Origin of the sequence: Pseudomonas sp. P9_35, assembly GCF_034008205.1 — a bacterium.
Taxonomy (GTDB): domain Bacteria; phylum Pseudomonadota; class Gammaproteobacteria; order Pseudomonadales; family Pseudomonadaceae; genus Aquipseudomonas; species Aquipseudomonas kilonensis.
Genome location: NZ_CP125373.1, coordinates 3430984 through 3488654 on the forward strand (window position 1 = coordinate 3430984; position 57671 = coordinate 3488654).

Annotated in this window: 40 protein-coding genes (2 of these 40 only partly in view); 19 read left to right on the plus strand and 21 right to left on the minus strand. The window is 58.3% G+C overall.

Going from position 1 to position 57671, the window contains the following annotated elements:
• Together QMK47_RS14985 and QMK47_RS14990 are read left to right on the plus strand one after the other, a co-directional pair.
• Positions 1–2 carry a 2-nt sliver of a type 1 glutamine amidotransferase domain-containing protein gene (locus QMK47_RS14985; RefSeq protein WP_253474790.1) on the plus strand. The gene continues 694 nt to the left of window position 1, outside the view, so a 2-nt sliver of its 696-nt coding sequence is all that appears in the window; its start codon lies off the left edge, out of view; only part of the stop codon is in view: it crosses the left edge, with 2 bases visible at positions 1–2.
• Between the two features lie 28 nt (positions 3–30).
• Positions 31–1062 (plus strand): amidohydrolase family protein, encoded by a 1032-nt coding sequence (locus QMK47_RS14990; RefSeq protein ID WP_320388585.1) that lies wholly within the window; start codon positions 31–33, stop codon positions 1060–1062.
• A gap of 38 nt (positions 1063–1100) precedes the next feature.
• Here the strand turns inward: QMK47_RS14990 and QMK47_RS14995 are convergent, their stop codons facing one another.
• From QMK47_RS14995 to QMK47_RS15030, 8 genes are all read right to left on the minus strand, one after another.
• Complete coding sequence (locus tag QMK47_RS14995; RefSeq protein WP_214510422.1) at positions 1101–1880, minus strand: SDR family NAD(P)-dependent oxidoreductase; 780 nt, start codon at positions 1878–1880, stop codon at positions 1101–1103.
• A gap of 73 nt (positions 1881–1953) precedes the next feature.
• Complete coding sequence (locus QMK47_RS15000; protein WP_320388586.1) at positions 1954–3213, minus strand: TIGR02270 family protein; 1260 nt, start codon at positions 3211–3213, stop codon at positions 1954–1956.
• Positions 3214–3228: 15 nt separating this feature from the next.
• The gene (locus QMK47_RS15005) at positions 3229–4095 is read right to left on the minus strand and encodes a hypothetical protein (protein ID WP_320388588.1); all 867 of its coding nucleotides are present in this window, start codon (positions 4093–4095) and stop codon (positions 3229–3231) included.
• Positions 4095–5012, minus strand: coding sequence for a DUF4150 domain-containing protein (locus QMK47_RS15010; RefSeq protein WP_301300437.1), 918 nt, complete (start codon positions 5010–5012; stop codon positions 4095–4097). The genes QMK47_RS15005 and QMK47_RS15010 overlap by 1 nt, the downstream gene beginning before the upstream one ends.
• Positions 5009–6073 carry a 3-oxoacyl-ACP synthase gene (locus QMK47_RS15015; protein ID WP_320388590.1) on the minus strand — a complete coding sequence of 355 codons (1065 nt, stop codon included), beginning with the start codon at positions 6071–6073 and terminating at the stop codon, positions 5009–5011. Before QMK47_RS15015 ends, QMK47_RS15010 begins: the two co-directional genes overlap by 4 nt.
• Positions 6070–7212: a DUF2169 domain-containing protein gene (locus tag QMK47_RS15020; RefSeq protein ID WP_320388592.1), complete on the minus strand. Its 1143-nt coding sequence runs from the start codon at positions 7210–7212 to the stop codon at positions 6070–6072. The genes QMK47_RS15015 and QMK47_RS15020 overlap by 4 nt, the downstream gene beginning before the upstream one ends.
• 12 nt (positions 7213–7224) lie before the next feature.
• Entirely contained in the window at positions 7225–7683 is a 459-nt protein-coding gene (locus QMK47_RS15025; protein ID WP_320388594.1) for a DUF6484 domain-containing protein, read from the minus strand.
• Positions 7684–7699: 16 nt separating this feature from the next.
• Positions 7700–9925 (minus strand): type VI secretion system Vgr family protein, encoded by a 2226-nt coding sequence (locus tag QMK47_RS15030; RefSeq protein ID WP_320388595.1) that lies wholly within the window; start codon positions 9923–9925, stop codon positions 7700–7702.
• A 548-nt stretch (positions 9926–10473) separates the two neighbouring features.
• Here QMK47_RS15030 and QMK47_RS15035 point away from each other — a divergent pair.
• The 7 genes from QMK47_RS15035 to QMK47_RS15065 all read left to right on the plus strand — a co-directional run bounded on the left by QMK47_RS15035 (position 10474) and on the right by QMK47_RS15065 (position 16746).
• A complete protein-coding gene (locus QMK47_RS15035) occupies positions 10474–11178 on the plus strand; it encodes a heavy metal response regulator transcription factor (protein WP_320388597.1) in 705 nt (234 codons plus the stop codon).
• Positions 11178–12551 carry a heavy metal sensor histidine kinase gene (locus tag QMK47_RS15040; protein WP_320388599.1) on the plus strand — a complete coding sequence of 458 codons (1374 nt, stop codon included), beginning with the start codon at positions 11178–11180 and terminating at the stop codon, positions 12549–12551. The genes QMK47_RS15035 and QMK47_RS15040 overlap by 1 nt, the downstream gene beginning before the upstream one ends.
• Before the next feature lie 128 nt (positions 12552–12679).
• Positions 12680–12940 (plus strand): DUF2790 domain-containing protein, encoded by a 261-nt coding sequence (locus QMK47_RS15045; protein ID WP_214510412.1) that lies wholly within the window; start codon positions 12680–12682, stop codon positions 12938–12940.
• A 45-nt stretch (positions 12941–12985) separates the two neighbouring features.
• The gene (locus tag QMK47_RS15050) at positions 12986–14032 is read left to right on the plus strand and encodes an oxidoreductase (protein ID WP_320388601.1); all 1047 of its coding nucleotides are present in this window, start codon (positions 12986–12988) and stop codon (positions 14030–14032) included.
• Positions 14033–14102: 70 nt separating this feature from the next.
• Positions 14103–15425, plus strand: a complete 1323-nt coding sequence (locus QMK47_RS15055; protein ID WP_253474813.1) for an NTP/NDP exchange transporter — start codon at positions 14103–14105, stop codon at positions 15423–15425.
• A 71-nt stretch (positions 15426–15496) separates the two neighbouring features.
• A complete protein-coding gene (locus tag QMK47_RS15060) occupies positions 15497–15997 on the plus strand; it encodes a lipocalin-like domain-containing protein (RefSeq protein WP_320388602.1) in 501 nt (166 codons plus the stop codon).
• Between the two features lie 113 nt (positions 15998–16110).
• The gene (locus QMK47_RS15065; protein WP_214510409.1) at positions 16111–16746 is read left to right on the plus strand and encodes a hypothetical protein; all 636 of its coding nucleotides are present in this window, start codon (positions 16111–16113) and stop codon (positions 16744–16746) included.
• A 42-nt stretch (positions 16747–16788) separates the two neighbouring features.
• On the opposite strand, the gene QMK47_RS15070 is transcribed toward QMK47_RS15065, so the two are convergent.
• The 4 genes from QMK47_RS15070 to QMK47_RS15085 form a co-directional block, all read right to left on the minus strand.
• Positions 16789–17334, minus strand: a complete 546-nt coding sequence (locus QMK47_RS15070) for a hypothetical protein (protein WP_253474817.1) — start codon at positions 17332–17334, stop codon at positions 16789–16791.
• A 96-nt stretch (positions 17335–17430) separates the two neighbouring features.
• Positions 17431–18846: an amino acid permease gene (locus QMK47_RS15075; protein WP_214510408.1), complete on the minus strand. Its 1416-nt coding sequence runs from the start codon at positions 18844–18846 to the stop codon at positions 17431–17433.
• Positions 18847–19018: 172 nt separating this feature from the next.
• The gene (locus tag QMK47_RS15080; RefSeq protein WP_320388604.1) at positions 19019–20074 is read right to left on the minus strand and encodes an ornithine cyclodeaminase; all 1056 of its coding nucleotides are present in this window, start codon (positions 20072–20074) and stop codon (positions 19019–19021) included.
• 50 nt (positions 20075–20124) lie between these two features.
• On the minus strand, positions 20125–21159 hold the full coding sequence (locus tag QMK47_RS15085) for a histone deacetylase family protein (RefSeq protein WP_253474824.1): 1035 nt from the start codon (positions 21157–21159) through the stop codon (positions 20125–20127).
• Positions 21160–21278: 119 nt separating this feature from the next.
• On the opposite strand from QMK47_RS15085, the gene QMK47_RS15090 reads away from it, so the two are divergent.
• From QMK47_RS15090 to QMK47_RS15110, 5 genes are all read left to right on the plus strand, one after another.
• Complete coding sequence (locus QMK47_RS15090; protein WP_046062430.1) at positions 21279–21779, plus strand: Lrp/AsnC family transcriptional regulator; 501 nt, start codon at positions 21279–21281, stop codon at positions 21777–21779.
• 72 nt (positions 21780–21851) lie between these two features.
• Entirely contained in the window at positions 21852–23225 is a 1374-nt protein-coding gene (locus QMK47_RS15095) for a sigma-54 interaction domain-containing protein (protein WP_320388606.1), read from the plus strand.
• A 182-nt stretch (positions 23226–23407) separates the two neighbouring features.
• The gene (locus QMK47_RS15100; protein ID WP_320388608.1) at positions 23408–24556 is read left to right on the plus strand and encodes an iron-containing alcohol dehydrogenase; all 1149 of its coding nucleotides are present in this window, start codon (positions 23408–23410) and stop codon (positions 24554–24556) included.
• A 75-nt stretch (positions 24557–24631) separates the two neighbouring features.
• Entirely contained in the window at positions 24632–26077 is a 1446-nt protein-coding gene (locus QMK47_RS15105) for a hypothetical protein (RefSeq protein ID WP_320388610.1), read from the plus strand.
• A gap of 158 nt (positions 26078–26235) precedes the next feature.
• Positions 26236–27192, plus strand: coding sequence for a cyclase family protein (locus tag QMK47_RS15110; RefSeq protein WP_320388612.1), 957 nt, complete (start codon positions 26236–26238; stop codon positions 27190–27192).
• Positions 27193–27390: 198 nt separating this feature from the next.
• Here the strand turns inward: QMK47_RS15110 and QMK47_RS15115 are convergent, their stop codons facing one another.
• From QMK47_RS15115 to QMK47_RS15135, 5 genes are all read right to left on the minus strand, one after another.
• A complete protein-coding gene (locus QMK47_RS15115; protein WP_320388614.1) occupies positions 27391–27798 on the minus strand; it encodes an ACT domain-containing protein in 408 nt (135 codons plus the stop codon).
• Positions 27799–27887: 89 nt separating this feature from the next.
• Positions 27888–28967, minus strand: a complete 1080-nt coding sequence (locus QMK47_RS15120; protein ID WP_320388616.1) for an SDR family oxidoreductase — start codon at positions 28965–28967, stop codon at positions 27888–27890.
• A gap of 150 nt (positions 28968–29117) precedes the next feature.
• Positions 29118–30659, minus strand: a complete 1542-nt coding sequence (locus tag QMK47_RS15125; protein WP_320388617.1) for a hybrid sensor histidine kinase/response regulator — start codon at positions 30657–30659, stop codon at positions 29118–29120.
• 409 nt (positions 30660–31068) lie between these two features.
• The gene (locus QMK47_RS15130; RefSeq protein ID WP_320388618.1) at positions 31069–33162 is read right to left on the minus strand and encodes a putative bifunctional diguanylate cyclase/phosphodiesterase; all 2094 of its coding nucleotides are present in this window, start codon (positions 33160–33162) and stop codon (positions 31069–31071) included.
• A gap of 298 nt (positions 33163–33460) precedes the next feature.
• Complete coding sequence (locus tag QMK47_RS15135; RefSeq protein ID WP_320388619.1) at positions 33461–36145, minus strand: EAL domain-containing protein; 2685 nt, start codon at positions 36143–36145, stop codon at positions 33461–33463.
• 489 nt (positions 36146–36634) lie between these two features.
• On the opposite strand from QMK47_RS15135, the gene QMK47_RS15140 reads away from it, so the two are divergent.
• Complete coding sequence (locus QMK47_RS15140) at positions 36635–51430, plus strand: autotransporter-associated beta strand repeat-containing protein (protein ID WP_320388621.1); 14796 nt, start codon at positions 36635–36637, stop codon at positions 51428–51430.
• Positions 51431–51524: 94 nt separating this feature from the next.
• Here the strand turns inward: QMK47_RS15140 and QMK47_RS15145 are convergent, their stop codons facing one another.
• Complete coding sequence (locus QMK47_RS15145) at positions 51525–52247, minus strand: response regulator transcription factor (protein ID WP_320388622.1); 723 nt, start codon at positions 52245–52247, stop codon at positions 51525–51527.
• Between the two features lie 819 nt (positions 52248–53066).
• Between QMK47_RS15145 and QMK47_RS15150 the strand changes: the two genes are divergently transcribed.
• From QMK47_RS15150 to QMK47_RS15160, 3 genes are all read left to right on the plus strand, one after another.
• Positions 53067–53975 (plus strand): hypothetical protein, encoded by a 909-nt coding sequence (locus tag QMK47_RS15150; protein ID WP_320388624.1) that lies wholly within the window; start codon positions 53067–53069, stop codon positions 53973–53975.
• A gap of 452 nt (positions 53976–54427) precedes the next feature.
• The gene (locus QMK47_RS15155; protein WP_253474841.1) at positions 54428–54715 is read left to right on the plus strand and encodes a putative quinol monooxygenase; all 288 of its coding nucleotides are present in this window, start codon (positions 54428–54430) and stop codon (positions 54713–54715) included.
• Positions 54716–54923: 208 nt separating this feature from the next.
• Positions 54924–55811 carry a helix-turn-helix domain-containing protein gene (locus QMK47_RS15160; RefSeq protein WP_253474843.1) on the plus strand — a complete coding sequence of 296 codons (888 nt, stop codon included), beginning with the start codon at positions 54924–54926 and terminating at the stop codon, positions 55809–55811.
• A 149-nt stretch (positions 55812–55960) separates the two neighbouring features.
• Here the strand turns inward: QMK47_RS15160 and QMK47_RS15165 are convergent, their stop codons facing one another.
• Positions 55961–56308: a hypothetical protein gene (locus tag QMK47_RS15165; protein ID WP_258687944.1), complete on the minus strand. Its 348-nt coding sequence runs from the start codon at positions 56306–56308 to the stop codon at positions 55961–55963.
• Positions 56309–56728: 420 nt separating this feature from the next.
• On the opposite strand from QMK47_RS15165, the gene QMK47_RS15170 reads away from it, so the two are divergent.
• Positions 56729–56989, plus strand: coding sequence for a hypothetical protein (locus tag QMK47_RS15170; protein ID WP_320388625.1), 261 nt, complete (start codon positions 56729–56731; stop codon positions 56987–56989).
• Here QMK47_RS15170 and QMK47_RS15175 read toward each other — a convergent pair.
• Positions 56986–57411 carry a MarR family winged helix-turn-helix transcriptional regulator gene (locus QMK47_RS15175; protein ID WP_214510389.1) on the minus strand — a complete coding sequence of 142 codons (426 nt, stop codon included), beginning with the start codon at positions 57409–57411 and terminating at the stop codon, positions 56986–56988. The genes QMK47_RS15170 and QMK47_RS15175 overlap by 4 nt on opposite strands.
• On the minus strand, positions 57404–57671 hold the 3' portion of the coding sequence (locus tag QMK47_RS15180; RefSeq protein WP_253474920.1) for an AAA family ATPase. It continues 221 nt past the right edge of the window; the window shows 268 of its 489 coding nt (coding positions 222–489); the start codon falls outside the window, past its right edge — the gene reads right to left on this strand; it ends in the stop codon at positions 57404–57406. Before QMK47_RS15180 ends, QMK47_RS15175 begins: the two co-directional genes overlap by 8 nt.

Below are 57671 nucleotides of genomic sequence, written 5' to 3' on the forward strand. Positions count from 1 at the left end.
GATGACCTGTAACCATGCAAGGGGCGCGACATGAGACTGATCTGTGTTGAAGAGCACGTACTCGACCCCACCATGGGCGTCGCCACGCAGGCGCTCGTGCAGGCCGAGGCACCCTATCTTTCGGGTTGGGGGAGTCGGGTGATCGATGGTGTACAGGTAGCCGACCTTAGTCGGCCGCATGTTGTTGCGCCCAACGAATCAGCTCGCAAGGCGCTGGAAACAGGCCGGTCACGCCTGGCCGATATGGACGCGGCAGGAATCAGCATGCAGGTACTTTCCTATGGCGGGTTTCCTCAGCTATTGCCCGCCTCGCAAGCCATTGAGCTGTGTCGTGCCGCCAATGACCAGCTGGCAGAGACGGCGCATGCTCATCCCGATCGTTTCAGCGGTTTTGCCACGCTCCCGTGGCAAGCACCCGAGGCGGCGGCGCGTGAGCTGGAGAGGGCGGTGACGGAGCTGGGCCTCAAAGGCGCGCTGATCAATGGTCGGCCGGGTGATACGTTCCTCGACGACGCCCGTTATGCCCCGATTCTTGCCGCCCTCAATGAGTTGAAGGTTGCGTTGTACGTCCATCCGGGTCTGCCGCTGCCTGCCGTTCAAACGGCGTATTACGGTGGGTTCGAGCGTGAACTCAGTGCACGTCTTTCGATGTTTGCCTGGGGTTGGCACAACGAGGCAGGTATTCAAGTCGTGCGGATGTTGCTCGCGGGCGTGTTCGACCAGTATCCCCATCTGCAAGTCATCAGTGGGCACTGGGGCGAAATGGTGCCGTTTTTCCTGCAGCGCCTGGAGGACGCTATTCCCCAGGATGCCAGCGGCCTGAAACGTCCCATCGGGCAGACTTACCGCGAGCATGTCTACGTTTCGCCCAGTGGCATGCTCACGCTCCCGCATTTCCAGTTCATTCACGCGGTCATGGGCGCTGAGCGTATCCTGTATTCCATCGATTATCCCTACCAGAGCCTGGATGGCGCCCGCGCTTTCCTCGAGAGCCTGCCCATCACTGAAGCGGACAAGGCACTCATCGCTCACGGTAACGCCGAGCGCTTGCTGGGCCTATGACGCGAATCGTGGCGAATGCCTGGGGGCGCCTGTTCAGGTCAAGGGGCCTTGTTCTCGACCAGGCAGTTTCCGCCATCCACCACCATGACCTCGCCAGTGATGTAGCTCGCCTCTGAAGACGCAAGGAACGCCACCAGCGCAGCGACCTCTTCGGGACGTCCGGCGCGGCCCATCGGCGTATAAGCGGCCGCTTTGGCTTCCTCTGTGGTGGTCGATCCTGTGGTGATCCAGCCGGGAGCGACGCTGTTCACCGTGATCCCTTGCTGGGCGACTTCCAACGCCAGGCTCATGCTCATGCCGACCATCGCGGCCTTCGCGGCGCTGTAGGCCGCTTCACCGGGGTTGCTGCAGCGGGTGCCGGTCGTGGAGCTGATGTTGACGATGCGCCCGTAACGGCGCGCCCGCATACCAGGCAAAACAGCCCGTGTCAGCAGAAAAGCCGTGGTCAGGTTTCGCGCCAGTGTCAGGTTCCAGGTGTGCAGGTCCATGCTTGCCAAGTCGGAAAAAAACTCCGGGCTGCCTTGCATGGCCATGCCCGCGTTGTTGACCAGAATATCGATCTGTCCCCAGAGGGACTCTGCCCACACCATAAACTCACGGACCTGGTTTTCATCGGTAAGGTCGAGGGCCCGGCCTTCGACTTCGAACCCTTCGGCACGCAGTTCTGCAACTCGATCATTGATTCGCGCACTGCTGGCGGTGACGATCAGTCTGGCACCTGCAGTACCCAGTCTGCGGGCGATGGCCATGCCGATTCCGATCTCGCTTCCAACCCCACTGATGAGTGCCACGGGGTTCTGTCCGGTTGGGTTTGGCATGGTGTCTCCAAAGGTTGAAAGTGATGATTAGGTGTCGGAGCCTGAGTTGCGCCTGCCACTATAAACACCCGGATCAACGCCCGAACACCCCCGGCCTTCCCAACAGCTGCTTTTGCCGCCAGGCCGGCGCGCTCGTGGGGAAAAGCACTTCGTTTGGCCGATAGCGGGCGATGCCGCAGGCGGCAGCGATGCGCTGGCGTTGTTGGCCTCGGGCAAGGGCTTGCTGAAAACTGCTTTCACTCTGGGGCTGTCCCAGCACATAACCGACGCCCGCCTGGAAATCGCCACCGTGGGCCTGCCACCAGGCGGTGATTGACTGTGGGTCGGGCCAGGGGAGATTTTCGTCGGGGTCCATCGCCACGTTGGGGTCTTGCGGGTCATCGTTCGGGCCCACATCGAAATCCGGCAGGGCCTGCAATTCGAGGTCGAGTAGCGCCAGGTCCGCACCGGTGATCAGGCTGAAGGCTTCACCGGCGACCCGTGCATAGGGCAGGTCGCTCATCTGCTGGATCAACCACGGTACGCAGACCGGATCGCCCAGCAGCCCTAGGGCCTCGATGCCGATGCGCCGATCCCGGGGATCCTGTACCAACTGGCGTATCCAGGCGATGCTGGGCTCGCGTTCCTGCCAGGCCAGCAGTACGCAGAGTGCGCGGTACTGAAACTCGCCCGGTTGTTCGGCGAATGAGCGCAGAGGCTCCAAGGCCTGCTGATCTCCCATTTGGGTGGTGGCCCAGTTGGCCCAGAAGCGCGCGGCGGCGTCTTCATGCTGGCGGTGGGCACGAATCGCCGGTAGCAGGTCACGCCGGCGCAGCTCGCCAGCCGTGCGCGCGGCACGTGCCAGCACGCTGGGGTCGGCGTGGGACAGTTCGGTCAGCAGGATAGGGCCGGGATCCTGGCGATGCATGCCGCAGGCCGCCAGGCCGAGGCGGCGGAACAAGAGCTCGGGGGAGGCGAGCATGCGCTCGATCCAGGGCGATACACGCTCCCAGTCGAGCCACCCCAGGGCCATCAGGTAACCTCGTTCAGTTTCCGTGGCACTTCTTAAGTGCTCGCTGAGCCGCGACAGCACCTTCGCATTGGCCGCCTCGAAGGCCAGCAGCACACTGGCGAACATCTCGCCGACGGTGTGCGGGTCGAGCTGGGTCAGCAGAGTCTCCAGGCCTGTTGAGCCGGCAATGCGCAGGCCATCGAGATGAGCGTCGATGCGTTCGTCCAGTTTGCTGAGGTCATCAAGGTCATAGTGGGGCGCGCGCACGGCGTGATCGTGCAGGAGGATGAGGAAGCAAGCTTCTTCGGCGTGTTGCTCGATCATTGATGAGATGGGGACCATGACGTCTCTGTCTTGTTACGGCACCAGGTTTCCAAAGAAGTAACGTTTACCGACTTCAAAGTGCAGGGGAGAGGCAATGTATCGGTCCAGGATAGCGGCCGCATTCAGCGGTTGAAACTCGCCGTTTTTTCCGTAGAAGCTGGAACAGTCGACGCCGGAATACACCTCGAATTTACGCCTCCAGATGAGAAAGTTGCTCCAATCGATCCATTCGTCAGTGCCTGAAGGAACCAGGGACTTTCTCATGACCCAGACTTGTTTGTTCATGTCGACGGGCATCCCCCCGGAGATTGAGCAGCGGTCGCTGCCATAAGCGTTCTGCAGTTCGCTAAGTCGTGAATCGACAGCCGCTTTGTATTCGACTTCGTTCAGGCCACTGTCAAAGAACTCGGGCTCGTTTTCGATGGGGTCAAGAAGATTGGTCAAGTTGGCTTCCACGGCGGCTCGGTCGGCCCGACGTGCAAACGTACGCCATGCCTCAACCATGAAAGGTATCAGCCACAGCACACCGGACCACTGGGCTGCCAGGCACGCCTCGATGCGAAGGTAGGTGGGGCCTTCGAGTATGAGCTCGGCAAGGAAATCCAGGTCAGTGTCGAGCCCAGCATCAGCGGTCAGACCGAGACAGGCCGATACCAGCGTTGGATCGCAATCGGGGTCCACTATCCATTTGCGCAGTTGGGCTACGTGGCTGTAGTCGCCATGCTTGGCCTGTTCCAGAATCGCAGCAAGGGCAATCCACGGGTCATCGTTCATCCAGCCGTCAGGTGACAATACTTCTGCCGGAGCGGAGCCACTGTAGTGATATCCACGGCCCTTCCAATAGAAGCTGTCTTGAAGGAAACCGGGTCGTTGGGTGTACTTGTAAATAGAGGCTTTCATCATTCGGGCCTTGGAAAACTATTGATGCGTGTCTCTTGAAGTGCACTCAGCTCTCCTTCGAGCTTCTCACACTTCTTGCCAGTAGGGGCGAGATTCCCTTGCCCGGACGGACAACCACCGGCTGCCTTGGGGACTCTATGTGCCACTGGCTCTCCTTGGCCCACTTCTGGTTTCCAACGCATATAGCCTGGCCGGTTAATTGCCCAATCATTTTCAATGTTGGCTTTCTCTCGTTTGCTCGTTACGTAGTACTTATTGCATCCGCTCGGTTGCTTTCCGGCAGGTGGCAACAGGTGCCTGCACTTGGAGTTGGCCCGGACTTTGGCGAGGACGGCTGCGTTCTTGGGATTTTGTGCGGTGCCGTAGAACTGGTCTTCCGTCATGTACTCCCCGTTCGCTTGAGCCTTGGAGTGCGCCGCGCCGCCACAACATTCACATTTATGTTTGCCCGGCACTTTGGAGTCTTGTTGCACCGGACTGTATTTGGCGGTGTTGACCATGGGCACAGCCGCATTCGCTGCGGGGCTGGCATGATTCGATGTGGTGAGATCGGTATGTCGATCTACGTTCTGACCTTCGAAAAGAACATCCATTGACCATGAAACAAAATAGGTCTTGCCGGTGATGACGTGGGTGATGACACCGGCACCCTGGCTTCTTGTGGCGGCTTCATCGCCCAGCGGTGAGGTTTTATAAAAGGAGCGATTTTTTAACATGATCTCCTTGTTTTCGATCTTGACGGTCTTGCTACCTTTCTTCATATCCTTGGAAAACGAGGTGTCCGGATAGGGCACCGGGATGGGCCCCCCCGGAGGCGGTGGTGGCGTCAGGCAGACATCCGGGAACGCCGCGATGACCTTGCCGCCACCTGCTTTGCATGCGATCTCATCGCCGTTTGCGTAAACGTCGCAGCTCATAGGCCGCCCTCTGGCTGGCTAAGGTCGCGCACGACGGCGGCCGCGCGTGCACCGGCCAGGGCACTGCTCAGACAGATCGCGGTGGTTCCCGGTGCATAGCCTTTGCGAAACGCCTGGTCGGCGAGTATCAATTGGACGATTCCAGCAATGGCCCCGGTGTCACCCATGGCCTCAGCCCAATGCCACAGTGGCTGATCCTCTTTTCGGACTGTCCGAAAAAGCCGGGCCTCCATTAACGGAAGTTCCTTGAACCCGTATTGCTCTCCCGTGACATCGGACAGGCGCAGATCAATTTCATGCAGACCCAGTTTGGCCTGTGCGAGCGCCGTACGAGCGGCGTCGGTCAACCCGCCTGCTCGCAGGGGTTTGCTCGACAAAAGAGGCGCCTCTTCTTGCCCAAAGCCCAGGCCTGAGATTTGCAAGCAGGTGCCAGGTTGCCGATAGGACTGAATCAGGATGGCCGCAGCCCCTTCGCCAGGAAACAAGCCGTCATTGTGAGTGGCCGTTTTCAGCCGGCGATGTTCGTCCAGCCACTGCAGCGTCAAGGCGCTGAGCAGCGAGTCAACACCCGCCACCACACAGGCGGGGACCCGTGTTTCCTGCATTAATCGACTGGCTTCATGAAGTGCATGCATGCCGGCAACGTGGCCGGAGGGGATGACCCTGGAATGCGTTGGATGGAACTGTATGCCCAACTTGGAAGATACGTCCTGTATGACGGCCTGGGCTATTTCCCTGATATTGATTCCGGGGCGCTCCGGTTCAGCCAGGCACAGGAGAAATGGCACTTCTGTCCAATCCAGCTTCGGCGCACCCTGTATCAACTCGACCAGTGCATGCATCATGAGCCCGGACATCCGCACTGCTGCCGGCAGAGCCAAGTCAAGGCTGGGCACCGCCGCGCCGATGATGGGTTCGCACGCGTTGTCAAAAAACGGCAGTTCCTGGAGTGCTGACAGCCCGGCGCGCTTGGCAGCACAGGCGCTGGCGACGCATAAGCCCACGGGACACGCCATGCCCATGCTGGTGACGAAGAGGGGGTGCCCCTGCATGGACGTCATATCTCCTCTTCCGCGGGAGGATAGGCTTCCTTTGTCCACGCGATGAGTTGAGCCAATGACTTGAAGTGTTGTTTTCCTCGCATGCGTTCTTCGTTGGCCTTGGCCTGTTCGAACTGATCGGCGGTTTGCCCGACGATGACCTTGGCCACTTCCTTGATGTTGCGCCCGAGGGGCGAAGAGGCTCGCCATGTCAGCGTCAGGCGATTCGCGTCAGGTTCAAGAATGACTGTGTCGACCACGGCGGCTGCCTCCCGTGTGCTGTCGTCGTGAAAAACGACAAGCATCGCCAGTTTCAGGTTTGCCGGAAGCCTGAATGCCGAGCGGCCTTTATCGCTCAGGTTAAGCAGCGCGACTTCTTCGCCCCCTCGGGGATAATCGATTTGCTGGTCCTCGGGTGCGCATTGGAAATAGCGCAAGTCAAAATCTTCGGGAAGAAATGGAAATTGATGATCAAGCCACGCCTGATCATAAGTGCCGGCCCATTGGATACGCTGCCGCCATGCCCGACCAATCGGGCCAAATGCCATTGGCTTGTAATGTTCGTGGGGAGCGGTGACCGGCCTGTCCAGTTCTTCGGTATTTGGGAGCGGCAAGCCATTGGTCTGGGCACTGCTTGCTGCGGGGTAAAATCCGGCGCCAACCGGGTTCCATGGGTACCATTTGTGTTTGGCCGGGTCTGCATGCGTGCGATCCACGCCGCCAAAAGCCTGCGCGTAGCTAATCGGCATTGTGGTGAATGGAACAGGTTTGCTTATCGAGTGTGAGAGGGCGCTATCCTCATAGATTCGTGCCCCAATCACTTTGAATGCTTTGACGAGAGTCCCCACTTTCAGCGCTACGTTCACCTCCGTCGCCGGCTCTCCATTGGGGGCGTGGCAGTGACCATTGAGCAGAACATCGCAGCGGGGCTTGTGCAGCGCAAAATCGTTTTCGTATAACGCGGCTGATTCGCAGGGCTCCCCTGGGAATACATCGGCCATGATCAGCGGAACCTGTTGTTCGAGCAGGCGCGGCGGATGTCCAGAGTGATCTGGAATGCCGTAGGTTCCTTTCGCCACCACAACCAGCCATTCACGACCCGTTTTATCGGTTGAGGTCGTATAGCCGCCGACGAGGCGGGTCTTGTTTACCAATTCCATGGCGTCACTGCCTCAGTTGATCTGCACCGAACCGCCCTTGATGCGGTTCACACCAGACGATCGGCTCGAGAGGTAGGCTCCTCGGATCAACACCTTGCCCTCTCGCGTGAGGGTGATGCTCGCCTTGCCGCAGCGCAGGACGATTTCCCGCTCCGCGGTGAACTCCAGGCGTTCGCCGTCCAGGTGGGCGACGGCGGGCGTGGTGGTTTGCGGCAGACGCTGGATGCGACCGATCACCAGCGGTCGGCTCAGGTCGCCGGCCTCGAACATCAGCGCGACCTGGGCGCCGATGTCTTCACGAGAGAGCGGGGTGGTGGTGCGTGCGGCGAGGCCGGTTTCGCCGGGGCAGCCAGGGAAGGCCACCATAGGGGCATCTGCCCTGGGCACATCCAGCAGCACCCCAATCACGACGCCATCCACGCGCGCGGGCGTGGCGGTGGCGGAAACGGGTAAATGATATTCAACGGTCATGGCGCCCACTCCGTGGCTAGTTCTGCAGGATTTTCTGGCCTTTGACGACCACGTTCTTGTTCGCCTTGATGTTGATGGCGCCGGAGCCGTCGATGGTGATGTTCTTGCCGCTGATCACGATGGTGCCGTCCTTCTTCATGGTGATGCTCGCCGCGCCCGTGGTCAGGCTGATGGAGTCGCCGGCGGTGAGGGCAAAGTGCTTGCCCACGTCCAGGCTGTCGTTCTGCTTGATGTTGGTGGTGCGGTTCTGGGCGACGTCGCGGGATTCGTTCTGGCCAATCTGGGTGCTCTGGTTGCCGCTGATCTCGATGCCTTCGTTGCCCTGGACCGTTTCGTTACGGTTGCCGGTGATGCTGATCGTTTCGTTGCCGCCCACGTCCTCGGTGCGGTTGCTGGCGATGCTGATTTTCTCGTTGGCACCGACTTTTTCCGTGCGGTCGGCACCGATGGTGATGGTCTCGTTACTGCCCACGCTCTCGGTGCGATTGGCGCCAATGGTGATTTTCTCGTTGCTGCCGACATCCTCGGTACGGTTCACACCGATGGAAATGGTTTCGTTATTGCCGACCTTTTCCTTGCGATCCACACCGATGGTGATGGTTTCGTTGTTGTCGACGGTTTCAGTGCGGTCGTGTTTGACGTGCACGGTCTCGTCGTTGTCGATGGTCTTGCTGCGGTCGTGGCCCACCCAGTGGGTCTCGTCGTTCTCGACCTCGATGTCCTGGTTTTTTTCGGCGTGGATAAACAGCTGCTCGGCGCCTTTCTTGTCCTCCATGCGGATTTCATTGAAGTTGGCCGGTGAACCGCCCTTGCTTGAACGGCTTTTCGTCCCGCTCTGAGTGGCATTGGCGGGCAGCGCGTAGGGCACAGTCTGTTCGGCGTTGTAGACGCGGCCGGTGATGATAGGCCGATCCGGATCGCCCTCGAGGAAACTGACGATCACTTCCTGGCCGATCCGCGGGAGCTGCACGGAGCCCCAGTTCTTACCGGCCCAGGCCTGGGACACACGAATCCAGCAGGAGCTGTTTTCGTTGGACTGGTCATGGCGATCCCAGTGGAAATGCACTTTGACCCGGCCATACTGGTCGGTCCAGATCTCCTCGCCGCTGGGGCCGACCACCACGGCAGTCTGCGGCCCGCGAACAATGGGCATGGGCGTGAGGGGCAGAGGGCGGAAGGACTGGCTGGCATCCATGCAGTCCAGCTCGCTGACGAACTGTTCGGCGACGTCCGACTGGCCGCTTTCATAGGCTTCCTGACGGATCTGATAACGGGCGACCACCACCAGGTACTCGCGGTTCTGGTCTGCACGGTCGTATCCCGTCAGCGTAAACACATGACCGCAACCGATTCCGCGGGCGCGACCGCGTAATTGCACACGCTCGAACTGGCTGTGAATGGCTTCGATGCGGGTACGCGCGTAGTGATCGCCGTCGTTGCTCTGGACGTATTCACCCGGGTAGTCGTAGAGCGGGTAGTCGGCGTTGGTGTGGGTGCGCGGCACACTGGAACGCACCTCAAGGCTGGCGCGTGGGCGCAGGAAGTCATAGTCGTTCAGCGCCAGCGAACCGGGTTGCACTTCCCGCGCCAGTTGCCAGTCGTAGAAATGATCGCGCTCGCGCATTTGCCGATCAGGTGGATAGAAGGGCACCGAGGCATAGTCTGGCGCCGTGGTGTGGGCGCCATAGGCGTCGGCCAACACCAACACATGACGCGCCTCTTCATGGCGAAAGAAGTAATAGATACCTTCCTGCTCCATCAACCGGCTGACAAAGTCGAAGCTGGTTTCGCGGTACTGCACGCAATATTCCCACTCGCGGTAGCTGCCGCTCAGGCTGTCCTCGAAATCGGAGAAGCCGAGGTCGCGGAACACCTGCTTGATGATGTCCGGCACCGTCTTGTTCTGGAAAATCCGGCAGTCGGAGGTGCGCGTGAGCAGCCAGAACCAGGGCCGTAGACTGACGCGATAACCGGCGAACTGGCCATGCCCGGTCAGTTGCCGGCAACTGCAGACGATGCCGTGGAAGTAGCGTTTGCCACCGTCGTACAGCTCCAGGGTCAGGCCCATCGGCTTGCCCAACAACTGGTCGAACGTGATCGCCCGGTCTTCAGAAGTGAGATCCAACTCGTAGTGGAACAACCGCCCCAGCTCTTCGCTGCCTTCCATGCTTTGCAACAACAGGACATCGCCGCCGAGAGGACTGTCGACCTGCACCAAACGGTTGTTTTGCGTGATTGCCATGAACGGCTTCCTTTGGCTCGTGTTCGGGCGTCAGTTGGCCGTCGTAAAGAAGGTGGCGTCGCACGCATAGTCGTCGCCATAGGGGATGCCAGGGGGAATCGAGTCCAACACTTGCTGTACATCCACCACAGGGGGATCTCCTTATCGGTCTTGCAGTCTTCAATCAAACTGAACGTACGAGCAGATCCTTATGCTGCGGATTAACGTGTGTCTGGAGCCCGTTGGATAACGTTCCAGCATCGCCCAAAATGGGATGGATACCTGACGTCAAGATAGGTGACGGAAGGTCGTCTACATAGTTTCGTTAGCTATAACGGTAATTCAAAAATCGAATAACTCAGGAAGAATGACGCACTCGGCCCTTGGAACCTTTCTGACAAGAATGTCAGGAAGCGGTCAGCCTGCGGACACCTTCGCGGCCTAGACTGGGGAAAATGTACATCCGGGCGATCTTGCAAGGGGCTTGAAGCATCAGTACCAAGCCAAACATCGGGATCGACTATTGGGTCTCCTAATTTGTGGCACCGTTTTAAGAGAGGCGTTACCCGATGCGTTTGCTCATTGTCGAGGACGAAGAAAAAACCTCCTCCTACGTCCACCGTGGCTTGACCGAGCTCGGCTACATTGTCGACGTCGCGACTAATGGCATCGATGGCCTGCATTACGCGCTGGAATGGGATTACGACGTGGTGATCCTGGATGTGATGTTGCCGGGCAAGGACGGCTACGACGTGCTGCAAGGCCTGCGCCTGCACAAGAAAACCCCGGTCATCATGTTGTCGGCCAGGGGGACGGTGGATGACCGCATTCGAGGACTGCGCGAGGGCGCCGATGATTACCTGGGCAAGCCTTTTTCGTTTGCCGAACTTGTCGCACGTGTCCAGGCCTTGATCCGTCGTCGCGCCGGTGACACGGTTGACCTGACGCATCTGCGCATCGACGACCTGGAGGTCGATCTGCAAGCGCGCAAGGTGACCCGGGACGGGCTGCGGCTGGACCTGACGGCCAAGGAGTTCTCCCTGTTGAGCCTGTTGGCGCGGCATCAGGGCGAAATTCTTTCCAAGTTGATGATTGCCGAGCAGGTCTGGGACATGAATTTCGACAGTGATGCCAACGTGGTCGAGGTTGCGATCAAGCGCGTTCGCGCCAAGGTGGATGCCCCGTATCCGCGCAAGCTGCTGCATACCGTCCGCGGCATGGGGTATGTGCTGGAAAGCCGTGAGGTCGATGGCAGGCAAAGTGGAACGCCTTGATGAAAAGATCGATCGCCAAGCGGCTCGCCCTGATGTTCGCCCTCGCTGTCCTGCTGATCATGTCGATCAGTGCGACACTGTTGCGCTGTTCCTTGAAGCAATCGCTCGATGAGCAGATGCAGAACGAGCTGATCCTGCGCCATTCCGTGCTCGACCCGGTGCTCGCCAAATACGACTCGCCGACGTTCTGGGTCGGTTTGCGCCAGAAGCTCGACGGCCTGACGCCTGCGGATGAACGGGTCCGCTATTGGATCCTGGTTGACGACCCCGCCTTCAGTTACGGCGGGGCGATGCCGGACGGGCAGGATTGGTCGACGCGCTCCGATGGGCTGTTTACCCTCGACCTGCCTGAGAAAGAGCGTCCCATGATGGTGTTGCTCAAGACCATTCCCGCCATGGGCAACCGTCCGGAACTGCGTTTTATCGTGGGGCTGGATTCAACGCCGTTTCTGAAGACTCTGGACCACTTCACCAAGATTTTGATCCTGACCTCGGCGTTGGGCATCGGGCTGGTTGCGCTGCTCGGTTACTGGATCGCGCGTTTCGGTCTGGGGCCTGTGAGGCGACTGAGCCGTCAAGCCAACAGCCTGCCGCCGGGGGATTCGAAGCAGCGACTGGACACCGACGCGCTGCCAGGCGAATTGCAGGAACTGGCGGTGTCGTTCAACGGCGCCCTGGCTCGCCAGGAAGCGGCCTGGTGTCAACTCGAAGGATTCAACGCCAATGTGGCCCATGAGCTGCGAACGCCCTTGACCAACCTGATCGGACAGACCCAGGTGGCATTGGCCCACGGGCGCGAGGTGAGCGAGCTTCAGGATTTGCTGCAGTCGAACCTCGAAGAGCTGGAACGGATGGGCACCATCGTCAATGACATGCTGTTCCTGGCCGGAGCCGAGAGTGGGCAGCGGGCAACCGAGCTCAGTGATGTCTCGCTTTATGAAGAGGCGTTGAAGACGGTGGAGTATCTGGAGCCGGTCTTGCACGACAAACAGCTGAGCGTGGTGATCCAAGGCGACATGCGCGCGAGCATCGACCGACGCCTCTTTCACCGTTCCCTGGCCAATCTGATACAGAACGCGGCGCGCTACGCGGCGCCGACAAGCACCATCACGGTGACGCTGGTCAGCCACGGCATGCAGGTCGAGGTGAGCGTTTCCAATGCCGGAGAGCCCATCGACAACTCGCACCTGGAGCGTTTGTTCGAGCGTTTCTATCGCGCCGACACCGCCAGGGCGCGAAGCGATGCTCACCATGGCCTGGGCCTTTCCATCGTCCGTGCGGTGGCGTCCATGCACGGTGGACGCGTGTTTGCCCACAGCGAAAATGGGCTCAACACTTTCGGATTCTCCTTGATGAACCAGGCGGCGCCTTAGTCGTCGCCTGCGAGTAAAGTCCGCCCGCGTTTGACATCTTCCCGTCAGCCAGCAGTCACCTTGACGTCAGTCGCCCCCGCCTAGAGTGCTACGACCATCCCAACGAGGACAGTGTCGTGGAGCCCACTATGAACATTCGAAACCTGTCGATCGCCGGCCTGCTGGCAGTCATCTCCTTGAGCGGTTCACCGCTGCTCGCCAAAGAACAATCGCAGTTTCCGGCCTACGAATATGGCATGCCGCTGGACATCGCCAGGGTCATTCATATCGAGGAGGCGACATCGCCGGTATGCGAGGTCGTGCAAGCCAAGATGACCTACTTGAACACCCAAGGAGTAAAGAAACACATCAGCTTTCTGCAGTTGGCGCAGGCGTGCTCGAACCAGTGACCGTCCGGCGATGCCGGTTCATTTCTTCAGACAGGGACCATCACCATGTGGAATAGCACAACAACACCTGCCATTGGCCGCATGAGCCGGCTTGGAAGACTGGCTCGAATCCTCGCTGCGGGCGTCGCGCTGCTCAGTACAGTGAGCATCGAAGCCTCCGCTCGCGTTACACCGAAACCAGACTGGTCGACCAGCGACATACCGTCCCAGAAAGGCCGGATTGTCCTGATCACCGGTGGTACCAGTGGCATGGGCTACGAGGATGCGCTGGCCTTGGCGCGCGCCGGTGCCGAGGTCATCATCGCCGCGCGCAACCCGGAGCGCGGCGCGCAGGCTATCGCACGTATCCGCGAGTCCGTGCCCGACGCCAAGGTGCAGTTCGAGAACGTGGACCTCGCCGATCTTTCATCGGTGCGCGGCCTGGCCCAGCGTCTCAATCAGCGGCTGCCGCGCCTCGACGTGTTGATCAACAATGCCGCCGTCATGGCACCGCCCGAGCGAGGTACATCCGCCGATGGCTTTGAACTTCAGTTGGCCACCAACTACCTGGGGCATTTCGCGCTGACCGGTCTGTTGGTACCGCTCTTGCGTCAAAGCCAGGATGCCCGCGTGGTAAGCCTGTCGAGCATTGCCGCAGCGCGCGGCACGATGAACCTCAATGACCTTCAGAGCGAGCAGAAGTACGACCCGTATGCGGCCTACGCGCAATCGAAACTGGCGGTCCTGCATTGGGCCTTTGCCTTGCAGCGGCGCAGTGATGCTGAAAACTGGGGCATTCGCAGCATGGCGGCGCATCCCGGCGTTGCGGTCACCGAGTTGGTCGCACGGGGGCCAGGCCTGGACAGCGAGTTCGGTCGGCGCTGGGCAAAGGACCGTGACGCGTACCACTCAGCGGCACAAGGCGCGTTGCCCACCTTGTATGCCGCCACTGCTGCGCAAGCCGTGGGCGGAGCTTATTACGGCCCGACCGGTGACGATGAAAGACGCGGTCCGTTGGGCTTCGCCAAGACGCCGCCCGCCGCGAGCACGCAGGCCGATGCCGAACGGCTCTGGGCCGTCTCCGAGCGACTGACCGGCGTGATCTATCGCTGATGCAACCCTGGGCGCGGGCGTTCGTCCCGCGCTTGACCTTTGTCTCGTTGCCGTCTCCCCGGAGTCCCTTATGAGTGCGCCTTCCTATTTGCACCGGCTGAGTCTCGCCCTCAACGCCCGTGACGGCGAGTTGCGTCCGGCGCTGTGCGGGTTCCTGCTGTTCCTTTGTCTCTTCACCGGTTACTTCATGCTGCGCCCAATCCGTGAATCGATGGGCATCGCGGCAGGGGTGGAGAATCTGCAATGGCTGTTTACCGCGACCTTCCTGGTCATGCTGGCAGCCGTTCCACTGTTCGCCTGGCTCAGTTCACGGGTGCCGCGCCTGCGCCTGATCGACTGGGTGTACGGTTTCTTCGGTTTCAACCTGCTGATGTTCGTCGAGCTGTTCCAGTTCCAGCCGGACAGTGTCTGGCTGGCCCGGGTCTTTTACGTCTGGATCTCGGTTTATAACTTGTTCGTCGTATCCGTGGCCTGGAGCTTGATGGCGGATGTATTCGACAGTGAGCAGGCCAAGCGCCTGTTCGCCTTCATCGCTGCGGGCGCCAGCGTCGGCGGCCTGCTGGGGCCGACCCTGAGCGCGCTGCTCATCGGTCCCCTCGGCGCCTCGGGGTTGATGCTGCTGGCGGCCCTGTTGCTCGGTGCCACGCTGGTGTTGAAACGAGCACTGATGCGGTGGCGCGAAACGGGCGGAGCCGGCCGCCCCGGCGCCGCACCGACGCAAAGCCCTCGGCAACCATTGCACGGTAATCCGTTCAGCGGTTTGACGGCGGTGCTCAAGTCACCTTACTTGCTGGGAATCGCCGGCTTCGTGGTGCTGTTGGCGACAGTCAGCACCTTTCTCTATTTCGAACAGGCGCGCCTGGTGGCCGAGCACTATCCGGATCGCCAGGCGCAGGTACGCATCTTCGGCACCATTGACATCATCGTGCAGGCCGGTGCGTTGCTGTCCCAGCTGTTCATCACCGGCCGCATCGCGCCGAAGTTGGGGGTGCGTGCTTTGTTGGCCGTCGTGCCGCTGCTCATGTGCATCGGCTTCCTCGGCCTGGCGTTGGCGCCGGGGTTCGCTCTACTGGCGGCGGTGATGATCGTGCGACGGATCGGCGAATACGCGTTCGTCCGGCCGGGCAGGGAAATGCTGTTCGCGCCGCTGGATGCCGAGAGTAAATACACGGCCAAGAACTTCATCGACACCGTGGTTTATCGCGCAGGTGACGCCATGAGCGGCTGGGCCAAGAGCATGCTCGACCTCCTGGGGCAAGGCGCCGGCCCGGCCGCGATAATCGGCGCCTGCTGCGCACTGCTGTGGGGTTACTTGGGCTGGCAACTGGGGAGGAGGGCGGATAGTGCCACTTTGCGGGAGTTACGCTTGGCGGCCATCTCGGCCAGGGCATGAAGACCGTGCCGACCAGAATGAAACCCACTCTATTGTCTGCCGCGTCGTTGCGGCGAGGAAAGGTGAAGCGGATGAGTCTGAAAAATACGCTACTGGCAATCGTAGTAGCCATTGCCTTCTCGGCGTTCTCCACAGCGTTTGCGGGCAAAGAAAATTCCCTGGTCGGGACATGGCGCATGGTCAGTGCAACCGTTGAGAGCCAGGGCAGTAGATCGAATGCTTATGGCCCCGATCCTCATGGCTGGCTCGTCTTCACGCCAGAGCTGACGTTTGTCGAAGTACTCACGGATCCACGCGTGCCGGCGTTTCGATCCAACGTTCGTGGCGAAGGCACCGATGAGGAAAACCGGGCCGCGATGGCGGGAAGCATCGGTTTTTTCGGGCGATATACCGTCGACCAGAACGGTGAGTTCACAGGCAACACTGTCGAAGGGGCTACGTTCCCGAACTGGGTGGGCGCTGTGCGCACCCGGGATGACCTGCAGTTGAAGGTCGATGGCAACCGGATGGTAGAAGATTTTCGCCGCCCGGATGGGGCGAAGGTTCACATCGTCTTTGAGCGTGTCAGGTAATTTCGAAGTGTCGCGTGCAACCCGATGATAGCCTTTTGCTTTTAAGCGGATCTCGCTAGAATTCGTCCCCCTCTCTGTGAGCGGCACTAGTCAAATTACGCAAGGAAGTCGATATGCAATTTGCAAAAGCCATAGGCCTCGCCTTGGCCTTGAGCCTGAGTGGATGCGCCAGTTTCACCAAAGATGAAGTAGCCCCCGTGAATCTGCCTTCGATGGCCAGCTACTCGAACAAGCCGAACGTCTATGTCGATTTCGATTTCTATCAGGGCGACCCCGACAATGCCAAGGCCACCGAGGTGCCGCAGGCTCGCGACATGCTCAAGCCCGATCTGAAGCGAACCTTCGATGAGTCAGGGCTTTTTGGGCGCGTGGTCTTTGACGAATTCCAGAAGCAACCAGGCGATTACAATCTTCGATTGAAGGTCTATAACCATGCGCCAGGCGGTGGGCAAATGGTCCTGGCGTTCCTCAGTGGCTTCACGTTCACGATCATTCCTGCGTTGGCAACCGACCAGTACACCATGAGCCTGGAAACCCTGGACGAGCAGGGCCAGCCGTTGGGCAAGGCCAGCAATCATGATGCGATCAACACCTGGATGGGCATCTGGTTCCTGCCCCTGGCAGGTAATACGCCCAAGGCGGCCATCACCGACACCTTCAACCGCCAGGTCAATGCGCTGTTGAAGAACTGGGTCGACAACAACCGCATAAAATACTCCGCTGTCGACACCCGCATTCCACGGGGCTGACACCGATAGAAAAAGAGCCGCAATCGCGGCTCTTTTTTTTGATCACTTCAACGCTTGAGTGAACTGCGGGTCGTTGTACAAGCTCTTGAGCAGGTCTTGCACCATTGGGTTGTAGTTGTTCGCGGCCGCCGGAATGGCGATCGGACCGAAGAAACTGCTGTCCCAATCACGCTGCACGTCTTTAGTGGTTTCGTATAAAACCTGATCACCTTTACGCAGCGTGAAGCGCGCAGCCACTTCGCCATGGCCGTTGCTCATGCCTGCGGTGAGCTGGCTCTTGACCAATTGAACCTGCAGCTGCCGATCAGCCCGAGGGTCCAACAGACCCGCCTGGCGGAGCTCATCGTTGATCGCGGCCTGGATGTGCAGTGGAACGCTGCCCTCGGGCGACGAAATCGGGTTCAGGCGCACCATCAGCGACCCTTGACCTGAATCCGCATTCACCTGCGTCTCGCGCAAGGGCTGCATGGGTGCATTTTTCTTGAGCTGCTGAACGTTCTGAAAGTTGGGTTCATAGCGGGTCATGGTCACACCACAACCTTGTAGCAGCAGCGCGCAGAACGGTAGAGCCAAGTAGAGCTTCTTCACAGCAAATCCTTATGTGCTTTTTTAGAAGGCGTGATTATCGATAGATGGCCCTGAGCTATCAAGGATGAGTTGAGGTTTACGGTGCCCCCAACCATCTCAGCCGTATTGGCTGGCAGATCCAGCTGCGGTTTTAGGCTTTCTGGAACAGGTCAGCTGGTAAGCAATTGCCAACCATATGAACCACGCCGGCATGACCATCAACGCAATACGGGTGTCAGGTCTCAATGCCAGCAGACAAAGAACAAAGCTCAGAAACGCGAGGGAAAACCAGGCCATTGGCACGCCGCCAGGCATTTTATAGGCCGATTTCGCATGCAGCTCAGGTCGTTTTTTGCGGTAGGCAATATACGACGCAAGGATGGTCGACCAAGTAAAAATCACCAGGATTGCCGATACGGTGGAAACAATGGTGAAGGCGGTCATCACTTCTGGAACGATGAAAAGCAACAGCACGCCCACGAGCATTAATAGCGTGGTAAAGGCCAGACTCAGCAGAGGCACGCTATTGCTCGACAGACGCCGAAAAATCCCCGGGGCGTTGTCCTGGTTGGCCAGTCCGAACAGCATGCGGCTAGACGAAAATACACCACTGTTGGCCGAGGAAGCGGCAGACGTCAGCACCACAAAGTTGACGATACCGGCTGCCGCGGGAAAACCTGCAACCAGGAACAGCTCGACGAAAGGGCTCTTGTTGGGCGAAACCTGTTGCCACGAAGTCACTGCAATAATGCAGGCCAGTGCCAGCACATAAAACAGGATGATTCGCAGCGGAATCGAGTTGATGGCTTTCGGCAGGGTTTTCTCGGGGTTGCGGGTTTCGGCGGCGGCGGTACCGATCAGTTCGGTGCCGGCAAATGAGAAGATCGCCATCTGGAAACCGGCAAAGAAACCGAACAGGCCGTTGGGGAAGGCCGCTTGTTTATCCAGCAGATGGTTCAGCGATGCAGTAACACCGCTGGGTGAGACAAAGGAGCTGGCAATCAGCACCATGCTGACGCCAATCAGGGTGATGACGGCAATGATCTTGATGATCGCGAACCAGAACTCCACTTCACCAAAAAGCCTGACCGTCAGCACATTCAAGGCGAACAGGGTCATCAGCATACCGATGGCCGGTATCCAGGCGGGTACATCGGGGAACCAATACTGAAAAAATCCGCCGACCACAACGCAATCGCCTATCACCGCCACGCTCCAACTCAGCCAATACGACCAGCCAAGAAAGAATGCCGCGCGCGGGCCGAGGTAGGCACCGGCAAAATCCGCGAAGGTTTTGAAGTTCAAGTTGGAGAGCAGCATTTCGCCCATGGCACGCATGACGAAATAAACGAACAGACCGATGATCATGTAGATAAGGATGATCGACGTGCCCGAGAGGGCGATGATCTTCCCGGAACCCATGAACAGACCGGTACCGATGGCGCCTCCCATGGCCATTAACTGAATGTGACGATTGCTGAGGGTGCGCTGCAGCGCGGGCTGTTCAATCAGCCCTGAGGGAGTCGATTTCATTACAAAACCTCTTGATTTTATGTTTTTGAGTTTTGGCAGAAAAGTGGTGTCTTGCGTTTTTGTTAGAGATGCAACGGCTACTGACGGTGGTTTGCGGATAGCGAGATTTGCCGCGTACCCACAGTGGTGCGTAGCCCCTTGGCACTTTGCTCAGGGGCATCGCCTAGGGTTTTCAGCTCACTGTGCGCAGGCGTGAGGGGACGATTGCTGGCTGCTGGTCCAGGATCTGGTAGAGGTCTTTTATGTTGGCAGGCCTCGGCACCAGATGGATGTGCTCACCGATTGCATGCTCTTGGGCCAGGTCTAGCACGTAGCGCAGTGACGAAAAGTCTTCGAGGGCAAAACCGACCGAATCGAACACGGTGACCTGCGCGTCGTTCTCGCGACCCTTGATTTCGCCCTGAACAATCCGGAAAAACTCGACGACGGGAAAGTCGGCTTCCAATTGCTGGATGTCACCTTCAATCCGGGTCTGAGGTTCAAATTCAACGATGACCCGGGCATTGCGCAAGATCTCGGCGTGCAGCTCGGTTTTCCCCGGACAGTCACCCCCTACGGCATTGATATGCATGCCGGGCTCGATCATCTCGGGCGTCAGGATCGTTGCGTAGGCTTTATCTGCAGTGACCGTGGTGACGATGTCTGCGCCCTTGACCGCTTCTTGCACCGAGCCGGCCAGGATCACTTCAAGATCCGGGAACGCGGCCAGGTTGCGCTTCAACTTAAACGAGGCGTCGCGATCGATATCGAATATGCGCAGTTCCTTGATCGATAGCATTTCATGGAAGGCGAGGGCCTGAAATTCGCTCTGGGCACCATTGCCGATGATTGCCATGATGCGGGCATCCGGGCGCGCCAGGGACTTCGCGACCAAGGCGGAGGTCGCCGCAGTGCGCACAGCGGTGGTCAGCGTCAGTTCACTGAGCAGGGTTGGATAGCCGCTGTGGACATCGGCCAGGACACCAAAGGCCATGACCGTCAGCAAGTTGCTTTGACCGTTGTCCGGATGACCATTGACGTATTTGAACGAATACTGCTGGCCATCGTCGGTCGGCATCAACTCGATCACACCCTTGGCCGAATGATTGGCGGTGCGAGGCGACTTATCAAACTGCGCCCAACGTGAATAATCGGCTTCGATGTAACCCGCCATTTCGCGGATTGCGCGACGGATGCCCACCGTGGCGAACAGGCGTGCGGCATGATCGACGTCGATGAAAAGAGTCATGTTTTTATTCTCCGGTTCAGTAGTAACAACGTTGCGGGGCAGGGGACGGCTCAGCTGCGTTTGCTCTCGAAACCATGCAGCACATTGACTGCATTGATTCCGATTTCATCGACCATGTAGCCGCCTTCCATCACGAACAGAGTGGGGCAGCCCACACCCGCTATCAGCTCGCCGATGCCGATGAAGTCTTCGCTTTCCAGCAGGAAGTGGCTGATGGGGTCGTCCTTGAACGTGTCGACGCCAAGTGAAATAACCAGCACTTCAGGGGCGAATTGCTGGAGTTTCCTGCAGGCGTGGAGCAGGGCATTGCGATAGCTTTCCCAGGTGGTGTTTTTCGGCAACGGGTAGTTGAGGTTGTAACCTTCGCCATGGCCGGCGCCGACTTCGTGGCTAAAACCTGAGTAGTACGGATAAGACACCGCAGGTTCGCCGTGCAGCGACACGAACATGACGTCACTGCGTTCGTAGAAGATGTTTTGGGTGCCGTTGCCATGATGGAAGTCGACGTCCAGTACCGCGACACGTTTCGCGCCTTGAGTGATGGCCTGTTGTGCGGCAATGGCGGCGTTATTGAGATAGCAATAACCACCCATGTATTCACGCGCTGCGTGATGGCCGGGCGGACGGCACAGGGCGAAGGCACTGTCGTGGCCTTCATCGATCAGCGCCAGGCCGGTGAGGGCGATGTCTGCGCTGGTCTTTACGGCTTGCCACGTGGTCGCGGTAATCGGAGAACCGGCATCCATGGCGAAGAAGCCGAGCTTTCCGTCGATGAAAGTCGGGACTTGATCGTTGGACAAATCGCGCACTGGCCACACCAGCGGCAAGGCGTCGTGGGTACGCCCGGTCGCACACCATTCGGACCATGCGCTTTCAAGAAAACTGACGTAGCGCTCGCTGTGCGCATTGACGTAACACGACCGGTCAAATGCCCGTGGTTCGACGATCTGGCCAAGGCCTACCTGCTTGACTCGATCATGTACGGTATCGGCCCGGCTGGGCTGTTCGAACGACGGCTTGAGCACACCGTCCTTCAATTCGGTGCCGTGGTGCAAACGGTGGGAATCACTGAAAACTGTAAACATTCTGCGCATCCGTTAATGTGAGCCAGTGCAAATATTCTGTTCTGGACTGGATGCGCTTTCTTTGCTTTATATTCGTGGTTTGCTAGATTTTTCGGGCGTTTTTACTCAGGAATTGCGAAATGCAGAAAAAATCATCCAAACGCATCAGCCTCGACGAGACGGACCTGGCGATACTCACATTGCTGCAAGATGATGCGAGCATTTCCAACGCCGAGCTCAGTGAACGCCTGTCGTTAAGCCTCACGCCTTGCTGGCGCCGGCGTAAGCGAATGGAGGAAGCGGGCGTGATCAAGGGCTATCAGGCCAACCTTGATCGACGCATGTTGGGGTTGGATATCATGGCGTTCGTGCACATCCGTTTTTCGACCCACGCCGATCACGCTCCCGACGCCTTCGAGGCGGTGATTGCGCAATTGCCTGAAGTGTTGTCTTGCCACAAGATCACCGGGGATGCCGATTACGTGCTGCAAGTGTTGGCAGAAGATCTTGATAGCTACAGTGATTTTATCGAGCAGGTGCTCAGGCGCCAGGTGGGCATTGCATCCATTCAGTCGAGCCTGGCGTTACGCGAGGTCAAGACCAGTAGCCGGATTGCGATACCCAAATCGAGCAAGGAGTGAGTGGGTTAACGATTTTCTCCTCTGCACAACTTTTATACTTAACTGCTCCGCCCCCTCGAAGGAACGTCCCCGGTGAATGTCAACGACGCCAGTTTCGAAGAACTGCTCAACGCTTTGCATGACGGCGTCTACATCACTGATGGCGACGGCAAGACGCTGAAGGTCAATCAAGCCTATGAGCGCCTGAGCGGACTCAGTGGTGGCGATCTCATCGGTCGACCCATGCAGGAGCTGGTGAAGGAGGGCGTTATCTCGCAATCGGCCACGCTGCGGGTATTGCAGGGAGGTCGGCCGGTGTCGGTGATGCAGAGCCTGAGTCAGGGCAAGAAACTGCTCGTCAGCGCCACGCCGATTCTCGACGCTGAAAACCGGATTTCATATGTTGTCAGTACCGTACGCGACATGACTGAATTGCTGCGCATGAAACACGAGCGCGATGAGTTGCAACAGCTTAAGCAACTGCGCAACAGCACCGCCAAACTTCATGCTGGCCAACGAGACAAACTCCTGAGTTCTCCGCTTATGGCCGATCAGGAGGTTTCCGGCCGTGTCTTCTCGCTGGCCCGGCAGGTAGCCAGCAGTTCGGTGAAGGTTTTGCTCCAGGGCGAAACCGGCGTCGGAAAGACCCTCGTAGCGCAATTCATCCACAACGCCAGCCCGCGTGCCAGTGAGCCATTTCTCGCCCTCAACTGCGGTGCGCTGCCCGAGAATCTGATCGAAGCCGAGCTGTTTGGCTATGCACCCGGTGCGTTCACAGGTGCAGGTCCCAAAGGCAAGCGTGGCCTGCTGGAGCTGGCGCATCACGGAACATTGTTTCTCGATGAAATTGGTGATTTGCCGCTGCCGGTGCAGGTCAAGTTACTCAAGGTCATCGAAGAAAATCGCTTCATTCCGGTCGGGGGCCTGGAGCTGAAGGAGGTCGATGTACGCATCATCAGCGCCACCCACCACGACCTCAAAAAGCTGGTGGCAGAAGGTCGTTTTCGGGCTGATCTGTATTACCGGCTCAACGTGGTGCCGATCAACATTCCGGCCCTGCGCGAGCGCCGGGAGGAGATTGCTCCGCTGCTGCATTACTACCTGGACAGATTCAATGTCCGTTATGAACGCCAGGTGCAATGGGGGCTCGAAGCCCTCGACCTGATGTGCGACTACGACTGGCCTGGCAACATCCGTGAGCTGATCAACATAGTTGAGCGCCTGGTGGTGACCAATCAGACTGGGACTATTGAGGCGCTTGATATGCCTGAGGAGATCCTTAACCTCAATCCACTGAATACCAATGACACCGGCTTGCCGCTGCGCAAGGTATTGGAAAACGCCGAGCGCAATGCGATTCGTGGCGCGCTGCGTGCGCACAAGACCACGCGGCTTGCAGCCAAGGCCTTGGGCGTGAGTCAGGCGACCGTGGTGCAGAAAATGAAACGTTGGGAACATTCTGATTAGGATTCTAATCAGCCCCGATTAAACCGATCAGAAAACTAATCGGGACTGACCGGTAAAAAACCTTCTTCTTTCGTGTGAATCGCGTAAAGGCCCACGCCACGGGGCTTCGCGGGTATTGGCACGTCTTTCGCTAACTCGTATGGCACGTCTTCCAATAAAACAACATCAACTGGACGAGCCCGATGAACATCTCTGCTTTCAAAATCGCGAACAAATTGATCACTGGACAAGGTGCTATCGAGCAGCTTTCAGCTGAACTGACTCGCCTGGATGTCCAAAACCCGCTGATCGTCACCGACGTCATTCTGTTGAAGTCCGGCACTGTTGATCTGGCGCTGGCGCAACTGGGCGGTCGCCGTTACGGCGTCTTCGATCAAGTCAAACCTGAGCCGGAAATTGCCATCGTCGAGGACTGCACCCGCGCCTATCGCGAGGGCAGCCACGACGGCTTGATTGCTGTGGGCGGTGGTAGTGCTATCGATATCGCCAAGGGCGTCGCGGCGTATGCCGGTCATGGAGGTCCGCTGACCGAACTGTTTGGTGTCGACCTGGTGAAACGTAAAGGCCCTGCGTTGATTGCTATCCCAACGACCGCCGGCACGGGTTCGGAGGTTACCAACGTAGCGATTTTTTCTGACAAGCAAGCGCAGTTGAAGAAAGGCATTGTCAGCGACTACCTACTACCCGACGTGGCGCTGGTTTGCCCGACCATGACACTGACCTGTCCACGCAGTGTGACGGCAGCCAGTGGCGTCGACGCGCTGGTGCATGCGGTCGAGTCCTATCTTTCGCTCAACGCCTCGCTAATCACGGATGCCATCGCGTTGGGCGCTATCAAACTGATTGCCAAGGCGCTGCCGAAGGCTTATGCCAATCCATCCAACCTGCAAGCTCGGGAGGACATGGCCACTGGCAGCCTGATGGCCGGCATGGCATTTGGCAACGCAGGGGTAGGCGCAGTGCATGCGCTCGCATACCCCTTGGGCGGGCGTTTCAATATTGCCCACGGTGTCAGCAACGCCTTGCTGCTGCCGTACGTGATGGAATGGAACAAGACCGCCTGTGTCGAGCGTTTCCGTGATATCGCCGAAGCCATGGGCGTGCGTGTCGCGCACCTGAGCGACAAGGATGCCGCGGATCAGGCTGTCAAAGCCATGGCAGATCTATGCGCCACTGTGGATATTCCATCCGGTATGCGCAGTTTCAACGTGCCTGAAGATGCCATCCCGGCAATGGCCGAGGAGGCCAGCCAGATCGACCGCTTGATGCGCAACAACCCGCGCAAGCTGACAGCCGCTGATGTCGAGAAAATCTATCGCGCCGCCTATTGATCCCGATAAGCCACGACTCCCGTCCTGCGGGTGCGTGCGCCCGCCATTACAAGACCAATAAAACAGGTGAACTCAATGTCCGACACTACTGTGCAGCGGAGCGAAAACCCGTACATCCCGCTGGGTCCTTTCAAAGTTCGGTTGCCGTTTATTCACTACAAGATAGAAATCCCGGACTACCTCCAAGGCTTGCTGATGTGTGCCGTGGATCTGGCCGCCATTCCGCTGATGACCGAATTGCTCGGCATGCCATTTGAGGTCGCGCTTGCCGTCGTGATGCTCAACGGCTTGCTTTACCTCGCGCACCATTTGCTCGGTGACCCGACCGTGCCTGGCTGGATCACCCCGGCGGTGCCGCTGTTGATGGCTTACTGCGCTCAGTTCCCAATGGGCCCGGAGCGTGTCCACGCCCTGATTGCTTTCCAATTGATGCTGGGGATTTTTTCAATTGCCCTGGGGGCGACTGGAATGGCGAAGAAGGTGGTGGAATATGTGCCCTCGGCGATCAAATCCGGGATTATCGTCGGTGCCGGCTTGAGTGCGGTGATCGCGGTGTTCCAGGTTGGCGGCAAATTCAATGTGCTGCCCTGGACCATTTCCATTGCGGTCGGCATTGCCTTCTATTTGATCTTCTCCCAGCACTTCAACGAGCTCAAGCAGCGCAACCGCTTCTGGTGGAACTTCGCCAAGCTCGGCATTTTGCCGATCATTCTTTTGGCAGTGGTGATTGCACCGTTGTTTGGTGAAGCGTCGTGGCCAACTATTCAGTGGGGCATCAGCAAACCGGATTTTTCCGGTCTGTGGAGCAACTACACCGTGTTCGGTCTGGGCATGCCGCCGCTCTCCATGTTCATCTCCGCTCTGCCGACCATGTTGGCGGCGTACATCATTGTTTTCGGCGATGTGCTCAGTGCGAAATCGCTCCTCGATGAAGCTGAAACCGTGCGCACGGATGAAGTCGTCGACTACAACGCCGATCGTGCTCACCTGATCTTCGGCGCGCGTAACGCATTCATGAGCATCTTTGGCCCGGATGTCGCCATGTGCGGCCCAAAATGGGCGGCGATGCTGGTGGTGGTGATCGAACGTTTCAAAGGTGGGCCGAAGGCGATGAAATCGATCATCGGCGGTGTCGGGTCGTTCCGTTGGGGGACCAACACCGGTCTGCTGTTGTTGCCCGTAGTGACTCTGGTGCAGCCGATTCTCGGTGTTGCTCTGTCGCTGACCTTGCTGATCCAGGGTTATGTGAGTGTGCGTCTGGGCATCCTTGAAGCGCGTAGCCAGCGCGACCTGGGTATCGCCGGCGTGATCGGCGCGGTACTGGCAATCAAAGGTGCTAGCTGGGCATTCGGAATTGGCGTTGTGTTGTGCTTGCTGATCTACGGCAAAAACTTCTTCAAGGGCGAGGTGGATGGGACATTTGCCAAGGACTTGAAGATAACGCCTACCAAACCAGCCAAAGCTGTTGGGGCGGCCACGGCTATTAATAAGCAGGGAATAGAAGAGGTTATGGCTGATTGATCGGTCTAATCGCTCAATAGCGTGATTGCCCGTCTAAAGACGCTTGGTCATTGAGCGCGCCATTTTATTCGATATTTTGTATGTCCTGACTGATACGGATACAAGGCGCATTTGTTGTGCGCCTTAATCACCACTGCAACTAAGAAAAAGGGAAAATCATGACTACTGCAGTTCCTGCAATGGAAGATTTATTGAAGAATGCTCCTTCTAACTGGGGCAGATGGGGAGCGGAAGACGAAGTAGGCTCTCTGAATTACCTGACGGCGCAGGAAGTCATGCGTGGGGTTGCACACATTAAAACGGGAAGCGTATTTACCTTACAACGAATGATCGGCAATCCTGCTGGCGACCCAGTTTGGCCAGGCCGTACCCCAGCAGAACGTACGATGGTTCTCGATGAATCGAGTTGGGACAATGATCATGGTCCTTGTTATCCCGGCGGCTTGCACTACGCGGATGACAAGATCGACGCGTTCCTGCAAGGGTCCACGCAATATGATGCGCTTGGCCACCTCTGGTACGGCGGAAAAATATGGAACGGGTACGATGCGCGAACAACTGTGGGCGGCCTCGACAAGGCCAGTGTTGCACCTATCGGCGAACGAGGAGTAGTCGGGCGTGGAGTGTTACTGGATATGGCTCGGCATCGTGGTAAGCGCATGCTGGATAAAGGTGAGACATTCACTCATATAGATCTTGAGGCATGCGCAGAAGCTCAGGGCCATACGATCGAGCCGCACGACATTCTGATTATCAGGACTAATTTTCTTCAAGCGTTCTATGAACAGGGCGAGGCGTTTTATGATGGTTTCTGCGAGCCAGGCCTTACGTATTCGGAGGAGCTTGTTGAATGGTTCCATAATAAGGAAATTCCAAATCTTGTCACCGACACCATCGCCAATGAAGTAACGACAGACCCAGTATCAGGAGTAGCTTTGCCTTTGCACTGTGCTTTGATGCGTAATCTCGGTATCGCCTTTACAGAGATTTGCGATTTGGAGAAGCTGGCTGAAAGTTGCGCCAAAGATAGGCAGTATACTTTTCTTTATGTGGCCGCACCGCTTAAAGTGCATCGCGCTACCGGATCACCGGTTAACCCAGTAGTAATCAAATAGTCCTTTATGCAGGGGCAGGTTTACTCCTGCCTCAGCATAAGTTAAGCACACTGCTTTAAGCCGTTTGCATCAAAGGATGCGCAGCGTAGGCGGGGAGGAGGGTAACTCCGACGAGGCACAACAATGGTTGTTGAGAGTGGCTTTTGCCTTTGCGCCAAGCATTTTCAATAGCGCTCCGCGAATGCTTCGAGGTGCTTTCTAGTCACCCGATCCAGATCGCGCGAGCTCCTGCAGAACATCCATTGCTTTCTGCGCATCATCTTTGCCCACAAAAATGTGGTCGTGGTAGTAAGCTGCGATGACATTACAGCTGATGCCAGCATTGCCCAGAACGGTTGCAAAGGCAGCCGTCAAGCCAACGGCATCCAGCGCCGAATGGACGGTCAAGGTAATCCAGGCAGCCACATATTCGAATTCAAGACCAAGCGCCAGAGCTGCGGATTGCTCGAGGATTACCGTCAGGCCTTCCTTCTCCCGAAAGCTCCCCAGCACTTCGTGTCCCTCAAGGACGTTGCTGTTTTTGACAGTGCAGAAGACATAGTTACCTTCATTCAGCGAAGGGCTCATGCCATGGAGTAGCTTTGCTATTGATTTTTCACCGGACATTTCATAAGTCTCTATTGATTCGTGACCAAGGACTATCAGGCTAACCTTGATCACTGGTATACGTCCGCCTTATCACCCCAAGGGAGAAGTCAGCGGGCCATGCCCTTGGCTATGCAATATGAGTTGACGAACGTTGCAGTGTGCTGCAAAGACTGACGTATATCCGGTTTGGCTATTCCATGCCTGTTGGCAAATTGCTCGACCGCCTTCGTATCAAAACGAGTGGTCTGGATAAAGTCCAAGGCTTCGGCGTTTGTATTCAAAAAACGCGCGACGGGAGGAATACTCAGTAGCCACTTCAGCAATCGGAGCGGAATGTGATACTTGGGAGATTTTAAGCCAACGGTTTGTGCCACCTGCACCAGGAGTTCTCGCAAGTTTGGGGTTTGGTCATCAAGCGCCAGCAGTTCCTGGCCCACCATGGCAGGATCAAAAGCAAAAACCGCCATCAACTCAACCAGGTAATCCACGGTGACCAGTGGCAGCCAGTGCTCGGCGGTACCTGGCACTGCAGCCAGTTTTCCCTGCACAAGGTTGCGTATCAGCCCCTCCAGCGGCTGACCGTCAAGGATATGCCCCGTGCGGCTGTGGCCACAAACCGTCGCGGGGTGGACAACGGTAATCTCCCCGCCCTTGGCAGACATGACCTCCAGGGTCGCAAAATGCGCCTCCAGCTTGCTCCCCTCATAACCACCGACATGCCGGTAGACGGCAGGCCAATTCGTCAACTCCGGATTACGAGGATCAATTCCGATGCGCTGCAGATGCTCATGATTTTTCAGCATGTAGCCACCGATCATCACTAACCGGCTTTTTTGCTCAGCCGTCAACAGCGCCACGCGCTTTGCTCCTTCTACATTCACCGCACGAGAATGCTCCAATGAAAGCCCCCAAGCGAAGTGGGCGCCCAGGTGGAATACGACTCTGGCGTGCCGTACCACTTCTCGGTCAGCAAGACTCAGCCCGAGGTTGTCCCGTTCCAGATCGCCAGCTACAGCAAATACCTGGGCTGCGTTCCCTCCCAAATGGTCGACTTGCTCCCGCAGTGCAGCCAGTCGCTCGGGGCGACGCATCAACACCCGAACGGTGTGACCTTTTGCACTCAGGTACGCCACCAAATGTTGACCGATGAAGCCGGTACCCCCCGTGACAAAGCACTCCACGCTCATTTCCCTGATCCTTGTTTAGGTGAAAACTCAAGCCTAAACTATCGACCTAACTCTATAGTCAAGCGGTGTTTTCATGAAAATCAGCGAACTCGAGGCCAGTGCAGTGCTGCCAGGCAACTTGAGCTTCAACGGTTGAACAACTCGTCCCGCTCAACTGTCAGCGTCTAGACACGGAAGCTGCAACCGTAAGCGTGTCAGATTCGCTTCGTCATCAATCTCCAGCTCCAAGCTTCCTTTCTGGGCTTCAGCCAGTAATTTCGCTGAGTAGGTACCAAGCCCCGTACCGCCAGATTTGCCATGGCTTGCGTATTTTTCGAAAAACCGTGACCGAAATGCTACGGGTACCGCTGGCTGGTTCTCCATTACCAATTCGATATGCTCGGCAGGTATCAATGTCAGCCGCACGCGGCTTTTCTCAGGAGCCGCCTCGCAGGCATTCTTCAGCAGGTTGTTCAGTAGAGAAAAGCACAGCAATTCGTTTCCACTGGCTAGCACCGGTGTTGATTCGTTGGTGTGTTGCGCCACGACCTCGATGGTCAGTTTTTTTGCCTGATAGGTCAGCCTGGCCGATTCGCATAGGCGCCGTACCAGGGGCAGCAGTTCGACCGCGACCGGCTTAAGTTCGAAATTACCGGTCTCGATTTTGTAGATGTCGCCAGCCATGTCGATCATTCCTAGCAGGTTCTGGCTGTCGGTTTCCAGGCTTTGCAATATTTGCAACTGGCGCGGCAGCAGATTGCCGCCATCAAGCAGGCTGCGGGCCAAGCCGAGGATATTGCACAGCGGCGCCTTCAGATCATGACGTGAAATACAGCTGGCCTCCTCGCGCAAGCGTTCCAGCTCCAGCATGGTGTCGTATTCCTGCTGTAGAGCGTTGCGCTGTTCGACCAGGCGCAACAGATTGCTCACCCTAAGGTGTAGCGACTTGGGATCGATCGGCTTACTGACAAAATCCACTGCGCCCAGCTCCAACCCGCGTAGCTGGGCTGCCGGATCGCTCATGGCGGTGATAAAGATGATCGGGATGCGGCTAGCGCTGGGATGGCTGCGCAGGTGCTGGGCCAGCTCGAAACCATCCATGTTCGGCATCATTACATCCAGCAGAAGAAGATCTGGCGGGGTCTCGGAAGTACAGATGGCCAACGCACGGCGTCCGTCGCGCGCTGCCAGTATGCGGTACTCGTCCTGAAACAACCCGGCAATCAGCGCTAGGTTGTCCGGTACGTCATCGACAACCAGCAATGTCGGACGGTATTCCTCCTTTGACTCTTGAGTTGGTTCAGCAATTACTGGTGATGAATGCAGCCGAGGACGGTGGGTCATTGCACGCGTTATGCGCTGCGAAAGGTCGTTGGCGGTAAAGGGCTTGATAAGAATGTTGCTGACCCCGGCAGCGATGGCTTCGGTGATTTGGGAGCGGGAGCTCTCTGCGGTAATCATGATGAAAGGCAGCATGGCCAACTTGGGGTCACTGCGGACCTTGCGCAACAGGGTGAGGCCATCCATGACTGGCATGTTCCAGTCGGAAAGAATGACGTCGACCTTACGCGTCCTTAGTAGCGCGAATGCCTCTTTACCATTGGCGGCGGTTAGTATGTGTCGTGCCCCCAAGCGCTCTAGTTGGCTACTGTTGACTCTGCGCATGGTGTCTGCGTCGTCGACGACTAAGAATACGGTATCGGCGGTGATCATAACGCCTAGAGCTCCAAGTAGAAGGATGGGGCAACGCCAGTCAGGTGCCTTTAGCTGACTCTCCCAGCAGCAATTCCGGGGCTCGGTCGAAGTCAAACAGCCCGTTATCGATAAGACAGGTCAAGACCGCCAGGATTGGCGCCAAGCAGTACTGCACCTGGATCAATAAGGAATCTGAAAGAAAGGTTAGACCAGTATTAGGAGCGTAGGAGGCTCGTACCGCCGAGTACGCAATCTTGTTGCGGCGACTCAAAACTGTCCGACCGTCAAGCTGAGTGGTCTCGGATCCCTGGCTGGCCGAGCAACTGCGTCGGATCGTCAGGCACGCCGAGCAGTTCGATGTCGACCAAGCCTTGGAGCTGTTGGAGAACCTGACCTGATATCTTGAACATAAATCGTGCCTGTACTGCTAGTGCTGGGCCTGTGGCCGCTGCAGGATTGCGCCTGAGTCTTTGGAGGTGTTAAAGCTTTCCAGCACCGCCTGTGCGCTCATCGGTTTGCCCAGTAGGTAACCCTGCAAGATGTCGCAACCCAGCTCTGTAAGCATCTCTTGTTGTTCAGAGGTTTCCACACCCTCGGCGACGATCCTCAGGCCCAGCGTTTTGCCAAGCGCCACTATCGCCGAAACGATGGCCGCGTCGTCGTTGTTTTTAGCCAGTTCGGTGATGAAGCCTCGGTCGATCTTCAGCTCATTGGCTGGTAGGCGCTTGAGGTAAAGCAGGCTGGAATATCCGGTACCGAAGTCGTCAATGGAAATACTTACTCCCAGCGATGACAACTGATCGAGGACGATCAGCGCGGCTTCCGCGTCGCGCATGGCAGTAGACTCGGTTACCTCCAGGGTCAGAAAGCGAGGTGGCAGACCGTTGCTTTGCAGTGCTGTACGCACGATGTCAACCAGTCCTGCATTGGCCAATTGTACCGTCGATAGATTGACCGCAATATTCCAGCCTTCTTTACCTAGGGCGTGCCATTCGGCCATCTGCCGACAGGCTTCATTTATTACCCAATTCCCGATTGGCACTATCAGCCCAGTTCGTTCGGCCAGGGGCAAAAAGCGGTCGGGCGGCACTAGGCCCCAGTTTGGACTGTTCCATCGCAACAGGGCCTCAACACCCGTCATAGGGCCGTCGGGAGCAATCATTTTCGGCTGGTAGTGCAGGACGAACTCATTCTGCTCGAGGGCCTTGCGTAGATCCTGCTGCAACTGCAGTTGCTGGTGGGCATTGATATTCATGGTTCTTTCGAAGAAACAGTAGCCGTTTCGACCTTGTTCTTTAGCGTGATACATGGCGGCATCAGCGTTGACCATAAGCTCATGCTCGGTATGACCATCGACTGGAAAAATGGCAATACCAATGCTTGTGGAAACATGTACTGTCTGCCGCCCCAAGACGAATGGAGCCTTGATATCTTCCACCAGGCGTTGGGCGAGAGCCGCAGCGTCATCCGGCTCGGCGAGGTCGATCAGCAGTACGAATTCGTCGCCCCCTAAGCGCGCGCCCGTATCTTCGCCGCGCTTGGCATTATTGATACGCGTAGCCACTTCTACCAGCAACTGGTCGCCGGTGTGATGGCCGTAGGTATCGTTCACCATTTTGAATCCGTCCAAGTCCATGAACAGCACGGCAAACTGGCTCTTTTGCCGGGCGGCTTTCTGAATCGCCTGCTCAAGGCGGTCGTTGAGTAGGATGCGATTGGGCAGACGTGTCAGATTGTCGTGCAGGGCCAGTTCCACTAGCTCACTGTTGGCACGATCAAGGGAGTTGGCCAGTAGGCTGGTACGGACGTCGAGCATCGAGATAATCAGGGCAATTGCGCAGACGGCCAAGGTGACCAGAATCACCAGCACCACCAGCCATTTACTATCGATACCTGTGTTGACCGCACCGCATACACTACCCAGTGGGAATTTTGCTGCTGACATGCCTGTGTAGTGCATTCCGACAATGGCGCAACCCATCACCAGGGACGAGCAGAGGCGCGCGCGATTGATGTACTTGCCTTCTCCGCGCAGGCGGAAGGCTATCCATAGCGCCGCTCCAGAGGCGAGGATGGCGATCAGCACCGACAGTACAAACAGCGACGGAACGTATTCCACCACGGGATTCATCAGCAGCGCCGCCATGCCGGTATAGTGCATGGCTGCAATGCCGATCCCCATCAACACCGCGCCCACCAGCAGCCAGGACAGCGGCATTTCCTTTTGGCATACCAGCCAAAGGGCGAAGGCCGAGGAGGCGATGGCGATCACCAGCGATAGGCCAGTGAGGGTCAAGTCATAGCTCAATTCGATGGGCAGTTGGAAGGCCAGCATACCGATGAAGTGCATTGACCAGATGCCGGTGCCCATGGCGAATGAACCACCAGCCAGCCAAAGTGCCGAGGCTTTTCCTTGGGTGCGCGTGACACGACCAGCCATGTTCAGCGCAGTATAGGAGGCCAAGATCGCGACAATCAGGGATAGCAGGACATATAGTCCGTTATAACTGCTTACAAGCATTGAAACTCCGAAAGTGTAGTCCAGCTCTTTTAGTTATCGGCGGCACGGAAAATTTCTGAAGGAATCAGCTTTGGTGTAGTGACCTGTCAAAGTTGCCTGCGAAAGGTAAGCGTTCAGGCAATACACGCTGCTCACCAGTACTCTATTTTGATCAAGGTGATGTGCTCGCCGAATTTAAATTTACCAGGCCCTGAAAGAATCATGCCGCTTGACAAATCGACGCTCATCGAGCGTGTAACTTCTGCTTTTGAGAGGAGGGAAGGGTGCATCATGCGTGCCCAACGCTACTATAGATGACTCACTTGTTCCGATCCCCCAAACGGCCTAGACGAACTAGATCAATTCCACCTTCGATGTAATCCTCTAATGCATCTATGTCCATGGGGCGACCAAATAAATATCCCTGATAGTTATGGCAACCAATAACAGCCAGCATGTCACGCTGTGCTCGTGTTTCAACCCCCTCGGCAATGACCGACAAGTTCATACTGTTTGCCAATGCGACCACCGTCTTGGCGATCGCAGCGTCGTTTGGGTCCACTAGGATATCGCGTACAAATCCCTGGTCGATCTTGAGTTGGTCCAGCGGCAGGCGCTTGAGATACGACAGGGAGGAATAACCGGTGCCAAAGTCGTCCAGCGAAAAGCCAACACCGATGGATTTCAACGCATTCATCTTGGCAATCACATCCTCGACGTTGGAGACCAGCATACTTTCAGTAATTTCCAACTTGAGACGATGAGGATTGGCACCGCTGCGATTGAGTACAGACCGTATTTGTTCGACAAAGTCATCCTGATTAAACTGTCGAGTACTGACGTTGACGGCGATGGTCAGGTGCGAGAATCCGGATCTCTCTGCCCATACCGCCAACTGCTGACAGGCCATTATCAATACCTGCTGGCCTAGCGGAAAAATCAAGCCAGTCGCCTCTGCCAGTGGAATGAACTCTGCCGGAGAAATCATGCCGTCGCGCAGGCTTTTCCAGCGCACTAACGCTTCCACGCCTGTAATGCGACCTTCATCCGTGACCTGCGGCTGATAGTGCAACAGGATCCGGTGTTGCTTGATGGCCTCGCGCAAACCATCCTCAAGCGTGATTCGCGCGCTGACGATCGCCTGCATTTTGGGGTCGAAAAAGCGCAAGACGTTGCGTCCGCACGCTTTGGCCTGGTACATGGCCAACTCGGCGCGTTTCAAGGGCTCGCTTGCATCCTCATTCTGCTCGCCAAACAGAGTAATGCCGATACTGCAGGTTCGGTGCAGTGTAGAGGTACACAGCTGATAAGGCTGCCCGATCTCCAGCAGCGTTTTTTTGCCAATGTTTTCAGCATGGCTCGCCGCCGCCTGCGGATGGGTGCTCTGGTTCTCCAAAATAAAAGCGAATTTGTCGCCCCCAAGGCGGGCGACGGTGTCGCCCTCCCGTACACAGCGCCTCAATCGTCGGGCGATTTCATTCAGGAACAGGTCACCCTGGCCGTGGCCCAAGGTTTCGTTGATGGACTTGAAATCATCAAGGTCGACAAACATCAATGCGCCTATCCATTGATGGCGAGCACTCGAAATCAATGCCTGTTCCAGCCGATCCATAAAGAGTCGGCGATTTGGAAGCCCCGTGAGCTGGTCAGAGAACGATAGTTTCTGTATCTGTTGCTCGGCAGCCTTTCGGTCACTGATGTCCCGGATGATCGCTTGAATGCACAGAGTGTCATCCAGAGTCATAACGTGCGCCGAAACCAGACCGGGCCACGTGCGGCCATCCTTGCTTACAAATTCAGCTTCACGATCAATGAAATATTCATTTTGCTGCAAGAGACGAACCGACGTATGACGCTCTTCCGGATAGCGCCAGATATCGATGTCAAAAACCGTTTTGCCAGTAGTATCCTCCCTCGTCCAGCCAAATACGGGTGTAAATCCGTCATTGACCTCAAGAATTCGCCCATCCTCAAGGCAGGTGATGAATTGACTATCCGGGCTGGTGCGAAACGCGGTACGAAAGAGCTCCATTTTTTTCGCCCTACGCGATTCAGTTTCACGTCTGTAGCTGGTACGCGTGAAAACAAGAATAACCAGGGTGAAAACGGCCAGTAGTAAAAGCGTTATATCCACTTCCTTTCGCCAGGGAACAAGAAAGTCGTCGGTGCTCTTTGCGACGAAAATATAGAGAGGATAATTCGCAATTTTTCGATAGGTGTAGAGTCGCTCGATGCCGTCTACTGGGGTAACTGCGGTGTAGCTCCCAGCCTCCGGGGACGATCGAGTCGCTTCTGTAGCCTTGGCTGAAACCAACCTGGCGCCAACTTGCCCGCTTTCATTGGCTACTGTCGGATACCGGACGATGAGCGCCATTTCATCATCACGAATAGCAATGACCCCGTGCTTTCCAATCTCAATAGTGGAAAACATGTTGCTGAAATATTCCATCATGCGCAACGAACCCAGCGCCACACCTGCAAAGGAGCCATCAGCGTTGTTGATGCGTCGGGACAGGAGGACCGACCAGGTTTTTGTGGAGCGTCCTATCACAGGCTTGGATACCACCATTCCGAGATGCGAATTCTCATGCAGGCGCTGGAAATACTCTCGATCGGTTATATTCGTTATTTTGCCGGCGGTCATTATTGTTCCCCAGGGAACATCACCTTTCTCATCCGCCACCCACAGCCCTTCGCAGTCCCGAATCTGCGCCTGCTGCTGTGTTAGAAACCCGTTCAGCAACGCCCCATTGATGCCTCCGGCAGCCATTTGCCGTTCTACTTCGCTGGTTATAGCAAACAAGCCGACGTCAACTTTATCAAGGACGCCGGAAACGTTGATTGCCAAGGATCGCGCCAGGTTCTCCGTTGTGGTCACCGCTTGAAGCTCATGCTGGTGTTTGCTCTGGTAGAGCGCCAACCCCGCCAGCGCATAGACAAACAAAATGATGGAAGCAATACCTGCCGTAAGTCGGACCGCTAAAGAATGTGATGGCCACTGCATAATGAAGTCTCGACAAAACCAATTGAGGGCGTAGCGGGACTCTTCGTAGGTTAGTCGGTCAGGAAATACTTGCGTCGAAAAAAATTGACTGCTCGGACGAGATTTTTCGTAGCAACATGCAAGATGGATGCTTTCCAAATCCTCCACGGATAGACATTTTGCGCGTGGTCGTCATTACCCTTAACTTGAGTTGCGCCACTGCCGGATAGCTTCTTTTTTTCGGCATTGCGCGCGCGAACCGCCCCCCGAGGGTGCGCAACCTCCAGAGCGCTCGCAAACTTTAGCCAATCAATTCATGTGCCGCTGGGCATTTCTCCGACCGCCTGTTGGGCGACGCTACGGGCAATTGCGCATTTTCAGAATTTTCTTAGTGATATTTCTGCCTAGATTTGACGTATCGGTGTGCATTTGCTGCGTGGGGCGGTCAGCGCGCATCTGTTGAGCGGGAAGCTCGGCAGGGCACACCCAATAAGAAAAAAGGGAAAGTCCATGAATCATGTATTTCGCCTTGTCTGGAATGGACGTGCAGGTACTTTCGTAGCAGTCAGCGAGTATGCGAAATCCCATGGCAAAGGTCGCAGCGGTGGGCGGCGGGGTCGCAGGCTCCGAATACTCGCCTTGTTGCTGTCGGTGGGCATGGCGTTCAGCTCGATGCTGCAGGCAGCCGATCGGTATTGGGATACCAACGGCACGGCACTGGGCTCCGGTGGTACCGGCACCTGGAGTCTTTCCGGCGCTTTCTGGAGTCCCAACAACGACGGTGTCAGCGGCCCCTACAGCATCTGGAACAACGCCGCCCTGGACGACGCCTTCTTCGGTGGCACCGCCGGCACCGTGACCCTGGGCACGCCGATCACCGTGCACAACCTCACCTTCCAGAGCACCGGTTACACGCTCAACGGCAGCACCCTGACCCTGGGGGGGATCACGCCCACCATCACCGTCACTGGCGCAGCCACGATCAACTCGATCCTGGCTGGCAGCGCGGGTTTGACCAAGGCGGGGACCGGTACCCTCAGTCTCAACGGCGCCAACACCTTCAGCGGTGGTGTTGTGGTCAATGCCGGCGGCCTGGCCCTCAACGGCGATTCCGCGCTGGGTGCGGCGGGCAACGGCGTCACCATTGCCGGCGGCACAAGCTTGAGCAGTACAGGTGCCCTCGCCACGAGCCGGAACATCACCCTCACCAGCGGCAGCGTCCTGCTGAGCGGCGCCGGCGTGGGTTCGGCCCGCTTCACCGGCGCAGGCGGACTCAGGCTCAATAGCGGTGTCAGCCTCACCAACGCCGCTAGCACCTATACCGGGGCGACCATTTTCGGCAATGGGAATGGCGGTAGCTTTTCGTTCAACTCCATCGCCGATCTGGGCGTGGCCAGTTCCCTGGGTGCGGCAACGACGGTGGCCAATGGCACCATCACGCTTGGGTCCGGCGGTGGCGTTGGTGCAACACTGAGTTATACCGGTAGTGGCAGCAGTTCCAACCGCAACTGGCAACTCAACGCCGCGGGCACCGTGGCGCCGCTCACCTTCCGCAACATTGGGACGGGCGCGTTGACACTGACCGGCAACATGGTTGTGGCCGGTGGTAGCACCTATGGAACTAACTTCAATGCCAATTCGGCCGACATGTCATTGCTGGGCATCATTTCAGGCAATGGGTTGGTCTCCTATACCGGTAGCGCCGGAAGAACCATCACGCTTGGCAACGTCAATACGTATACGACCGCGACCGGCATCAACGGCGTAACCGTGCGGGCCGGTTCGTTCAAGGACATCGGCACCGCCAGTTCCTTTGGCGCCGGCGCGGTGGGGAATGGCATTGGCATCACCAATGGCGCTGTCACCTACACCGGCGCTGGCGACAGCAGCAATCGGACATGGGGGCTAAACGGCGGCGCGATCAACAACGACGGCACCGGCGCGCTTGCGCTCAGCGGCACCCTGGCGCTCACCAACACCGGCACGCTCGGCGGCAGTTACGTGGGTACCGACAACCTCTTCTCGGGCGTCATTTCTGGTACGGGCGGCCTGGCCAAGAGCGACGCCTCCACCTGGGTGGTCAGTGGCGCCAATACCTACACCGGCAGCACCACGGTCAATGGCGGCACGCTCCGCGCCGGTAGCACCACGGCCTTTGGAGCAACCAGTGGGGTCGCCGTGAACAGCGGGGGTACGCTGGACCTCAACGATCTGAACATCACGCTTTCCTCGTTGGCCGGTACGGGCGGCACCGTCGACCTGGGATCGGGGACGTTGACCCTGAATGCTGCTGCAGGTATCAGTACCGCCTACGCCGGCAACATCACCGGCAGCGGCGGCCTCGTCAAGACCGGAGCCAGCACGCAGACCCTCACTGGGACCAACACCTATACGGGCGCGACCACGATCAACGGCGGCACGCTGCGGTTGGACTACGGTGCAGCCACCGCGCCCACCAGCAACATCATTTCCAGCGCCTCGACCCTGAACATGGGCGGCGGGGTGCTCAATGCGATCGGTGCTGCTGGCGAGGCCAACACGCAGACGTTCAACGGTCTCTCCGTCACCGGAGGCAACAACACGATCGGCGCGACATCCGGCACCGGCGGCAGCATGGCGCTCAACCTGGGGGCGATCACCCGCACCAGTGGCCTGGTCAACTTCAACCTGCCGGGCAGCGGCAACCTCACCACCACCAATAGCACCCTGGGCGGTTGGGCCACGGTCAATGGCACCAATTACGCCAAGGTGGTCGGTGGCAACATCCTTGCTTTCACCACGGCTGACTATGTCAACAAGGACAATGCGTCCACCTGGCTGAACAACGAGATCCTCAGCGATGCCGGTGGCACTGCGAACTCGCCTTATTCCGGCACGGTGAGCGGCAGCAAGCAGATCGGCGGCTTGCAGTACACCGCGGCAGCCAACTCCACCGTGACCGTGGGCGCCGGTAATACCCTAGGTGTGGACGGCACCATCATCGTCGCGCCGTCGGTCGGGGCCACCAATCAGACAATCACGGGAGGTTCGCTCACCGGTACCTCCGGCGGTGGTGTGCTGGGTATCCAGCAGAACGGAACCGGAAACTTTACCATCGCGTCCCAGATCGTCGATAACGGCGGCAGCATTGGCTTCACCAAGGCCGGCACCGGGCTGGTCACGCTGACTAATGCCAACAACACCCACACCGGCGCCACCACCGTATCGCAGGGGATCCTCTCGGTCGGCAACATCACCAACGGCGGTACGGCGAGCGGCATCGGCGCCTCGTCTGCGGCGTCGTCCAACCTGTTCCTGGGAGGCAGCACACTGCGCTACACCGGTCTTACGACGACCAGCGACCGCGGTTTCACCATCGCCAAATCCGGCGCAATCCTGGGCAGTACCGTCGATGTCACCAGTGCCGCCAGCAACCTGAGTTTCAACGGCCTGGTCACCAGCACCGATGGCGCCAATTTCACCAAGACCGGCGCCGGCACGCTGACGCTGGGCAACGCGGGCAACGACTACACCGGCATCACCTCCGTCACCGGCGGCACGCTGGCGGTCAACACCCTGGCCGCTGGCGGCCTGGTCAGTGGCATCGGTGCGTCCAGCAATGCCTCGGGCAATCTCATCCTCAATGGCGGCACACTCGATTACCTCGGTGGTACGACCAGCACTGATCGTGGCTTCACCGTCGGCACCCCCGGTGCTGGCGGCAGCGTGGGTGCCATTGGTGTCAGCAACGCGGCCACCACCTTGACTGTCAGCGGTACGGCAGTGGGTGATGATGGTTTTCGCAAGGACGGGGCGGGCACCCTGGTGCTCTCCGGCACCAATACCTACTCGGGCGGTACCTCGGTCACTGCCGGCACGCTGCGCGCAGGGTCTACCACGGCTTTTGGCAGCACAAATAACAACCTGAGCGTGGCGAGCGGAGCCACGGCGGATCTCAATGGTTTCAACACCTCGATCGGGGCGCTCCAGGGTCTTGGCAACGTGAACTTGGGCTCCGCCACACTAACGGCGCTTGCCGGCGGGAGCTACGGCGGAGTCATCAGCGGTAGCGGCGGCTACACGCAGGCTGGTGGCGTTCAGGTCATGTCCGGTTGCAACAATACGTACACCGGCGCCACCGCCATCAACAGCAGCAGCCAGATTACCGTCGATTGTCTGGCCAATGGCGGGCAGGCAAGCGGTATTGGCGCAGCGACTGGCGCTGCTTCCAACCTACTGTTCAATAGCGGTTCTCTCAATTACACCGGTGGCAGCGTCAACATCGATCACGGACTCACAATACAGAGCGGGTTTGGCGTGCTTAACGTCACCAATGCGGCGACCACCCTGGGCATCAGTGGAGCGGTGGGTGGCGCCGGCACCCTGTACAAGAGAGGGCCCGGCACGGTGGTGCTGTCCGGCAACAATACGTATACCGGCGGCACGGTGGTTGATCAGGCCGGTATCCTGCGCGCCGGCTCAGCCACGGCCTTTGGCAGCGGCTACCTGAACATGGGTAACGTGGCTGGCGCCACGCTGGATGCGAACGGTTTCAATCCGTCGTTCACCTGGTTGCAAGGTGGCGGCACCACGGGCGGCAACATCAACCTGGGCGGGCAGACGCTGACGATCAACACCGGCAACAATACAGCTGGCGTTGCCTATGCAGGCAACATCAATGGCACCGGCAACCTGGTCAAGAACGGCGCGCAGACCCAGCGAATGACCGGATGCAACAACGGCTACACCGGCACCACTACCATCAACGGCGGAACCCTGGCCGTCGACTGCGTGGCCGACGGCGGCAGCAACAGTGGTACCGGAGCCAGCAGCGCGGCCGCAAGCAATCTGGTCATCAACGGTGGCGCCACCCTGTCTTACAGCGGCGCGGGCCAAAGCAGCGACCGCTTGTTCACGCTCGGCGCGGGCGGTGGCACGCTGGATTCCTCGGGCACAGGCGCATGGAACCTGACCAGCGTCGGCGCCATTGCGTTGAGCGGCACCGGCGTCGCGCGCACGTTGACGCTTAACGGTACCAACACCGACAACAACACGCTGTCGGCACAGCTCGACAACAACGGCGCGGGCGTCAGCTCGCTGACCAAGACCGGCACCGGCACCTGGATCCTGACCAACAATAACAGCAGCTACACCGGTGTCACCACCATCAGCGGCGGCGTGCTTGGGGTCAGCAAACTCAGCAATGGCGGCGCGGCCAGCGGTATCGGTGCAGCGTCCAGTGCGGCCTCCAATCTGGTGATCGGCAATGGCTCGACCCTGCGCTACACCGGCGCGGGCGACAGCAGCAATCGACTGTTCACGCTGGCGAGCGGCGTTTCGTTCCTCGAGTCGTCGGGTACGGGCGCAGTCAACTTCACCAATACCGGCACGATCGGGCTATTGAGTCCGAACTTGGCGCGCACCGTTGCCCTGGGCGGCACCAACACTGGCAACAACACCGTGGCCGGTGTGATCGGCAACAGCGGCACCGGTATCACCACGCTGGCCAAGAACGGCAGCGGCTCCTGGACCCTGACCGGCAATAACACGTACACCGGCAACACCGTCATCAACGACGGCAACCTGACGATCGGCGACGGCAACACGTCGGGCAATCTCGGCACCGGCAACGTGATCGTCGATGCGGCGACCTCGAGGTTGTCGATGAACCGCAGTGACACGGTCATCTTCAATGCCACCCTGAGCGGTCCGGGTACTTTTGCTCAAATCGGCACCGGCACCACCACGCTGACCGCGGACAACAGCATCGGCGCCACCACGGTGAGCGCGGGCACACTGGACGTGAATGGCGTGCTGAACACCGGCTCCGTCGCCATGACTGGCACCTCCACCCTCAACGTGGACGGCACCGTGCAGGCGGCGGGCGGAACGACAGCCGCAATCACCGGTGACGCAGGCGCCAGCACGATCAACGTCAACAGCGGTGCGACCCTGCGCGCCAGCGGCGACCTGGGCGACGGCAGCGATGCCCTTACCGTGACCGGCACATTGGATATGGGGGCCGCGGTGTTGAACCTGGGCGCTGGCAACGACACCCTGAGCATCAATGACGGCGTGATCAACGGCGCCGGCGTCGACGCGGGTGCCGGTACCGCCGACAGCCTGGTGATCAACGACGTCCTGGCGAAGACCTTCGGTGGTTTCAGTGGCTTCGAGCAACTGACCAAGCAGAGCGCGGGCACGCTGACCTTGACCGGTAACCAGAATTACAGTGCCGGTACCGCGATCAACGGCGGCACGCTGGATGTGAACGGCACGCTTGATACCTCGACCCTCGCGATGACGGACGCCACCACCTTGAACGTGGATGGGACAGTGCGGGGCATGAGCGGGACGACCGCCATCCTCACCGGCAGCGCCGGCGCCAACACAATCAACATCAACAGCGGCGCGACGCTGCAAGCAAACGGCAGCCTTGGCAACGGCACCGACAACGTCATCCTCGCAGGGACGCTCAACACTGGTGGCGCCGCCCTCGATCTGGGTGCGGGGGACGAAACCTTGACCCTGCGTGACGGCGCCGCGATCAGCGGCGTGGGCATCAACGCCGGAATCGGCAACGACCAGTTGCTGCTCGACAATGCCTTGGCGCTGACTTTCAACGGCAGCGCGACCGCGGGTTTCGAAAGCCTGCTCAAGCAGAACAGCGGCGTCACCACCCTGACCGGCAGTACAAGCTTCAGTGTCGGTGCCACGATCAACGGCGGCGGGATGAATGTGGTGGGTGCGCTGGAAACGCCATTGGTGAGTCTGGCCGACAATGTGACGCTCGATGTCGATGGCTCGCTGCAGGGTGTTGGCGGAGCAGCGGCCACGCTCACCGGCAGTGCCGGCGCGAATACTTTGACGGTGGGGGCTGGCGGCAACCTGGTCGCCAGTGGCGATCTGGATGGCGGCAACGATGTCCTGGACGTGGCCGGCACGCTCGACACCGGCGGTGGTACTTTCGCACTCGGCGGCGGCGATGACACGCTGAGCATCCACGACGGCACCCACATCATCGGCGCCGTGACGGCGGGTACGGGCACCGATACTTTCGCCACTGATATCAGTACCAGCGCAGACGTGGGTGCAGTGCAAGGGTTTGAAACCCTGACCAAGACCGGTGTCGGCGCACTCAACTTCAATGGCCCTACGGGTTCGGACTTCACGACCGTCAACGTGCTGGCCGGCATATTGAACATCAATGCCGCTGCCGGCTTCACCGGCGTATCCGACGCGACGGTCGCCAGCGGCGCGGCGCTGAACGTCAACGGCAGCCTGGGTTTCACCACAAGTTCTGACAGCCTAACCGTTGCCGGCAATGTAGCGGGCACAGGCTCCGTCGACATGCTCAATGGCGACGATCAGTTAACGCTACAGGATGGCGCTGATCTAAGCGGTCTGACGACGGCGATCAACGGCGGCCTCGGCATCGATACGCTGACGGCTGACATCGCCACCACCGCGGCCCTGGGGGGCGCGGTCAATTTCGAAACCCTGATCAAATCCAATGTCGGCACGCTCAACATCAACGGCCCGGTGACTTCGCAGTTCGATACGGTGCTGGTGCAGGGCGGGACGCTGAACATCGCCCCGGGGACGATCGTCGATCCGCAGACCACCGTGGTGTCCTCGGGCGCGACCATGACCGTGGACGGGACGTACCAAGGCACCGCAGGCAACGACACATTCACAGTGTCGGGCACGGTCAATGGCACGGGCACGATCAACCTGCTTGGCGGCGACGATGTACTGACCTTGAACGACGGCGCTGACCTGAGTGGGCTGGCCAATCCACTCGACGGTGGCGCGCATGGCGCAGGCGACACGGTGATGTTGAACAACGCCGGTGCACTTGCCCTCGATGGCGACAACATCGTCAACTTCGAATTCCTGCAGAAGGACAACACCGGCACGGCGACGCTGACCGGGACACAGAGCTTCAGCGGCGGCACCGCGATCAATGGCGGCACGCTGGATGTGGAAGGCGCACTGACTACGCCGACCGTGACGCTTGTCGACAATACGACGCTCAATGTCGATGGTTCGCTGCAGGGCGCGGGCGGTACGGCCGCGACGATTACTGGCAGCGCCGGCATCAATACGGTGGCGGTCAATGGCACGCTGGACGCGACCGGCGACCTTGGGGCCGGCGACGATGTGCTCGATGTGGTTGGCACGCTCGATACGCTGGGCGGAACCTTCGCGCTGGGCGATGGCGACGACACCTTCACGGTGCACGACGGCACTGATGTCATCGGCACCATCGACGGTGGCGCCGGCGTGGACACCCGCGTCTACGACATCAATCTGGCCGTCGACCTGGGCCAGTTGGTCAACTTCGAAGGCGTGACCAAGACCGGTACCGGCACTCTCAACCTCAACGGCCCCGGCGCGACCGATCTGCAGGAAGTCAGCGTGCTGGGCGGTACGTTGAACATCGGGCCCGCCGGCAGCGTGACGGCGACCCTGGGCAGCACGCTCAGCACCGTGGTTGGCAGCGGCGCCACCTTGAACGTCGGCGGCAGCTATGGCTGCGGCGATGGCGACGATTCCATGACAGTGTCCGGCACGGTGTCGGGCACCGGCACCATCGACCTGTGTGACGGCGATGACACGCTGACCCTCAACGACGGCGCGGTACTGAGCAACGTCGTCAGCGGCGGCAACTCCATAACCGTCGGCGATATTGTGCTGCTGAACAACGCCAATGCCTTTACGTTCGACGCTGGCAACACGACCAACTTCGAGCGCCTGCAAAAGGAAAACGCGGGTATCGCGACCCTGATCGGAACACAGGGTTTCAACAGCGTTAATGTGATGGCGGGCACGCTGGATGTAGACGGCACGCTGGAGACGTCGAATATGCTTCTGCTCGGCGGCACGACGTTCAACGTTGACGGCGTGGTACGAGGCTCCAATGGCGCCGAAGCGGTCATCTTAGGTGACGATGACGTCAACACGGTAACGATCGGGGCTGGCGGCTTGCTGTTCGCGACAGGCGACTTGGCGGGCGGCAACGACGTGTTGGACGTGTACGGTGAACTCAACACGAATGGCGGCAACTTCAGCGGCGTGCTCTCGCTGGGCGACGGCGACGATTTGTTCACTCTGCACGATGGGGGGAGGGTGGATGGCGTCGTCTACGGCGGCGACGGCACCGACACCGCCATCGCCGATATCAACCTGACCGCTGATCTCGGCGCACTGGTGCAGTTCGAAGTCCTGACCAAGACCGGGAGCGGCACCCTCAACATCAACGGCGATACCGACGGCGTGTTGTTCCCGTCTACCATCCAGAGCGTCAACGTGCTGGAGGGCACGTTGAACATCGGGCCGGATGGCATCGTGGCGGGGCCCGACGACGGTAGTCCGTTCAGTACCCTTGTTGCGAGTGGCGCCACCCTCAACGTGGACGGCAGTTACGGCTGCGGCACCGGCAACGACACAATGACTGTTGGCGGCGCGGTGACAGGCAGCGGCACCATCGATCTGTGTGACGGCGACGACACGTTGACCCTAAACGACGGCGCGGACCTGTCGGGTCTGGCCAACGCGCTGAGTGGCGGAAACGGAACGGATACGGTATTGGCCGACATCGCCGGCAGTGCGATCCTGGGTGGCGTGGTCAACTTCGAGACGCTGACCAAGACCAACATCGGCACGCTCAATGTCGACGGCCCGGCGTCTTCGTCGTTCACCACGGTCAATGTCCTCGGCGGCACGCTGGATGTCGGTGCCGCCGGCGCGATCAACGGCGTGGTCACCACGACGCTGGCAAGCGGCGCGACCTTGAATGTCGATGGCGTCTACACAGGCAGCGCGGGCAACGACAGCCTCGATGTGTCCGGTACGGTCAGTGGCACTGGTACCATCGACTTGGCCGCCGGCGACGACACGCTGACCCTCAACGACGACGCGCTGCTGAACAACGTCATCGACGGCGGCGCGCATGGCGCAGGCGACATCGTCGTGCTGAACAACGCCAATGTATTGAGCTTCGACGCCGGCAACACGATCAACTTCGAATTGCTTCAGAAGGACAACACCGGCACGGCGACGTTAACCGGGACACAGAGCTTCAGCGGCGGCACCACCATCAACGGCGGTACGCTGGATGTGGACGGTGCCCTGACTACGTCGACCGTGACGCTTGCCGACAACACGACGCTCAATGTCGATGGTTCGCTGCAGGGCGCGGGTGGCACGGCCGCGACAATCACCGGCAGCGTGGGCATTAACACCGTGGCTGTGGGGGCGGGCGGAACGTTGCTCGCCAGCGCCGACCTGGGCGCCGGCAACGATGTGCTCGACGTGGTCGGCACGCTCGACACGCAGGGCGGAACCTTCGCGCTGGGCGATGGCAACGATAGCTTCATCGTGCACGACGGCACCAATATCATCGGCACCATCGACGGTGGTGCCGGCCTGGACACCCGCGTCTACAACATCAACCTGACCGCCGATCTGGGCGCATTGGTCAACTTCGAAGGCGTGACCAAGACCGGTATCGGCACTCTTAACATCAACGGCCCCGCCGCGACCGACCTGCTGCAAGTCGACGTGCTCGGCGGCACGCTGAATATCAGTCCAAGCGCCACGGTATCGGTGCAGGACACCACGGTCGGCAACGGCGCGACGTTGAACGTGGACGGCAGCTTCACCGGCACGAGCGGTAACGACACTATGATCGTAGCCGGTATGGTAACCGGTACGGGTACCGTGGACCTGCTCGACGGCGACGACACCTTCACTGTCCAGGACGGCGCCGATCTGTCGGGCCTGGCGAATGCCGTGGACGGAGGGGCGGGCACTGATACCTTCCTGGCGGACATCACAGGCATCGCCACGTTGGGCGGGGCGATTAATTTCGAGACCCTGACCAAGACCAACACAGGCACGCTCCACGTCGATGGGCCGACGAGCTCGAGCTTCACTGTCGTCAATGTGGAGGGGGGCACGCTGGACATCGGTGCCGGCGGTGCGATCAACGGCGTGCTCACCACGACGGTGGCGAGTGGCACGACCTTGAATGTCGATGGCAGCTACACCGGTAGTGCGGGCAACGACAGCTTCGACGTGTCCGGAACGGTCAGCGGCAGTGGCAGCATCGACCTGGCCGCCGGCGACGACACACTGACCCTCAACGATGGCGCGGTGCTGAACAACGTCATCGACGGCGGCACGAATGGCGCCGGCGACACTGTCGTGTTGAACAACGCAGCTTCGATGACATTCGACAGCGGCTACACAACCAACTTCGAATTCCTCACCAAGGACAATATCGGCGTCGCGACCCTGGCCGGCACCAGTACCTTCTCCGGCGGGACCGCGCTCAATGCCGGCACCCTGGACGTGGATGGCACGTTGAATACACTCACCGTCACGCTGGGTGACGACACCACGCTGAATGTCGACGGCAGGTTGCAGGCAGTCGGCGGTACGGCGGCGACGATCACCGGCAGCGCCGGCACCAATACGGTGTCGATCGGTGCGGGCGGCACGCTGCTGGCCAATGGCGATCTGGGCGCGGGTAACGACGTGCTGGATGTCGTCGGCACATTCGACACCGGGAGCGGGACCTTTGCACTGGGTGATGGCGACGACCGTTTCGTGGTCCACGACGCCACTGTGGTGCTGGGCACGGTCGATGGCGGCGCGGGGCTGGACACCCGCGTCTACGACATCAACCTGACCGCCAACCTGGGCGAATTGCTGAACTTCGAAGGGGTGACCAAGACCGGAACCGGCGTGCTCAACATCAACGGACCGGGCGCAACCGATCTCCAGGAAGTCAGCGTGCTGGGCGGTACCCTGAATGTCGGCCCCAGCGCCAGTGTGGTGGCGACCGTTGGCAACACGCTCGCTACCGTGGTGGGCAGCGGTGCGACGTTGAATGTGGACGGCAGCTACGGCTGCGGTGCCGGCAACGACACGATGAGCGTGTCGGGCACTGTCAGTGGTAGCGGCACCATCGATCTGTGTGACGGTGACGACACGCTGACCCTCAACGATGGCGCGGTACTGAACAACGTCATCGACGGTGGCACGAATGGCGCCGGCGATACTGTCGTGTTGAACAACGCAGTTTCGATGACATTCGACGGCGTCAACACAACCAACTTCGAATTCCTCACCAAAGACAATATCGGCGTCGCGACCCTGGTCGGCACCAGTACCTTCTCCGGCGGGACCGCGCTCAATGCCGGCACCCTGGACGTGGATGGCACGTTGAATACGCCGACCGTCACGCTGGGTGACAACACCACGCTGAATGTCGACGGCAGGTTGCAGGCAGTCGGTGGCACGGTCGCGACGCTCACCGGCAGCGCCGGCACCAATACGGTGTCGATCGGTGCGGGCGGCACGCTGCTGGCCAGTGGCGACCTGGGCGCGGGCAACGACGTGCTGGATGTCGCCGGCACATTCGACACCGGGAGCGGGACCTTTGCATTGGGTGATGGCGACGACCGTTTCGTGGTCCACGACGCCACTGTGGTGCTGGGCACGGTCGATGGCGGCGCAGGGCTGGACACCCGCGTCTACGACATCAACCTGACCGCCAACCTGGGCGAATTGCTGAACTTCGAAGGTGTGACCAAGACCGGAACCGGCGTGCTCAACATCAACGGGCCGGGCGCAACCGATCTCCAGGAAGTCAGCGTGCTGGGCGGTACCCTGAATGTCGGCCCCAACGCCGGCGTGGTGGCGACCGCTGGCAACACGCTCGCTACCGTGGTGGGCAGCGGTGCGACGTTGAATGTGGATGGCAGCTACGGCTGCGGTGCCGGCAACGACACGATGAGCGTGTCGGGTACCGTCAGTGGTAGCGGCACCATCGATCTGTGTGACGGTGACGACACGCTGACCTTGAACGACGGCGCGGTGCTGGCTGCCGTGATTGACGGCGGCGGCCACGCCATCGGCGATACGGTGGTGTTGAACAATGCCGCGTCGATGACATTCGACAGCGTCAACACAACCAACTTCGAATTCCTCACCAAAGACAATATCGGCGTCGCGACCCTGGTCGGCACCAGTAACTTCTCTGGTGGTACCGCGCTCAATGCCGGCACCCTGAACGTGAATGGCACGTTGAATACGCCGACCGTCACGCTGGGTGACAACACCACGCTGAATGTCGATGGCAGGTTGCAGGCAGTCGGTGGCACGGTCGCGACGCTCACCGGTAGCGCCGGCACCAATACGGTGTCGATCGGTGCGGGCGGCACGCTGCTGGCCAGCGGCGATCTGGGTGCGGGTAACGACGTGCTGGATGTCGCCGGCACACTCGATACCGGGAGCGGGATCTTTGCATTGGGTGATGGCGACGATACGCTGACCATCCACGATGGCACCAACCTCCTGGGCACGGTGGCAGCAGGTGCAGGCACTGACGTCTTCAATGCCGACATCTCGGTGAGTGCTGACCTGGGCGCGGTGCAGAGCTTCGAGACCCTGAACAAGACCGATGTCGGCGTGCTCAACATCAACGGCCCGTTGGGGTCGGAATTCATCACGGTCAATGTGCTCGCCGGCACCTTGATCGTGGGCGCCAACGGCAGCGTCGTGGCGCAAAACACGACGGTCGCCGGCGGTGCCACGCTCGACGCGCAGGGCAGTTACAGCGGCACCGCCGCAGATGATAGCTTCACCTCGAGAGGCACTGTGCGCGGCATGCTGGACTTCGGTGCCGGTAATGACTCGGTCAGCTTCATCGGCGGCGATCTGAGCGGTCTACGCAGTCTGGGTGGGGGGGATGGCGATGACCGCCTCAGTTTCAGCGGTCTGGACCTCAGTACCGGTGCTCCGGTGCTGAACAATTGGGAGCGGGTGGAATTAGCCGACAGCAGCGTCTTCTCGCTGGCCAGTCCGCTCGACCTGAACGGTGGTCTACTGACCATTGGCAGCACTTCGCGCCTGCTCGCGCGCGCCGGTGCAAATGTTGGAGGAAGCGTTCATAACGACGGCCAGATTGATGTCGGATCGCACCGTCTGGCGATCAGCGGCGACTACAGCGGTAACGGTGCCCTCGACGTGCAGGTCGCTGCCTCCGCCGGTACGTCTGGTGGGTTGGACATAGGCGGTGATGTGGTCGGTACGACTCGCGTCAGTTTCGCCAACGATGGTACTGAGGCCCAGCCAGGGGCAACGATCCGAGTCATCAGCAGCCCCAATGACAATCCGTCAACCGCCGGAGGCTTCGTTTCGGACCAGACCGTGCGTTTAAACGGCAGTGTCCTGGCTTGGAATTTCGCTCAGGGCAAGAACGACTCGGACTGGTATTTGAGTTCGGCCGACAAGCTGCTGTTGCCGGAGATTCCCGGCTATACGGTGGTGCCGGATATCGGCTACAGCATGACTCTGGATAACAACCGACTGCTGTTTGACCGCATGGCCGGAGGCCGTGGAGATAACCCTTACTGCAATCGCAGCGAGGAAGAACGCACGCGCATTGGTCTGGAGTGGTTCGGCACCTGCGAAGGGCTGTGGCTGGCCACCATCGGCAGTCACTTGTCGATGGAATCGAATCCGGGGTTTGAATTCGATGGCAACAGCACAGGGCTATATGCCGGCTATGACCACCTGTTTGTGGACGAACAGGCTTACCGCTTGCGTGGTGGCCTGTTCATCGGCCAGCAGCAGGGCAATTACTCGACCACAGGCGACAGTTCGACCGGTCTGGTGAGTGTGGGCAGATCCAATGTGGACATGGAAGCACTGGCGTTTGGCGCCTATGGAAGCCTGGATTGGCAGAACGGCACCTATGCCGACATGAGCCTGACGGTTCTGCTGCCCGATACACATGTCCGCTCGGCCGATGGCTTCAGTGAGCAGATACGCGGCGACATCTTGAGTCTCAGTGGACAAGTGGGGCACAGATATCCCCTGAGCAACGGATGGGTAGTGGAGCCGCAGTTCCAAGCGAGTGCCATCCAAATGCGCTGGGACGACAAGACTGACTCAAGCGGCAAGCAACTGAATATAAAGGACGATGTACTGGGGTTAGTGAGGACCGCGGTGCGCGTCGAAAAGACCGTCAAGACAGATGGCGGCGCGACCCTAACGCCTTGGCTGGCCGTAGGGTTGCAGGACACCCTGGGGGAGAACTCGACAAACCTGGAAGTCACACTGCCAGGCGGGACTCGGCAGAACTTCTCTGGGCATGACCTGGGATTGAACGCAACGCTGGATGTGGGGCTGGAGGCCCAGGTCACTCAAGATCTGAGGGTATTTGGCACAGCTTCGGTAATAGGCGCGAACCTGGGAGGCAACGATGTGAGTCAGCAGCAGGTTAGCGTCGGAGTGCGCTGGTCCTGGTAGGGGAGGCTGACGAGTTGCCGAGATCGCGGTTGCGATCGCCCGGTGTTCCGGGACGATCGCGCTTCACACCAAGCGCAGAAAAACAGCTGCAGCGCTACTGCTCCTGTGACGGGTGGAAACACCTGCGACTGGCCGTAGAAACGTTCTGTAATGGCCGTTTTACGCCGCTTGGATCCGTGCAGTCGACCGTCATATCGTTGAGTAGATAGCCCAATCCCTGCGTAGCGAGATAATTCGCCAGCTCGACGCCGGTCCTCAGTCCGAGTTTATTCAGCGCGTTGTATTTGTGAGCGGCGATGGTCTTGTAGTCGCGGCTCTGGCGTTTAGCTACCAGGTGCAAGCATTCGCCACGGGCCAGCGACAGTAGGACATGCCACTCGAGGTCGCTGAGTGAATACCAGGGATGCTTGTGGGCGCTGCCAAGGTCGATCGCCGGATCGCAAAAAGCCTTCCCAGCTTTGAGCGCTTGGATGGCCTCGATGATCATACGATGTCCGCTGGATTTGCAGACGTAAGCACAAGCGCCTTGTTCCAGTGCAGCGAGCGCCAGGCAGGGTGACTTGTTCCCCGAGAAGACCACCACGCCGAGATGCGGCGCCTCACTCAGCGCAGCCCGTAGCATGGCGATACTTTGTCCGGCGCCAGGCATATTCAGATCCAGAATGAGAAAGTCGTAATGCTTGCTCGTCAAACATTTGAGCATTGTCAGACTATCGGCAGCCGCGTCGATGTGAGTTGCATCGGGAAATGCGTCCTTAAGCAGTTCACTCAAGGCATAGGTGATGATGGGTTGATCGTCTACCAACAAAAAGGCCATTTTTCTACCCCTGCCATCGTGCTGTTGGCGCTGATAGAAAATTGCCCCATCCTGCCAATTGCAATTTGACCCACGGCGGATTGCTGATTTCAACCTCAGCAACTGTGGGTAAATTTAGCAACGGTGCTGCTTTTGAAGCCTTCTTCGATCGTCCAAAACTGCGACTGAATATCTGCCACAAGTGGTCATGCATCGGGTCATCCTTTCCCTAAGATCAAAACGTTTCGTCGTCCGTCGACTGCTAATTTTCTTGCCCGAGCAATGCCGTGCTTTTACTCACTACTAGTGAATGAGCGTACTCAGGACGCACCTCGGTGCTTTGCTCGCGGCACCCGGTGACAGCTCTGACGCCGGTATTGGCCGCTCGCATGACCAAAGGATGCGCGTTGGAGGGCAAAGGCTGCAAGATGTTGGATACCCTATTTTGTTTCGACAATGCCGTAACAACAGCCTGGTTGGCAGCCTGCGGACGCGGCATGAGTGTAAGCAGGTTTACGCGATTCCACACCATCATCCCCCGTGCGACGAACTTGTAAGCGTCTGCGAAACATCTTGCTCATGTTCAGCTCTTTTCTGGGAGAAGAAAATCTACTTCGTAGATCCCCCATGCCGCGCGGACGGTGGGCAGAACCTAGGCTGTTCGCTGTGTCGTTTCGAAGTCCACTTTCGGATCCATCTACCGGCCAATCATCTGTAAGTCGTTGTAAGAAAAAAACAAACTGGCAGTGGCAGCCTCTCAAAAGGTGGCCTATACATGGACAGGCTGGCAAACAGAAGTACCAGCGCTTTTCCAATTTGATCGGACAAGGAGTCCGTTTTATGGCTACAGAACTGGACGCGTTGCTCTCAAGTATTCGCGACTGCAAAACCTACGACGCGGTAAAAAATCGCCTCGCTATCATCACAGAACAAAAGGACGCTGCGACTGACCCTGATGTGGTGCGGGCGCTGCGGGATGCCCAGGTGTATGCACTGGTCTGGGGGGTGTTTACTGTCGCTCTCGACCAGGGGGCGCCGATTGTCGCCTACGACAAAGCCCTCAAGGTACTCGAGGCCGCTCAAGCGAGCGCAGATAACAAAACTCTTGAAGCTGCCTACATCGCCTACGAGGCAGCTTATACCGCCCGCCAAGGGGCCCTAGATGCTGACAACAACCTCATCAACGACGCCATCAAATCCGTAACCGATGACGCAGCCAAGGCTGCACCCGGTAAGAACGGCATCGACGCCATTGCCGATGCTGCCGCCGCCGAAATGGCCTCGGCCGACATCGAGCATCACCTCGAAAGCCAAAACGTCATCTACTCCTCCGAAGGGCCTAGTGGAGACTCCTATCAGGAATACTATGACAGGGAGCGGCAGATCAGAAATATCACCAACCCTGTGAAGCAAGCGTGTGATGCTTATGTCAATGAGTATGTCACCCGTGTTCAAGTGGCGGCCCAACTCAAGCAATCACTCAATCGATATCTGCTCGTCTGGCGCGTGAAAACTACCGGAAACGGGAATCCACTGGCCGTACAAGGCATACTGGAAAGCATCGATGAGAAGAGCGGAACGTTCGTGCTGAGAAGTACTGTCTATGAAGGTCAACGCGACACGGTTTCGTTTTCCGACATAGGAACCATCGATAAATCACGGACGGGCTCAGGGGCACTATCCAGTGCAGTCGCACCCGGCTGGAGGAACGTAGATCTGGGCAAATGGGTTCGCTCCGACAAATATTAAAAATACAAAAGCGCTTAATGCCTGCATAGCGTAACCCTTCACGACAGCGCCCGGAGCTAGCATCCGGGCGCTGTTTTTTCGAAACCCGTCCGCTGGGCGTAAGCGTCCGTCCCTCTCGTAACCAAAGATAGGCCGTTTTTTTACCACGCCTGACTCCCCGTTCCCGCAGGCGCCACACGCCATCGGCCGTCACGCAAAAAAAAACGCAAGAGTGACTGGAATCGTGCATTTTTAATAATTTTTAATCATTTTCATTTTTTAGCTATATATATAGTAGTTGCTTTCATAGCGAACTTTTTGCGTCATATCGAATCGACACAAAAAACTTTACGTAATGATCTCTAACGAAAGAGGGTTTTTCGCTAGCTGCGCATTATGGCAAAGGAAAAGTCAATCTGCGGTTCCTACAATCGACGATGTTTCTTGTATTAAAACCTAACTGGAGAAGTAATATGCCTGTCAATCTCATCATCAGCTTTAATGTAAAAGAAGAAAAACTGCAATCGTTCAAGGACATCATGAACGACGTGAAGATCAATCTGCCGAAGGTGGACGGTTGTCAAACGGTCAAGATCCTCAACCATTTGGAAGATCCGCTCGCGTTCACGCTGGTGGAAGCCTGGGATTCGCCTGAAATGCACGGCACCCACGTCGACCAGATGATCTCGAGCGGTCAGTGGAAGGTCATCGTCGAGCATCTGAGCAGTGCGCCAGTCAGCGGCTACTTCAGCGAAGTTTGATGCCGTAACGTCAGCGGCAGGGCGCGTGCGCCGAGTCCGGCTGCGCCAGCTCGGGCATACACGCGCTACTGCTGTTACTTATTTTCTGCTATTTTCCTGGATATCCTATTCCCTCCCGAACGTTCTACTCGCTTGGGCAGCAGCGTGTCGCGCTACTGGATACCGTCTTGTCCAAATAGGGCGGCCAATTTGTTGAGAAACCATAGCAATGACACTCGAAGTAGTACCGGCGGCGCTTTATTCGATGCGCAACGTAAAGCCTATCCTCGCTGACGGTAGCTCGTCCATCCTCCATAAAACGCTTGAAACGAACCTGGAAAACAAGGCGATCTATATCGCCACGCCGTTGATCGTCTACATCAAGCAGGGCAAGCAGATTATTCGCGACTATGACGCCATGGCCAATGTAGTCGACGAGAATCATTTGATTTTCCTCTCCAAAGGTATTTATACGGTATCGGACTACGTCACTGGCAAAGATATCTTCGAGGCGGTGCTGCTGTTTTTCGACGACAAGCTGATCGCCAAATACCTGTCGCGAGCGCCCGGCACAGGCAATTCGAACACGGACAGCCCGCAGAAAAACGTACACGGCACTTATACCCTGCACGCCAATGAACAGATTCAGCGCTATATCGATTCGCTGAATTATGTCTACAAAGGCGCGGAGGGCTCCGACGCGCTGCTGGAATTGAAACTGCTCGAACTACTGCATCTGATCGCCATCCAGGACAAGTCCTTCCGTTTCCTGCGCGAGTTGTCCTGCGGCGGCAGCCGCAAACGCCGCCTCATCACCGATTTCATGGAGCAGTACTATTCGCACAAGCTGAAGATTGAAGACTATGCGCTGCTGACGGGACGCAGCGTATCGACCTTTATCCGCGACTTCAGGCGCAGCTACAACACCACCCCGAACCGCTGGATCATCGAAAAAAAAGTCGACATCGCGCATCAGCTGTTGACGGCAAAAAATTATTCCGTCACCGACGCAGCTGCGGAGGTGGGATATGAAAATACCTCCCACTTCATCAAGGTTTACAAGCAACGGTACGGTGTCACGCCGAAGAAAGCCAAGACCTTCGCGGCAGAACTGTAATGCGACAAGGCTCAAAGGCTGCAAAAGAGGAGGGCGGCCACCCGCAGATGATCCTGAATGATTTTATGAAGGCTACGATCCGGCTCCGTGTCAATGATCATGTCGTTGCTCTGTCAGCATGGAATGTCCACTTATTCCTCAACATTCATTCAGAAGCACATGCCGTGGCTTGAAGGCCAAAAGACCGCTACCAAAAGGCCACCGCAGGTACTGGTCACGGGGACGCGATCGATCTGCGGAAAAAGTACCGTTACAGCTTTGCCGATTCGGGCGACCAGGTTGTCGGTTTGACGACTGCTTTGAAGCCAAATGGCGTAGCCGTCCAATAAAGCCAGAATCGCGTAAAAATGGCAGGACAAGATGGTCTCATCGATATCCAGACCTCGAGTTTCGGCATAGGTGTAGAAAGCCTGGATTGCGTGCAGATGTGCCGCTCCGGTCTGCACGAGCAACGGTACACGCTGGCCAGATGAGTAACGGCACTGAATCAGCTTCATCGGCAGCCACCTCATTCAAGGACTCGCCATGAACACGAGCACATGACCCGTTGAGAGAGCGGACGTCAGAAGCGGGTTTGTCGAATCAGCGCCTTGCGAGGCTCATAAACACATCGTTTAACATAATATACATTATGTGTACTCAAAGATATTCCCACGGCCCCCGTTGATGGCTGAATTTGAAGCCAAGCTCATCCTCTGAATACCGTACTGTGAAGTCTCCGATATTCTTCAGCCAACGGTCGCATAGCTTTGGCATACGCACTGGCATGACCTTGCATTCTTTTTCCCCAATCCAAGTTTCTCCACGCTCCCACAACCCACAACCCACATAACGTACTAAGGTTTAAATCGCCTGCTGAATCGGCGCGACTTCCTGCACGCAGCCACCATGCGACAAACAAGGAAGGAACGAACAGTATGAATGCCAGATCGGAACCTGGCGGTGACGGCATCGTCCTGTTTCGTCCTTATGCACTCGCCGGACAAGGCCTGGCGCGCTACTCCGAAGTATCGTGTGGAGACACGCTGCTGGGGCGTGGCACGGCCGAAGCGAACGGCGATATCGTCCGGCCGCTGGAGTCAACCGCCGATGACATCACCGTACGCGTAACCTTTGACGCCTTCTCCCGCGCCTACCAATTATTGAGGCTTCGCGCGCTCGACCCGATCTTTTTTTAACCAGACTTACTCCACTCCCCAACCATCGCCTCATAAACCTCTTGGCAAGCGAACTCCGCCGAGACCTTCGCGTCGGCAAAAACCTGATCGCCTGCTGGCGTGAGGCAGGCGTAACCTACACGCGCATCCCGTGGATCACTTTGTCGAGACACCAACCCTATCTTTTCAAGCGGCAGCAGGGACTTGGTGACCGCCGATGCTGTCAGCCCCATGCTGTCAGCCAGATCAGCTCGGCGCAGTCGAGAGTTGTGCGCATGTTTCAAGTGGTACAGGATCATGAAGTCACTGAAGCTCAGGCCGTGCACAGCAGAGAGCTTGGCATCAACTCGCCGAGCCGCTGAGGTGTATGCGCGGGAGAAGCGTATACAGCGATCAAGCGTCGAGCCGTTCGCGACAGGTGCGGTAGATTCGTTGTCAGACATTGCAGCATTGCTCCAATTCTTGTGAGGAAGGACGTTCAAATCGGGACTCCATGAAATCAAACATGATTCCCGTCACCTCGAAGGCGTAGGTCTCGCCTTTATCGGTATTCCTACGCATGACCCGCTCACGCCGCAGTTGAGGTACTGCGTCGATGAAATAGCTGGACACTGGGTATCCGGCTTTACCGGCCAACAGACGAATACGTGTGCGATCAGCTTCAGTCATGAAGCCTTGATCAAGCACTACGTCGCGCCCCGCT

Bases quoted from the DNA above. Each gene is read 5' to 3' on its own strand.
- QMK47_RS15170 (WP_320388625.1), top strand. From the start codon at position 56,729: ATGAATGCCAGATCGGAACCTGGCGGTGACGGCATCGTCCTGTTTCGT.
- QMK47_RS15055 (WP_253474813.1), top strand. From the start codon at position 14,103: ATGAGTGCGCCTTCCTATTTGCACCGGCTGAGTCTCGCCCTCAACGCC.
- QMK47_RS15045 (WP_214510412.1), top strand. From the start codon at position 12,680: ATGAACATTCGAAACCTGTCGATCGCCGGCCTGCTGGCAGTCATCTCC.
- QMK47_RS15155 (WP_253474841.1), top strand. From the start codon at position 54,428: ATGCCTGTCAATCTCATCATCAGCTTTAATGTAAAAGAAGAAAAACTG.
- QMK47_RS15145 (WP_320388622.1), bottom strand. From the start codon at position 52,247: ATGGCCTTTTTGTTGGTAGACGATCAACCCATCATCACCTATGCCTTG.
- QMK47_RS15060 (WP_320388602.1), top strand. From the start codon at position 15,497: ATGAGTCTGAAAAATACGCTACTGGCAATCGTAGTAGCCATTGCCTTC.
- QMK47_RS15120 (WP_320388616.1), bottom strand. From the start codon at position 28,967: ATGAGCGTGGAGTGCTTTGTCACGGGGGGTACCGGCTTCATCGGTCAA.
- QMK47_RS15165 (WP_258687944.1), bottom strand. From the start codon at position 56,308: ATGAAGCTGATTCAGTGCCGTTACTCATCTGGCCAGCGTGTACCGTTG.
- QMK47_RS15130 (WP_320388618.1), bottom strand. From the start codon at position 33,162: ATGCTTGTAAGCAGTTATAACGGACTATATGTCCTGCTATCCCTGATT.
- QMK47_RS15040 (WP_320388599.1), top strand. From the start codon at position 11,178: ATGAAAAGATCGATCGCCAAGCGGCTCGCCCTGATGTTCGCCCTCGCT.
- QMK47_RS14995 (WP_214510422.1), bottom strand. From the start codon at position 1,880: ATGCCAAACCCAACCGGACAGAACCCCGTGGCACTCATCAGTGGGGTT.
- QMK47_RS15140 (WP_320388621.1), top strand. From the start codon at position 36,635: ATGAATCATGTATTTCGCCTTGTCTGGAATGGACGTGCAGGTACTTTC.
- QMK47_RS15110 (WP_320388612.1), top strand. From the start codon at position 26,236: ATGACTACTGCAGTTCCTGCAATGGAAGATTTATTGAAGAATGCTCCT.
- QMK47_RS15035 (WP_320388597.1), top strand. From the start codon at position 10,474: ATGCGTTTGCTCATTGTCGAGGACGAAGAAAAAACCTCCTCCTACGTC.
- QMK47_RS15175 (WP_214510389.1), bottom strand. From the start codon at position 57,411: ATGTCTGACAACGAATCTACCGCACCTGTCGCGAACGGCTCGACGCTT.
- QMK47_RS15050 (WP_320388601.1), top strand. From the start codon at position 12,986: ATGTGGAATAGCACAACAACACCTGCCATTGGCCGCATGAGCCGGCTT.
- QMK47_RS15020 (WP_320388592.1), bottom strand. From the start codon at position 7,212: ATGGAATTGGTAAACAAGACCCGCCTCGTCGGCGGCTATACGACCTCA.
- QMK47_RS15125 (WP_320388617.1), bottom strand. From the start codon at position 30,659: ATGATCACCGCCGATACCGTATTCTTAGTCGTCGACGACGCAGACACC.
- QMK47_RS15075 (WP_214510408.1), bottom strand. From the start codon at position 18,846: ATGAAATCGACTCCCTCAGGGCTGATTGAACAGCCCGCGCTGCAGCGC.
- QMK47_RS15135 (WP_320388619.1), bottom strand. From the start codon at position 36,145: ATGCAGTGGCCATCACATTCTTTAGCGGTCCGACTTACGGCAGGTATT.
- QMK47_RS15025 (WP_320388594.1), bottom strand. From the start codon at position 7,683: ATGACCGTTGAATATCATTTACCCGTTTCCGCCACCGCCACGCCCGCG.
- QMK47_RS15010 (WP_301300437.1), bottom strand. From the start codon at position 5,012: ATGAGCTGCGACGTTTACGCAAACGGCGATGAGATCGCATGCAAAGCA.
- QMK47_RS15105 (WP_320388610.1), top strand. From the start codon at position 24,632: ATGTCCGACACTACTGTGCAGCGGAGCGAAAACCCGTACATCCCGCTG.
- QMK47_RS15160 (WP_253474843.1), top strand. From the start codon at position 54,924: ATGACACTCGAAGTAGTACCGGCGGCGCTTTATTCGATGCGCAACGTA.
- QMK47_RS15015 (WP_320388590.1), bottom strand. From the start codon at position 6,073: ATGACGTCCATGCAGGGGCACCCCCTCTTCGTCACCAGCATGGGCATG.
- QMK47_RS14990 (WP_320388585.1), top strand. From the start codon at position 31: ATGAGACTGATCTGTGTTGAAGAGCACGTACTCGACCCCACCATGGGC.
- QMK47_RS15150 (WP_320388624.1), top strand. From the start codon at position 53,067: ATGGCTACAGAACTGGACGCGTTGCTCTCAAGTATTCGCGACTGCAAA.
- QMK47_RS15080 (WP_320388604.1), bottom strand. From the start codon at position 20,074: ATGACTCTTTTCATCGACGTCGATCATGCCGCACGCCTGTTCGCCACG.
- QMK47_RS15065 (WP_214510409.1), top strand. From the start codon at position 16,111: ATGCAATTTGCAAAAGCCATAGGCCTCGCCTTGGCCTTGAGCCTGAGT.
- QMK47_RS15085 (WP_253474824.1), bottom strand. From the start codon at position 21,159: ATGTTTACAGTTTTCAGTGATTCCCACCGTTTGCACCACGGCACCGAA.
- QMK47_RS15115 (WP_320388614.1), bottom strand. From the start codon at position 27,798: ATGTCCGGTGAAAAATCAATAGCAAAGCTACTCCATGGCATGAGCCCT.
- QMK47_RS15030 (WP_320388595.1), bottom strand. From the start codon at position 9,925: ATGGCAATCACGCAAAACAACCGTTTGGTGCAGGTCGACAGTCCTCTC.
- QMK47_RS15005 (WP_320388588.1), bottom strand. From the start codon at position 4,095: ATGAAAGCCTCTATTTACAAGTACACCCAACGACCCGGTTTCCTTCAA.
- QMK47_RS15100 (WP_320388608.1), top strand. From the start codon at position 23,408: ATGAACATCTCTGCTTTCAAAATCGCGAACAAATTGATCACTGGACAA.
- QMK47_RS15090 (WP_046062430.1), top strand. From the start codon at position 21,279: ATGCAGAAAAAATCATCCAAACGCATCAGCCTCGACGAGACGGACCTG.
- QMK47_RS15000 (WP_320388586.1), bottom strand. From the start codon at position 3,213: ATGGTCCCCATCTCATCAATGATCGAGCAACACGCCGAAGAAGCTTGC.